Below are 50,987 nucleotides of genomic sequence, written 5' to 3'. Positions count from 1 at the left end.
CCCCGCAGGACGAGCGCGCGACCACCGGGTACAGCCGAGACATGCCCGCACGCGCCGAGCCGAGGAGACACCCCGCCCCGGCCCCCCACCCCGACACCTGCCGACAGGCCCGCCACCTCCAGCCCCGCCGCCCACCGAGGCACGGGCCCCCATTTCCAGCCCCGCCGGCGATTGAGGCGCGGGTCCGGGCAGCGCCCGGCGGGGATCCGGCAGACGGCGCGAGCCGCACACCGCCGGGCCGAAGCCAGCGCTACGCGTCCAGGCCGATCGCGAACGCCGCCTCCAGGTCGTGCTGCGAGTACGTGCGGAAGGCCACGTGGGTGTCCGTCGCCTCGACGCCCGGGATCTTGCTGATGCGGCCGGGGATGATGTCCGCCAGGTTCTCGTGACGGGCCACGCGGACCAGCGCGATCAGGTCGTACGTCCCCGTGACGGAGTAGACCTCACTGACGTTTTCGAGGGCGGCGATGGACTCGGCGATCTCGGGGATCCGGTCCACGCTGGTCTTGATGAGCACGATCGCGGTGATCACGGCTGGCTGTCTCCCTCGGTGGCCGTCGCTGGTCGACTCACTCTAGTCGTACCCCGATAGCGGGCCCACGCGTAGAAGAACCCGAGCGAGAAGCCCACCAGATGGGCCAGATAGGCGACCCCCGGCCCGCTGCCGGCCCGCTGCGCCGCCACCCACTGGAGGGCGAACCAGAACAGCAGCACGATCCACGCCGGGAACCGCAGCGGCAGGAAGAAGAGGAAGGGGAACAGGCTCGTCACCCTCGCGCGCGGGAGCAGGAAGAGGAAGGCGCCCAGCACGGCCGAGATGGCTCCGGAGGCCCCGACCAGCGTCTGCGGGGAGCCCGCGTTTGCCGCCGCGTACGCCGCCATCGCCAGGTACCCCGTACAGAGGTAGAAGACGAGGAACGCCGGGCGGCCCATCCGTTCCTCCGCCATCGCGCCGAAAACGTACAGAAAGAGCATGTTCCCGAGCAGATGCAGCCAGCCGCCGTGGACGAACAGCGCGGTCAGCGGGGTCAGCCAGGCGCGGGGGCTGCCCGTGAAGAGCTCGTCCGGGACCACGCCCCAGCGCCGGAAGTAGGCCGTCCCGGCGGACAGCAGCTCTTCCCCCGTCCCGTAGGCCGGATCGAGTCCTGAGGCCGGGCCGAGTACGAACACCACGGCGCAGCCCGCGATCAGCGCATGGGTGACCACCGGTCCCCGGGCGGCCTCGCGAACGGCCCGCCACCTTACGATCATGTGACAGAGCATGACGCAAGGGGACCCACCTGAAGCGGTGGCAGGCCGTAGGGTTACGAGCTGCGGTCCGCAGGACGACGCATACGGCGGCGCGGGCGGCTTTAATTGAATCAGCTACGAAGGAGAGAGCGGCCCGATGACGGTTCCCCTGCCGACCGACACCACCCGGTGGCGCTGCACCCTGTGCGGCAATCTCACGCGCTTCGACGTGACGCGTTCGTCGAAGGTCGTGGAGTACGTCCACCTGGACCTCGCCGGGGAGCCCAAGGTCGAGGAGCGCGAGGTGGTCAATGAGACCATCGAGTCGGTCCGCTGCCGCTGGTGCAACGCGGTGGACCAGATCGAGCTCGTGGACAGGCCGGGCGCGGACTCCTGACGGAGGCGCACCCACAGGAAGATCACGGTAGGGGTGACGGATTGTGGAGCCAGCAAGCGGCGCTGAGCCGGCCGACGCGGCCGGCGACGCCGCCGAGGCGCTCGACCACCCGCTGCCGGAAGGCGTGCGGCGCCGGGTCGTCGCGCTCGTCTCGGACGCCTTCGGCGGACTGACGGTCGCGGACCTCCCGGCGCAGCTGCGCCAGTACGCCCGGTTCACCCCGACCCGGCGCGCCAAGTTCGCGGGCAACGCCATGGCCGCGGCGGTCGAGACCGACGCCGTGTTCCGGAGCAGGGTCGCCGAGAAGCTGCGCGAGGCGCAGGCCGACCTGGCCGCCGCGCTGGAGGCCGGCGCGCCCCCGGCCGCCGCGGATCCGCTGGACGTGGCGGCCGCCGCCTTCATCCTGCGGCCGGCCGGCTGGGTCAAGCTGGTGGCCGCCGCGGGCGAGGAGGCGCAGCGCGCCGACGCCGAGCGGGTCGGCGAGGAGACCCGGCGCGAGCTGGAGCGGCTGCGCGAGGAGCTGGCCCACGCACGGGAGCTGCAGCGCACGGGCGGGGAGCAGGTCCGGGTCGAACTGGACGCGGCCCGCAAGGAAGCGGAATCGCTTCAGCGCAAGCTGCGCAGCGCCCTCAGCGACGTCAAGCGGGGTGACGCGGCCCTGCGCAAGGTGAATGCGGAGATCGACGGGATCCGCGGCGACGCGGCCGCCCGGGTGGCCGCCGCCGAGAGCGAGACCCGGCGGCTCAAGGCCCGTCTCGCGGAGGTGGAGACGGCGCTGGAGACCTCGCGCAGGGCCACCCGTGAGGGGCGCAGCATCGAGGACATGCGGCTGCGGCTGCTGCTGGACACCGTGCTGGACGCGGCCCAGGGGCTCCGCCGGGAGCTGGCCCTGCCGCCCGTCTCGACGCGGCCGGCCGACACCGTGGATGCGGTGGAGCCGGGCCGGATGACGCCGAAGGACATTGCTGCGCGGGCCCTCTCGGAGACCGATCCGGCGTTGCTGGACCAGTTGTTGGCGCTGCCTCAGGCCCATCTGGTGGTCGACGGGTACAACGTGACCAAGACGGGCTATCCGACGATGCCGCTGGAGAAGCAGCGGCTGCGGCTGCTGGGCGGGTTGTCGATGCTGGCCGCGCAGACGGGCGCGGAGATGACCTGTGTCTTCGACGGGGCGGAACTGGCGGCCCCGGTGCTGCTCGCGCCGCCGCGCGGGGTGCGGGTGCTGTTCTCCAAGGCCGGGGTGACGGCGGACGAGCTGATCCGCCAGTTGGTGCGTGCGGAACCGCCCGGCCGGCCGGTGGTCGTGGTCTCCACGGACCGGGAGGTCGCCGACGGGGTGGCCAAGGCGGGTGCCCGGCCCGTGACGTCCGCATTGCTACTGAAGCGGCTTTCGCGCGTTTCGTAACTCCTCGCCGCAATGCCCGAATTGATGGGACTCGCGGGGGACGCACCGTCAAGTGCCCTGCACAGAGCGTGCGCTGTAGGTAAAGAACCTGGTCGGAGGGCGAGTTTTTTCCCGGCAGGATTTGAACTGATCACAGATGGGTCACTAAGGTCTCCTCAAACCTTCGTGCGGTAGATCACTCATTCGGGGTGGCGGCGAAGGTGCTGCCGAGTTGCGTTCTTCGGCGGCTCCCAGGAAGAAGGAGCTCGCCTTCGTGGCGTCCCACCGTCGACCCAAGCAGCCGAACCGCGCTCGTGTGACCGTGCTCACCTCGGTCGCGGCCGCAGCCGTCGCCCTCACCGCGCAGAGCGCCTCCGCCGCGCCGGCGAAGCCGAGCAAGGACGAGGTCAAGAGCCAGGTCGACGCGCTCTACGAAGAGGCTGAGCAGGCCACCGAGAAGTTCAACGGGGCCAAGGAGCGCCAGGACAAGCTGGAGAAGGAGATAGGCCAGCTGCAGGACCAGGTCGCGCGCGGCCAGGGCGAACTCAACGACCTCCGCAGCACGCTCGGTTCGATGGCCAGCGCCCAGTACCGCAGCGGCGGCATCGACCCTTCCCTCGCGCTCCTCCTCTCCGAGGACCCCGACAGCTACCTCGACAAGGCCTCCTCCCTGGAGCACCTGAGCGCCAAGCAGGTCGAGGGCGTCCAGCGGATCCAGGACAAGCAGCGCACCCTCGCGCAGCAGCGCCAGGAGGCCGCCGGCAAGCTCGCCGACCTCGACGCCACCCGCAAGGAGCTCGGCGAGAAGAAGAAGGTCTCCACCGAGAAGCTCGCCGCCGCCCAGGCCCTCCTCAACACCCTGACCGCGCAGGAGCGCGCGGCGATCAAGGACGAGGACACGCGAGCCAGCCGCGCCGACGGCCAGCGCGTCGACCTCGGCAACGTCAAGGCCTCCGGCCGCGCCGGAGCCGCCCTCGAAGCCGCCAAGACGAAGCTGGGCTTCACCTACCAGTCCGGCGGCACCGGCCCCACGGTCTACGACTGCTCCGGGCTGACGCAGTGGGCCTACAAGCAGGCCGGCGTCACCATCAGCCGCACCACCTTCACCCAGGTGAACGACGGCACCCGCATCAGCCGCAGCCAGCTCCAGCCCGGTGACCTCGTCTTCTTCTACGACGACCTGCACCACGTCGGCCTCTACGCCGGCAACAACATGACGCTGCACGCCTCGAACCCGCGCAGCGGCATCAAGTACGAGTCCATGGACAATATGCCGTTCCAGTTCGGCGTCCGGGTCGGCTGATCCGCACCGCCCCACGGTCCGGGACGCGCCGCACACCGCCCATCCGGGCGAATTCCACGGCCTCCCCCTGACCTCACGCCCCGCCGGTGACCTGCGTCTCCTGCGGGGCGTCGGCATGTGCGCCCACCGGCGGCCGTTGGCCGGTGTGTGGTCGCGCCGCTACTGTCTGCCAGCGCGGAACCCGGCACACGGCCGTCCACGGGGGGCGGACCCGGGCCCCGCACAGCGGAAGGGAGCGGTTTCACGTGGCGTCCCATCGCCGGGCCGGGCTCGGCAGCCTCAACCGGAACACGAAGGTCACCGTCCTCACCGCCGCCGCGGCCACCGCCGCGGTCGCCATGACGGGCGTACCCGCGAACGCGGCCCCCGGCCACCCGTACGAACCCGGTGGCAGGGCGAGAACCGGCATCAGCGCCCAGGTCGACCGCCTCTTCGAGGAGGCCGAGCAGGCCACCGAGCGCTTCAACGAGGCCGGGGAGAAGGCCGACCGGCTCCGCATCGAGGTCAACCGGGCCCAGGACGCGGTGGCCCGCGGCCAGGAGCGCATCAACACCATGCGGGGCGTCCTCGGCACCTTCGCCGGGGCCCAGTACCGCAGCGGCGGCATCGACCCCGCCGTCGGGCTGATGCTGGCCGAGAACCCCGACGCCTACCTGGAACGGGCCGCCGCCCTCGACCGGCTGACCGGCCGCCAGGCCCGGCAGCTCGACGAACTCCGCGAGGAGCAGCGCGAACTCGGCCAGGAGCGCCAGGAGGCCGTCCGCAAACTCGCCGAACTCGACGCCCTGCGCTCCGACGTGGCCCGGCACAAGCGCTCCGTCACCGCGAAGCTCGCGGCCGCCCGGCGGCTGCTCAACGCCATGCCGTCCGGGGAGCGGGCCGACTACGAACGCTCCTCGCGCTCCGGAGGCCGCTTCGAGGGGCTGCCCGAGCTGTCCTCCCTGGGCCCCTCCTCCGGACGCGCCGAGACCGCCGTGATGGCGGCCCGGGCCGCGGTGGGACGGCCGTACGTGTGGGGCTCCACCGGCCCCAGCGGCTTCGACTGCTCCGGGCTGATGGTCTGGTCGTACCGGCAGGCCGGCGTCTCGCTGCCGCGCACCTCGCAGGCCCAGCGGCACGCCGGCCGGCAGGTGCCGCTGTCGCAGGCCCGCCCGGGCGACCTGGTGACGTACCGCTCGGACGCCAGCCACGTCGGCATGTACGTCGGCAACGGCCAGGTGGTGCACGCCCCGTACCCCGGGGCCCGGGTCCGCTACGACCCCGTCGGGATGATGCCCGTCTCCTCGGTGACCCGGCCCTAGGGGGTGTCTTGTCGGTCGGGCCGGATTCCGGACACCGCGAGTCCGGCCTGATCGGCAAGACATCCCCTGGCGCAGCCGTGCGTACGATCGTCGGATGCCCCCCGTCCGCCGGTCCCTCGTACGCGTGCTGCCGCTCCTGCTGAGCGCGCTGCTCGCCGGGTGCGGCGCGCCCGCCCCGCGGGACGGCTCCGAGCGGGACATCCGGGAGGCCGTCGCCGACTGGTCGCGGACGCCGCCCGCGCAGCTCGCCGGGATCCCGCTGGAGGGATGGGCGTACGAGGTCTCCGCGGTCCGGCGGGACGGCTCCGGGGCCGCCACCGCCCGGGCGGAGCTGCACTACCGGCTGAGCGGATACGACGCGGCCGCGGCCGGGTCGGCGCGCGAGGTGCGCCTGACGCGGGACGGCGGGCGGTGGCAGGTCACCGGGGACCGGGCCGCGCCGGGCGCGCTGCCCCAGCTCTGGGACCAGGGCCCGGTGGCGGTGGTCCGCGGGGCGCACGCGCTGGTGCTGGGCGTCGGACAGGACGCCGGGACGCTGTCCGCGATCGCGGCGGAGGCCGACCGGGCGGTGCCCGCGGCGAGCGCCGCCTGGCCGGGGCCTTGGGCGGGCCGGGCCGTGGTGCTGGTGCCCGGATCCCTGGAGCGGATGGCGGAGCTGCTGGGCCGCCCGGCCGCCGAGTACCGGGGCATGGGGGCCGTCACGACGGGCCGGGTGGGCGCGGCCCCCGCCCCGGCCGACCGGGTCGTCGTGAACCCGCAGGGGTGGGCGGAGCTCAGCCCGGCGGGCCGCGGGGTCATCCTGACCCACGAGGTCACCCATGTGGCCACCCGGGAGGCGACCACGGCCACCACCCCGCTGTGGCTCTCCGAGGGGTTCGCGGACTGGGCCGCCTACCGCGGCACCCCGGCGACCCCGGAGCAGGCCGCTCCGGCGCTGGCCAGGGCCGTACGGCGGGGCGAGGTGCCGGGCGAGCTGCCCCGGGCGGAGGACTTCGCCTTCGGCGGCGACCCGGAGGCGCTGGCCCGGGCGTACGAGGGCGCCTGGCTGGCCTGCCGGCTGATCGCGGGGAGATGGGGCGAGGCGGCGCTCGTGGACCTGTACGGGAGGGCGGGGCGCGGGCCGTGGCCGGTGGCGGTCCGCGAGGCCCTCGGAGTGGACCCGGACGCGCTGACGAAGGACTGGCAGGAGGCCCTGCGGGCGGAGTTCCGCTGAGGGCGTCCGGTACGTTGGCAGCGATGCACAAGACGCTGATCGTGACCAACGACTTCCCGCCGCGACCGGGCGGCATCCAGGCCTTCCTGCACAACATGGCACTACGGCTGGATCCCGACCGGATCGTCGTCTACGCCTCCACCTGGAAGCACAGCGCGGAGGGCCGCGAGGCCACCGCGGCCTTCGACGCGGAGCAGCCGTTCCAGGTCGTCCGCGACCGTACGACGATGCTGCTGCCGACCCCGCGCGTGACGCGGCGGGCGGTGGGCCTGCTGCGCGAACACGGCTGCGAGTCGGTGTGGTTCGGGGCGGCGGCCCCGCTCGGGCTGATGGGCCCCGCCCTGCGGCGGGCGGGTGCGCGGCGGATCGTGGCGACCACCCACGGGCACGAGGCGGGCTGGGCGCAGCTGCCGGCCGCGCGGCAGTTGCTGCGCCGGATCGGCGAGGGCACCGACACGCTGACCTACCTGGGGGAGTACACGCGCTCGCGGATCGCCTCGGCGGTGACGGACCGGGCGGCGGCCCGGATGGTGCAACTCCCGCCGGGGGTGGACGAGAAGACCTTCCACCCGGGATCGGGCGGGCCGGAGGTCCGGGCCCGGCTCGGGCTGACGGACCGGCCGGTGGTCGTCTGCGTCTCCCGGCTGGTGCCGCGCAAGGGGCAGGACACGCTGATCGAGGCGATGCCGCGGATCCTGGCGGCGGTGCCGGACGCGGTACTGCTGATCGTGGGCGGCGGGCCCTACGAGGCGGACCTGCGGGAGCTGGCCGTCTCCACCGGGGTCTCGGACTCCGTCGTCTTCACCGGAGCCGTCCCGTGGTCGGAACTCGCGGCCCACTACGGCGCGGGTGACGTCTTCGCCATGCCGTGCCGGACCCGCCGGGGCGGGCTGGACGTGGAGGGGCTCGGCATCGTCTACCTGGAGGCCTCGGCCACGGGCCTGCCGGTGATCGCGGGCGACTCCGGCGGGGCGCCGGACGCGGTGCTGGACGGCGAGACGGGCTGGGTCGTGCGGGGCGGATCCCCGGAGGATGCGGCGGACCGGATCGTCACCCTGCTGAAGGATCCGCAGCTGCGGGCTCGGATGGGCGAGCGGGGCCGCGAATGGGTCGAGGAGAAGTGGCGCTGGGACCTCCTGGCGGAACGCCTGCGGGAGCTGCTGTAGCCGGTGCCCGTGCGGCGCCGCTGCCGGGGGCTCCGCCCCCGGACCCCCGCGCCTCAAACTCCCCCAGCTACCGCTGGGAGGTGCCCCCTGGCGGGGCTGAAAGTCAGCCCCTCCGGCGTTTGAGGAGCGGGGTTCGGGGCGGAGCCCCGACAGCGGAGTCGCTGCCGACAGCCACGTCTGACTGTTCCTCAGATGTCTGTCAATACCGTGTCTGGGCGGACGGCTGGATTCCGCCCATGATGCGGCCATGACATCCAACCTGACGCGCCGTCAACTATTTGGACTCGGCGCCCTCTCGACCGCCTCCGCGCTCGGCTTCACCCGGATCGGGGCGGCCTCCGCCGCGGCCGTGGAGCCCGCGGCCGCCCCGTACGCCCCCGCCATCGTCGTCGGCTCCGGCTACGGATCCGCCGTGGCCGCCCTGCGGCTCGGCCAGGCGGGCGTGCGTACCGTCGTGCTGGAGATGGGCCGGCTCTGGGACACCGCCGGCGCCGACGGCAAGGTCTTCCCCTCCACCTCCGCGCCCGACCAGCGTTCCATGTGGTTCCGCAACCGCACCGAGGCCCCGCTCGCCCAGTTCCTCTGGCTCGACGTCGTCAACCGCGACATCAGCCCCTACCCCGGCGTCCTCGATCGAGTGAACTACGGCGACATGTCCGTGTACGTCGGCCGGGGCGTCGGCGGCGGATCGCTCGTCAACGGCGGCATGGCCCCGACACCCCGCCGCTCGTACTTCACCGAGGTGCTGCCCCAGGTCGACGCCGACGAGATGTACGGCACCTACTACCCCCGCGCCCGCGCCATGCTCGGGGTGAACGACATCGACCCGGCCTGGTTCGAATCCACCGAGTGGTACCGCTTCGCCCGGATCTCCCGCAAGCACGCCCAGAACACCGGCCTGAAGACCGTCTTCGTGCCCAACGTCTACGACTTCGAGTACATGAAGCGCGAGGCCGCAGGCACCGCCCCCCGCTCGGCCCTGGCCGGCGAGGTCATCTACGGCAACAACCACGGCAAGAAGAGCGTCGACAAGACCTACCTCGCGGCCGCCATCGGCACCGGCAACGTCACCATCGAGACCATGCAGCGCGTGGTCGGCGTACGGCCCGACCCGGCCGGGGGATACGTCCTGACCGTACGGACCAGCGATGTCACCGGACGGGTCACCCAGGTCCGCGAACTCGGCTGCAAACAGCTCTTCCTCGGCGCCGGGAGCCTGGGGACCACCGAGATCCTGCTGCGGGCCCGCGAGAGGGGGACGCTGCCCGCGCTCAGCGACAAGGTCGGACTGGGCTGGGGCCACAACGGCAACGTGATGACCGCCCGCGCCAACCACCTGTGGGACACGGTCGGCTGCAACCAGGCCACCATGCCCGCGATGGGCATCGACGACTGGGACAACGCCTCGAACCCGGTCTTCGCCGAGATCGCCCCGCTCCCCATGGGCATCGAACACTGGATCTCGATGTACCTGGCCATCACCAAGAACCGGGAGCGCGGGCACTTCACCTACGACGCCGCCACCGACTCGGCCCGGCTCAACTGGCGGCGGGACCAGAACACGCCCTCGGTCAACGCGGCGAAGAACCTCTTCGACCGCATCAACTGGCGGAACTTCACGATGTACCGGTACGACCTCTTCGGCGACAACAGGGCCTTCGCCGACAACTTCACCTACCACCCGCTCGGCGGCTGCGTCCTCGGGGACGCCACCGACGCGTACGGGCGGGCCAAGGGCTACCAGGGGCTGTACGTGGTCGACAGCTCCCTGATCCCCGGATCGCTCGGCGTGAACCCGTTCGTGACCATCACCGCCCTCGCGGAACGGAACATGGCCCGGATCCTCGCCGAGGACCCCCGCTAGCCGCGGAACAGCCCCGGACTAGCCGCGGTACAGCGCCTCGATCTCGTCCGCGAAGTCCTTGGCCACCACATTGCGCTTCAGCTTCAGCGACGGCGTGATGTGACCCGACTCCTCCGTGAACTGGGAGGGAAGAATGCGGAATTTCCGCACCGATTCCGCCTTGGAAACCGCCGCGTTGCCGTCATCCACGGCCTTCTGGACGGCGGCGATCAGCTCCGCGTCCTCGCGCAGCTCCGCCGCCGTCACGCCGGCCGGCTTGCCGTTCTCCGCGGCCCACCGGCCGAGGAACTCCTCGTCGATGGTGACCAGCGCCGCCACGAAGGGCCGCGCGTCGCCCACCACCATGCACTCCGCGACCAGCGCGTGCGCACGGATCCGGTCCTCGATGACGGCCGGCGCGACGTTCTTGCCGCCCGCCGTGACGATGAGTTCCTTCTTGCGGCCGGTGATCGCGAGGTAGCCGTCCTCGTCGAGGGTGCCGACGTCGCCGGTGTGGAACCAGCCGTCGGTCAGCGCCTCGGCGGTCGCCGTCTCGTTCTTCCAGTACTCCTTGAAGATGTGCTCGCCGTGCAGCAGCACCTCGCCGTCGTCCGCGATGCGCACCACGGAGCCGGGCAGCGGCTGGCCGACCGTACCGATCTTCGTCTTGTCCCACGGGTTGAAGGCCGTGGCCGCACAGGACTCGGTGAGGCCGTAGCCCTCCAGCACCGTGAAGCCGATACCGCGGAAGAAGTGGCCGAGCCGCTCGCCCAGCGGGGCGCCGCCGGAGATCGCGTACTCGCCGCGCCCGCCGAGGACCGTGTGCAGCTTGCTGTAGACCAGCTTGGAGAACAGCTTGTGCTTCAGGCGCAGCCCGAAGGACGGGCCGCCCGGAAGGTCCAGCGCGCGGCTGTAGGCGATCGCCGTGTCCGCCGCGGCGTCGAAGATCTTGCCCTTGCCGTCGGCCTGGGCCTTGGCGCGGGCCGAGTTGTAGACCTTCTCGAAGACGCGCGGGACGCCGAGGATCAGCGTGGGCCGGAAGGACTGGAGCTCGTCCGTCAGGTTCTTGATGTCCGGTACGCAGCCCAGGCGGATCGGCGCCAGCACGGCCGCCACCTCCACCAGGCGCCCGAAGACGTGCGCGGCCGGGAGGAAGAGCAGGACCGAGCAGTCGCCGGTGCGGAAGAGCGGGCTGAGGCGCTCCACCACGTTGCCGCACTCGGCGAAGAAGTTGCGGTGGGTCAGCACACAGCCCTTGGGACGGCCGGTGGTACCCGAGGTGTAGACGATGGTGGCCGGATCGTCGGCGTTGGCGAGGCTGCTGCGCTCCTCGACCTCGGCGTCGGAGATCTCCGCGCCGGCGGCCTTCAGCGCCTCCAGCGCGCCCTGCTCGATCTCCCAGACCTCGCGCAGCTCCGGCAGCCGGTCGCGCAGCGAGGCCACGGCCGCGCTGTGCGCCGGGCTCTCCGCGATGACGGCGACGGCGCCGGAGTCACCGAGGATCCACTGGACCTGCTCGGGGGAGCTGGTCTCGTACACGGGGACGGTGACGCCGCCCGCGCTCCAGATCGCGAAGTCGGACAGCACCCACTCGTAGCGGGTGCGGGAGATGAGGGCGACCCGGTCGCCGGGCCGGATGCCGGCCGCGATGAGGCCCTTGGCCGTGGCCCGGACCTCGGCCAGGAACTCGGTCGCGGTCACGTCCTGCCACCGGCCGTCGACCTTGCGGCTCATGACGGCGGTGTCTGGATGCTGAGCGGCGTTGCGGCGGATGAGATCCGTCAGGTTCCCGTCCGACGGGACCTCGTACAGGGCCGGAAGGCTGAACTCGCGCAAGACTGCTGCTCCTCTGGGCGCCATCGCCACCATGTGGACCGACCGGACGTTACCCACCGGTAGTGGGTTCCCGATAGGGGGAACCGGCCAGATGTTCCGTGCGTCACATTCTGCACTTACCCTGCCTCGCCACTCACGTGCCGACAGTAGTCGACGCCACTTGCGACTCGGAAGTAACCGCAGGTCCGGCCGCCCCTCCCACCCCCTCTACCCGCCGCCACCAGGCAGCTCTAGGGTTGGCGGCATGGCTGGCAGCATGCGGGGAGAGCAGTTCGGCACGAGCGGATCAGGCCGTGGGCCGGGCCGCACCCGGGTCCACGTCGTGAGCGACGTGCACGGCAACACCGAGGCCCTCGCCCGCGCGGGCGACGGCGCCGACGCCCTCATCTGCCTCGGCGACCTCGTGCTCTTCCTCGACTACGCCGACCACTCGCGCGGGATCTTCCCCGACCTGTTCGGCGTCGAGAACGCCGACCGGATCGTCGAGCTGCGCACCGCGCGCCGCTTCGAGGAGGCCCACGCCTTCGGGCGGCAGCTCTGGGCCGGCCTGGACCGGGACACCCTCATCGAGGGCGCCGTACGCCGCCAGTACGCGCAGATGTTCGCCGCCTTCCCCACCCCCACGTACGCCACCTACGGCAACGTCGACGTCCCCGGCCTGTGGCCCGAGTACGCCGACCGCCACGGCCTCACCGTGCTCGACGGCCAGCGCGTGGAGATCGGAGGCCGCGTCTTCGGCTTCGTCGGCGGCGGACTGCCCTCCCCGATGCGCACCCCCTACGAGGTGGACCCGGAGGAGTACGCCGCCAAGGTCGAGGCCCTCGGCGAGGTGGACGTCCTCTGCTCGCACATCCCGCCGGAGGTGCCCGAGCTCTGCTACGACACCGTCGCCCGCCGGTTCGAACGCGGCAGCGAGGCCCTGCTCGCCGCGATCCGCCGCACCCGCCCCCGCTACGCCCTCTTCGGACACGTCCACCAGCCGCTCGCCCGGCGGATGCGCATCGGGAACACCGAGTGCGTGAACGTGGGCCACTTCGCGTCCACCGGCCGGCCCTGGGTCCTGGAATGGTAGAGATCGAGCCGCTTCACGGCGGGCTCCCGCAGGGTGTGGGAGGCACTGGAGTGGCGACGTCTACACGCGCGGTAGCCTTCACGCGGCGGCCCCAGGCCGCACACATCCTCGAACCACCCCAGCTGCCGCTGGGAGGTACCCCCAGCCCGGAGGAGCGACCGCGATGGCGGAACACACCAGCTCAAGCATCACGATCGAGGCTGCGCCCACCGACGTGATGGCCGTGATCGCCGACTTCGCCCGTTACCCCGAGTGGACCGGCGAGGTGAAGGAGGCCGAGGTGCTGGCCACCGACGCCCAAGGGCGCGCCGAGAAGGTCCGCCTGCTGCTCGACGCGGGCGCGATCAAGGACGACCACACCCTCGCCTACGCCTGGAAGGGCACCGACGAGGTCAGCTGGACCCTGGACAAGTCCCAGATGCTGCGCCAGCTGGACGGCTCCTACCGGCTGACCCCCATCGACGGCGGCAAGCGCACCGAGGTCACCTACCAGCTGACCGTCGACGTCAAGATCCCGATGCTCGGCATGATCAAGCGCAAGGCCGAGAAGGTCATCATCGACCGGGCGCTCGCGGGCCTGAAGAAGCGCGTCGAAACCGTCTGATCCCGCTTCCCGACTCCCGCTTCCCGCACACCGGAGCACCCGCACCATGCACACCTTGCTGATCACCGGCCCCGGCGGGGCTGGGCGGACCACCGTGGCGGCGGCCACCGCCCTCGCCGCGGCCCGCCACGGGCGGCGGGTGCTGCTGCTCTCCGGAGACATCGGCGACCCGCTCACCGCCCTGGTCGGCGACCCGGCCGCACCCGGGCTGCGGGTGGCCCGGGTCGACTCCGGCGAGGAGTTCCGCGAAGAACTCGTCGCCCTCCAGCAGCGCGGATCCGCCCTGCTCGGCATGGTCGGGGCCCGGCCACTGGGCGCCGAGGAGATCACCGAACTGCCCGGCGCCGAGCAGTTCGCCCTGCTCCGTGCCCTGCGGCGGGCCGCCGCCGCGGCCGGCACCGACCTCGTCGTCGTCGACATGCCACCGCTCCACCAGACCGTGGCCACCCTCGCCCTCCCCGCCCAGCTGCGCCGCTACCTCGCCCGGCTGCTGCCCGCCGAGCGGCAGGCCGCCCGCGCCCTGCGCCCCGTACTGGCCCAGCTGGCCGGCGTACCCATGCCCGCGCAGTGGCTCTACGAGACCGCCGCCCGCTGGGACGAGGAGCTGGCCGCCGTCCAGGCCGTCGTCGAGGCCGACACCACCGAGCTGCGGCTGGTCGCCGAGCCCGGCCCGGCCGCCGCCGACGCGCTGCGCCTCGGCCGGCTCGGACTCGCCCTCCAGCAGCTGCCCGTCTCCTCCGTCGTCGCCAACCGCACCGTGCCGGTGGAATCCGCCGACCCGTGGCTCGCCGGGCTCGCCGCCCAGCAGCAGAAGTACGCCGCAGAGTGGGCCGAGGAGCTCCCGGTGGTCGCCCTCGCCCACCTCGGCCGCGACCCGCGCGGCCCGCAGGACCTGGAGCGGCTCGCCGACGCCGGCGGGCTCGTCCCCGAGGCACCCGCACCCCGCCGGGCCTGGGCCGTCGAGGACCGGCGCGCCGAGGACGGGGTGCTCGTCTGGGTGGTACCGCTGCCCGGCGCGCACAAGAGCGACCTCGACCTCGTCCGCCGCGGCGACGAACTGCTGCTCACCGCCGGCCCCCACCGCAGGATCGTTCCGCTCCCGGCGGCGCTGCGCCGCTGCACCGTCTCCGGCGCCGCCCTCACCGACGGGGAGCTCCGCATCCGCTTCACCCCCGACCCGGGACTGTGGCCCCGCACGCAATGAACCGCGTACCCCCGTTCGGGTACCGTCGAAGGTAGTCCGTACCGCACGTCCAGCAGCCGCCGCAGGAGAGAGTCCGCCATGAGCGAGGCCACCGACCGCCCCACCGACGACGACGCCTGGGCCAGGGCCTGCGCCGAGGACGCCGCCGCCGAGAAGGAGCGCCTGCGCGGACAGGAGCAGGCGTCGGCCGGCGGCACCGGCACCGCCGCCGCGGAGCTGTTCAAGCTCTTCGAAGCCGTCGCCGACAAGGTCTCCGGGCTGAACAACCCGCTGTTCGGCGCGGCCGCGCAGGGTGCGGTGCGCCAGATCGTCGACCAGGCCAAGACCGCCGCCAAGCCCGTCATCGAGCGCAACCCGGACGTCATCGACCACCTCACGGCCGCCGGCTCCGAACTGCTCGCCGCCTACCGCTCGGCCGTCGAGGGCCACGAGCGCCGCTGGACGCGGGGCGAACCCCCGGCTCCCCGGCAGGCGTCCCACGACCACGGCCCGCGGGACGACGGCCCCGACGACGGCCCCTCCGAGCGGATCGATCTCGACTGATCCCCCGGAAGCCTCGGGTACCGTTGGCCGTGGCGGGGTTTGACCGGAAACCGAGGGACTAATGGGACTCACCATCGGCGTCGACATCGGCGGCACGAAGATCGCGGCCGGCGTGGTCGACGAAGAGGGCACGATCCTTGAGACGTACAAGGTGCCCACCCCGCCGACCGCGGACGGAGTGACGGAGGCCATCTGCGCCGCCGTCTCCGAGGTCAGCAGCAACCACACCATCGAGGCCGTCGGCATCGGCGCCGCCGGATACGTGGACGACAAGCGCGCGACCGTACTCTTCGCGCCCAACATCAACTGGCGGCACGAGCCGCTGAAGGACAAGGTCGAGCAGCGCATCGGCCTGCCCGTCGTCGTCGAGAACGACGCGAACTGCGCGGCCTGGGGCGAGTACCGCTTCGGCGCCGGCCAGGGCCACGAGGACGTCATCTGCATCACGCTCGGCACCGGCCTGGGCGGCGGCATCATCATCGGCAACAAGCTGCGGCGCGGACGCTTCGGCGTCGCCGCCGAGTTCGGGCACATCCGGGTCGTCCCGGACGGCCTGCTGTGCGGCTGCGGCAGCCAGGGCTGCTGGGAGCAGTACGCCTCCGGGCGCGCCCTCGTCCGGTACGCGAAGCAGCGCGCCAACGCCACCCCCGAGAACGCGGCGATCCTGCTCGCGCTCGGCGACGGCACCGCCGAGGGCATCGAGGGCAAGCACATCAGCGAGGCCGCCCGGCAGGGCGACCTGGTGGCCATCGACGCCTTCCGCGAACTGGCCCGCTGGGCCGGCGCGGGACTGGCCGACCTGGCCTCGCTGTTCGACCCGTCCGCCTTCATCGTCGGCGGCGGGGTCTCGGACGAGGGCGACCTCGTCCTCGACCCGATCCGCAAGTCCTTCAAGCGCTGGCTGGTCGGCGGCGCCTGGCGTCCGCACGCGCAGGTCCTCGCCGCGCAGCTGGGCGGAAAGGCCGGACTCGTCGGCGCGGCCGACCTGGCCCGCCAGGGCTGAGCCTTTCTTCACCCTTTATTTCCACGCGTACCGCCCGCCGCGCCCCTTGGGGGAGTGGCGGGCGGCTGCGTATCTTGCGGGGCATGGACCAGCTGCCGAAGTCCCGTACGGAGCCCGACGGTTCTGCCGTGATCCGGGTGCTCAGCTACAACATCCGCTCGCTGCGCGACGACGAGGAGGCGCTGGCCCGGGTCATCCGGGCGTGCGAGCCCGACCTCGTCCTCGTGCAGGAGGCCCCCCGGTTCTTCCGGTGGCGCAAACACGCGGCACGGCTGGCCGCCAAGTGCGACCTGGTGGTGCTGGGCGGGGGCGCGACGGCGGCCGGGCCGCTGCTGCTGTGCTCGCTGCGGGTCTTCGTGGAGCGGACGGAGGACGTCCTGCTGCCGCGCACCCCCGGCCTGCACCGCAGGGGCTTCGCCACGGCGGTGATCCGGGTCGGAGGCGTGCGGGTGGGGCTGGCCTCCCTGCACCTCTCGCTGCAGGCGGCGGAGCGCCGGGCCCACGCGGAGCTGCTGCTGGACCGGCTGGCCGCCATGGACGTGCCGTACGCGATCGCCGCGGGCGACCTGAACGAGGGCCCGGACGGGCCGGCGTACGGGCGGCTGGCCGCCGAGCTCCAGGACTGCCGGGCGGTGGCCCCCTGGGGCGGCGGACCGACCTTCCCGGCGTCGGCGCCGGACCGCCGGATCGACGCCGTGTTCGCCACGAAGGGGGTGGAGGTGCTGGCCTGCGGTGTCCCGGAGGGGCTGCCGGGGGTCTCGACCACGGACCTGCGGTCGGCTACCGACCACCTGCCGGTGCTGGCGGCCCTCCGGCTGGCGGCTGCGCCGTAGCCGGGGGCGCCGCCCCCGGACCCCCGCGCCTCAAGCGCCGGCGAGGCTGAAACAGCGCCTCAAACGCCGGCGAGGCTGAGATCGGTCAGACGACCGCGCCGCGGCCCGGGTCGTCGTCGTCATCCTCGTCGTGCTGCATGCGTGCGACCAGCGTGGCGAAGCCGCCCAGGAAGCCGCCGATGCCCAGCGTCGTCAGCCACCAGGTCATCTCCCACTGCAGGAGCACCGCGAGCAGCAGCAGGACCGGGCCGCCGACGACCGCCAGCCACGCGAACTTCGACGTCGTGTCCGCCGGCGGGAGCTCCGGCTCCGGGGGGACGAAGTGGCCCTCGTCCGACGGAGTCAGGTCGTCGTCCTTCGGCTCCGCCGGCGAGTGGTCCCGGGGACCCGACATGCCCACGCCCGGGGCGAAGACCACGGAGCTGCCCAGCGCCGCCGCAGGACCCGGTTCCGCGTCCGGCGTCGGGTCCGGCGTCGGATCGGCCTTCGGATCGGCCTTCGGATCCGGTCCGGACTCCGCGGGCAGCGGCTTGACGTCCTCTTCCGGCAGGAGGAGGTTCTCGATCGGTCTGAACGGCCGGGCCCCCGGCGGGTCCGGCGGCTCCTGCCCGTACCCGGCGACGATCGCCGCCCACGCCGCTTCCTCGTCCAGCGGCGGAACCCCGCCCGACTGCTCCTCGTGCTCAGCCACCGGCCTCCGCCCCCTCCCTGCCCACGCTCTCCGCCAGTCGGCCGATGAACGCATAGCTGTCCGCGAAGATCCGCTCCGCGTCATGGTCCAACGTCGCGACGTGGTAGCTCTGTTCCAGCAGGGTCTCGGTGACGTCCGTCGAGGAGACCCGGGCCAGCACCCGCGCGGAGTCGACGGGCGGTACGACATGGTCCTGCGGGCTGTGCAGCAGCAGCATCGGCTGCGTCACCTGCGGCAGCTCCGTGTCCACGAGCTGCAGGAACTTCTTCAGCGAGTGCGCGGCCCGGGTCGGGACCCGGTCGTAGCCGACCTCCTCCGATCCCGGCTTCGCGATGTCGCTGGCGATGCCCGGCGTCGACCGGATGAGGTGCTTGGTCACCGGCAGGGTCACGGCCAGCGGGTCGTGCACCTTGTTGGCCGGGTTGACGAGCACGATGCCGCTGATGGCGTCCCCGTGCTTGGCCGCCAGCCGCAGGGTCAGCGCCCCGCCCATCGAGAGCCCGAAGACGAACACCTGCTCGCACCGGTCCAGCAGTTCCCGCAGGGCGCGGTCGACCTCGGCGTACCAGTCCTGCCAGCCCGTGAGCTGCATGTCCTGCCAGCGCGTCCCGTGTCCGGGCAGCAGCGGAAGCGACACCGTGAGGCCCCGCCCGGCGAGATACTCGGCCCAGGGGCGCAGGGACTGCGGGGAACCGGTGAAGCCGTGGCAGAGGAGGACGCCGACCTCTCCGCCCTCGTGGCGGAACGGCTCGGCTCCAGGGAGGACGGGCACCAGGGTCTCCTTGATCATGATGTACGTCGGGTGGGTGCGTTGCTCTGTGTGACTTCACCGTACGCGACCGGGGTGGCACCGGCCAGGGTCGTCGGGCCCCTGCCGGTGTAGGCACGGGATATGGTCTGTTCGACAGACACAGGAAGGCTTTCGAGTTGATCTACGGCGCAATGAAGTTCTCCATCGGCGGTTCACTGAAACTCGCTTTCAGGCCGTGGGTGGAGGGCCTCGAGAACATTCCCGCGGAGGGGCCGGCGATCCTCGCGAGCAACCACCTGTCCTTCTCCGACTCCTTCTTCCTGCCGGCGGTGCTGGACCGGAAGGTCACCTTCATCGCGAAGGCGGAGTACTTCACCTCCCCGGGGGTCAAGGGCAAGCTGACGGCCGCCTTCTTCAAGGGCGTCGGCCAGCTCCCGGTGGACCGGTCCGGCGCCCGCGGGGCCGGCGAGGCCGCGATCGCGAGCGGCATCCAGGTCATCGAGCGCGGAGAGCTGTTCGGTATCTACCCCGAGGGCACGCGTTCACCCGACGGGCGCCTCTACCGCGGCAAGCCCGGCGGTCTGGCCCGCGTGGCCCTGGCCACCGGTGCGCCCGTGATCCCCGTCGCGATGATCGACACGGAGAAGATCCAGCCGCCCGGCAAGGTGGTCCCCAAGCTGATGCGCCCGGGGATCCGGATCGGCAAGCCGCTGGACTTCAGCCGCTACCAGGGCATGGACAACGACCGCTTCATCCTCCGCTCGGTGACCGACGAGGTCATGTACGAGATCATGAAGCTCTCCGGCCAGGAGTACGTCGACATCTACGCGACGGCGGCCAAGCGCCAGATCGCCGATGCCGAGAAGGCTGCCAAGGCGGAGAAGGCCGAGAAGGCCGACGGCTCGTCGGAGTAGCTGCGCGTGGGCGATGCCGCCCGCGAGGGGTGGGGGAGATGGCGAAACGCGAACGCGTCGTACGCATGTCGGTCGAGCAGCCGCTCTGGCGTGCCCTGACCGCGTACCGGCTGCTGACCATGGTCTACGCGGCGCTGCTGTTCGCCGCCGCGCACAAGGAGTTCCCGCGCCCCGGGGTCGCGGTCGGCTACCTCGCCTTCCTCGCCGTCTGGACCCTCGCCACCTCCCGCAAGGTGGCGAACGCCGCCAGCTGCACCAAGGGCTTCCTCGTCGCCGACCTCACCGTCGCGATCGTGGGCATCGCGCTCACACCGGTCGCCGACACCCAGGTGCGGATCGCCGCGGGCGGCAGCACCCTCCCCACCATCTGGACGGCGGGCGCGGTCCTCGCCTTCGCCATCAAGGGCGGCTGGCGCTGGGCCTGCTTCGCCTCCACCTTCGTGGCCGCCGCCAACCTCGCCATCCACACCGGCCAGCCCACCCGGGACACCCTGCACAACGTCCTGCTCGTCTGGGTCGCCTCCGTGGCCATCGGCTACGTGGTCGAGGTCGCCCGGGCCAGTGAGAACACCCTCGCCCGCGCCCTGGAGATCGAGGCCGCCACCCGCGAGCGCGAGCGCCTCGCCCGCGACATCCACGACGGGGTCCTCCAGGTCCTCGCCATGGTCCAGCGGCGCGGCAGCGAACTGGGCGGCGAGGCCGAGGAGCTCGGCCGGATGGCGGGGGAGCAGGAGGTGGCGCTGCGCACGCTGGTCTCCAGCGGGCTGGTTCAGCCCTCCCGGGTCTCCCGCGACGAGTCGCGCGGCGCGCTGGTGGACACGTACGAGGTCGACGAGCCGGGCACCGAGGATGGTGAGCTGGACCTGCGGACGCTCCTCGCGCCGCACGCCGGGTCCCGCGTGAGCTTCGCCGAGCCGGGCACCCCGGTGCCGCTGCCGGTGCCCGCCGCGAAGGAACTGGCCGCGGCGGTCGGCGCCGCCCTGGACAACGTGCGCAAGCACGCCGGGGAAGGGGCGCGGGCCTGGATCCTCGTCGAGGACTGGGGCGACGAGGTGATCGTGACCGTTCGCGACGACGGCCCCGGCATCCCGGCGGGCCGGCTCGACCAGGCGGCGGGCGAGGGCCGGATGGGCGTGGCCCTGTCCATCCGCGGCAGGCTGCGCGATCTCGGCGGCAGCGCCGATCTGGTGTCCGTTCCCGGGCAGGGCACCGAAGTGGAACTGAAGGTACCCAGGGGGAGGACGGACAAGAGATGAGCGAGCGCACCGACGTGAACGACCCGAACAGGCCGAACGAGCTGCACGACATAAGGGTGATGGTCGTCGACGACCACCCGATGTGGCGGGACGCGGTCGCCCGCGACCTGGCCGCCGCGGGCTTCGACGTCGTCGCCACCGCCGGCGACGGCCCCGAGGCGGTCCGCCGGGCCCACGCCGTCACGCCCGACGTACTGGTCCTCGACCTCAACCTGCCGGGCATGCCGGGCGTGCAGGTCTGCAAGGAACTGGTCGGCGCCAACCCGGCCCTGCGGGTCCTGGTCCTGTCGGCCAGCGGCGAGCACGCGGACGTCCTGGAGGCGGTGAAGTCCGGTGCGACCGGCTACCTGCTGAAGTCCGCCGGTGCCCAGGAGCTGATCGACGCGGTCCGCCGCACCGCGGCAGGCGACCCGGTCTTCACCCCGGGCCTGGCCGGGCTGGTGCTCGGCGAGTACCGGCGCCTGGCCACCGATCCGCTGCCGGCCACCTCCGACGAGCCGAAGGCCCCGCAACTGACCGACCGCGAGACCGAGGTGCTGCGGCTCGTGGCCAAGGGGCTGTCGTACAAGCAGATCGCCGAGCGTCTGGTCATCTCCCACCGCACCGTGCAGAACCACGTCCAGAACACCCTGGGCAAGCTGCAGTTGCACAACCGGGTGGAGCTCGTCCGGTACGCCATAGAACGCGGCCTCGACGACGCGTAGTACCCGCCCGGGGGACGTCCGCACCGCCCGTCGATCGTACTTACGTCCTCGTACGAGTGAACGGGCGTACGCAACGCCTCACGATTCCACCGGAATTGACCTCTCCAGGCCCCTTGCTGTGACCTGCGTCACCACTAGCGTGACCGTCATGGCGATTGGAGATTCCATGAAGGTCGGAGTGCTGACCGGCGGCGGCGACTGCCCCGGGCTCAACGCGGTGATCAGGGCGGTCGTCCGCAAGGGCGAGCAGGAGTACGGCTGCGGGTTCGTCGGGTTCAAGGACGGCTGGCGGGGCGCGGTCGAGGGGCGGACCGTCCCCCTCGACATCCCCGCCGTCCGCGGCATCCTGCCCCGCGGCGGCACCATCCTCGGCTCCTCGCGCACCAATCCGTTCAAGACGGAGAACGGCGTGCGCGACATCAAGGACAACCTCGCGAAGCACGAGGTGGACGCGCTCATCGCGATCGGCGGCGAGGACACCCTCGGGGTCGCGGCCCGGCTGTACGAGGAGCACGGCATCCCCTGCGTCGGCGTGCCGAAGACCATCGACAACGACCTGTCCGCCACCGACTACACCTTCGGCTTCGACACCGCCGTCGGCATCGCGACCGAGGCCATCGACCGGCTGCACACCACGGCCGAGTCCCACATGCGGGTCCTGGTCGTCGAGGTCATGGGCCGGCACGCAGGCTGGATCGCCCTGCACTCGGGGCTCGCGGGCGGCGCCAACGTCATCCTCATCCCGGAGCAGCGCTTCGACATGGACGAGGTCTGCGCCTGGGTGACCTCCCGGTTCCGGGCGAGCTACGCGCCGATCGTGGTGGTCGCGGAGGGCGCGATGCCCAAGGACGGGGAGATGGTGCTGAAGGACGGCACCCTCGACTCCTTCGGCCATGTCCGGCTGTCGGGCGTGGGCGAGTGGCTGGCCAAGGAGATCGAGGCGCGGACCGGCAAGGAGGCCCGTACGACGGTGCTCGGGCACATCCAGCGGGGCGGCACGCCGAGCGCCTTCGACCGGTGGCTCGCGACCCGGTTCGGGCTGCACGCGATCGACGCGGTGCGCGACAGGGACTTCGGGAAGATGGTCGCGCTCAAGGGGACGGACATCGTCCGGGTACCGATCTCGGAGGCGACGTCGAAGCTGAAGACGGTGGATCCCGCGCTCTACAAGGAGGCCGGGGTCTTCTTCGGCTGAGCGGCGACCCGCCACCATGGGCCGTATGGTGACAAACGGCCCATGGTTCGAGGTGCGGGAGCAAGCGTGGAGATCCTGGCATTCGGTGTGACCGCCGACGAGAAGCCGCTCCTGGAGCAGGCCTTCGCGGGGCAGCACGAGATCCGCTGCCTGGACGTCTTCCTCGACGAGGACACAGCGCCGATCGCCGCCGGGTACGAGATCGTCTCCTCCAGTGTGAACGCCGACCTGAACGGCCGGGTGCTGCGGGTCCTGGCGGCGGGCGGGACGAAGCTGATCGCCCAGCGGTCCACCGGCTTCAACAACATCGACCTGAACGAGGCCCGCCGCCTGGGCATGACGATCAGCCGGGTCTCCGCCTACTCGCCCTACTCGGTCGCCGAGTTCGCCTGGGCCCTCGCGATGGCCGTCAACCGGCGGATCGTCCGGGCCTCGATCCGGACCAGGGACTTCGACTTCCGGCTGAACGGGCTGATGGGCCGGGACTTTCACGGCCGCACGGTCGGTGTGCTCGGCACCGGAAAGATCGGCGAGGCGTTCACCCGGATCGCGCACGGCTTCGGCATGCGCCTGCTGGGCTGGGACGTGGTGCAGAACCCGGCCTGCCTGGAGCTCGGCATGACGTACGTGGACAAGGACGAGTTGCTCGCCTCCTCCGACCTGATCAGCCTGCACGTGCCGCTGCTGGAGTCCACCCGCCGCATCCTCGACGCGGCGGCGCTGCGCCGGATGCGGGACGACGCGATCCTGGTGAACTCCAGCCGCGGCGGACTGATCGACACCGACGCACTGGTCGACGAGCTCCGGGCGGGCCGCTTCACCGGCGTCGGCCTGGACGTGTACGAGGCGGAGGCCGGCGTCTTCTTCCTGGACAAGTCCCTGGAGGCCGTCGAGGACGACACCCTGGCCCGGCTGGTCACCTTCCCCAACGTCGTGGTGACCTCCCACCAGGCGTACTACACGACGGACGCGGTGGGCCAGATCATCGACACGACCGTCACCAACGTGGCCGACTACCTGGCGGGCCGCCGCTCCGAGAACACCCTGGTCCCGCCCGAGTAGGGGGCGTCTCGAAAGCGCCCCGGGATTTCCGCCCGCGTTCACCCACCGTCCATGACGGAGAGCGGCGGCGGGCCTACCTTCACACCGTGGACATACCTGACTGGATCCGCTGGATCTTCTTCGTCTTCGCCGCCGTACAACTGCTGTACGTCTACCGCGCCGCGCAGCTGGCGCGCCGGGCCGAGGCCGGCCGGCGGACCGATCCGTGGCTGGAGGCCGCCGACCACGCCGTGGGCGTGGTGCTGTCCGTCGGGCTGGCGCTTGGCGCGCTCTCCGTCCTGGTGGTCGCGGCCCCGGTGCTGCTGGCGATCCTGTCGTGGCAGGGGATCCGGTCCGCTCTCGCCCGCCGGGCGGCGGGGACGGCCCCTGCGCCCGGCGCGGCAGCCGCCCCGGGCGGGGAAGCCTGAAGCCTAGGACGCGGTTCGGACCCCGGCCGTGACCCCCGTCAGGAGCTCGCGCAGCAGGTCCGCGCCGCGCAGGGTGAGGACCGACTCCGGATGGAACTGGACCCCCGCGAAGCCGGCCGCGGAGCGAAGGGCGTGGACCTCGCCCGTCGCCGGATCACGGGCCACCTCCACCCCGTCGGCGGCGAGCCGCGCGGCCAGCGCGTCGTCGCAGTGCGCGGTGTACGTGTTGTAGAAGCCGACCACCTCCTCGGCCCCGAACAGATCGATCCGGGTCTGCGCCCCCTGCGCCGGTTCCGCCTTGCGGATCAGCGGGAGGCCCAGCTCGGCCGCCAGCAGCTCGTGGCCCAGGCAGACCCCGACCAGGCCGTGGCGGTGCCCGGCCAGCAGGTCGGCCGCCAGCCCGCGCAGCATCCGCATCTTGGGGTCCGCGGCCTCGGCCGGATTGCCCGGGCCGGGGCCCAGCACGATCGGGCCCTCCCAGGCCAGGGCCGCAGCCCGCAGCCCCGGATCGTCGTAGCGGCGTACGGTCACCTCCAGCCCGGCCACCCGCAGCACGTGGGCCAGCATCGCCGTGAAGGTGTCCTCGCCGTCCACCACCAGCGCGTGTCCGGTCGGGACCGCGGGCCGCTCCTGCATCCGCAGCCAGAACGGCGCCAGGTCCTGGCGGCGCGCCGCCAGGGCCGCACGCACCCGCGGGTCGTCCGCCAGCCGGGCCCCCTCGAAGGCCGGGCGCGGCGCGGCCGGCCGCACCCCGAGCGCCGCCAGCACCCCCGCCGCCTTCGCATGGGTCTCCGCCACCTCGCCCGCCGGATCCGAGTGCCGCACCAGCGTGGCGCCCACCGGCACCCGCAGCGTGCCGTCCGCCGCGATGTCGGCGGTGCGGATCAGGATGGGGGAGTCGAGGGTCTGCGCCCCCGCGGGGTCCTGGCCCAGCAGGGCCAGCGCGCCCGCGTAGTAGCCGCGCCCGCCGGCCTCGTACCGCTCGATGACGCGGCAGGCGTTCTGCACGGGGGATCCGGTGACGGTCGCCGCGAACATGGTTTCGCGCAGCACCTCCCGCACGTCCAGCGAGGACCGGCCGCGCAGCTCGTACTCGGTGTGCGCGAGGTGGGACATCTCCTTCAGCCGCGGTCCGACGACGACCCCGCCCATGTCGCCGACCGTGCACATCATCTTCAGCTCCTCGTCGACCACCATCGACAGTTCCTCGGTCTCCTTGCGGTCGCCGAGGAAGGCGAGGAGGGAGTCGGCCGTCGGCCCCCCGGCCGGATAGCGGTAGGTGCCGCTGATCGGGTTCATCACGACCGTCCCTCCGGACATCCGCACGTGCACCTCGGGGCTGGCCCCGACGAGGGTCCGCTCCCCGGTGTGGACGACGTACGTCCAGTACGCGCCCCGCTCGCCCTCCAGCAGCCGCCGGAACAGCGCGAGCGCGTCGGCCCGGCCGAATCCGCCGATGCGGCCCTCGTAAGTGCGCCGGATGACGAAGTTCGCGCCCTCGCCGCGGCCGATCTCGTCCTCGATGACCCGCCGGACGGTGGCCGCGTACTCCTCGTCGGGGACGTCGAAGCCGCCGCCGTCGACCCGCACCGGGTGCCTCGGCAGCGCGGCCAGCGCCTCGGCGAGCGGGATCTCGTACCCCTCCTCGGCGACCAGCACGCTCAGCGGCGTGCCGTCGTCGCGCACGTCGAAGCCGCGCTCCCGGATCTGCCGGAAGGGGACCAGAGCGAGGGCGGGCAGCTCGCCGACGGGCAGGTCGGCGAGGTGTTCGACCTCGCCCACCTGCCCGATCAGCACCTCGACGGTGTCGTGGTCGCGGCCGGGCGTCCGCCGGCGCAGCAGGGCGAACGGCGGGCAGGAGGGGTCGAGCAGTCGGCTCAGTCGGCCGGGTCGGCTGGGGTTCATGGGGCGGAGCGTCCTTCCGGAGGGAGGAGCGGCCCCTGGGATCCGACAACGTGGTCGAAAACGCGGAAGGCCGCCCCTCGGGGCGGCCTTCGCGTCGTGCGTGTCTTCAGGTACGCGCGAGAAGTGGGCCGCCAGGAGCGGGCCACCACCAGTTCTGGTTCGAGTGCGCGTACATGGTGGGCACCATAGCCCAGACCGCCCCCGCGGGGCAGGATCTGTCTCATGGCGTGAGCTGAACCATGGATTCCGTTCCGCCGGGCGCCCGCGACCTTTGAGCTGGTTCGTCTCACGTTGTGGGCGGGGGGCCGAACGCGGCGTGTGACGCCGTAATGTGTACGAGGTGACCGTGAACGCTGAAAACCAAGCCCCCGCCGCCAAGGCGACCTGGCGAGACCTTCCCGCGGCGCAGCAGCCTTCGTACCCCGATGCCGAGGCTCTGCGCGCTGTCGTCGCGGACCTCGAGTCGTATCCTCCCCTCGTTTTCGCGGGTGAGTGCGACCAGCTGCGTGCCCGTCTGGGAGCCGTCGCCAAGGGCGAGGCGTTCCTGCTCCAGGGCGGCGACTGTGCCGAGGCCTTCGACGGCGTCTCCGCCGACCACATCCGCGCCAAGCTGAAGACGCTGCTCCAGATGAGCGCCGTCCTGACGTACGCCGCCTCCGTGCCCGTCGTCAAGGTCGGCCGCATCGCGGGCCAGTACTCCAAGCCGCGCTCCAAGGACACCGAGACCCGCGACGGCGTCACCCTGCCGACCTACCGCGGCGACTCCGTCAACGGCTTCGCCTTCACCGAAGAGGCCCGGATCCCGGACCCCGAGCGGCTGAAGCGCATGTACAACGCGTCCGCCTCGACGCTCAACCTGGTGCGCGCCTTCACCACCGGTGGCTACGCCGACCTGCGCCAGGTGCACGCCTGGAACCAGGACTTCGTGAAGTCCAGCCCGTCCGGTCAGCGGTACGAGCAGCTCGCGCGGGAGATCGACAACGCGCTGAACTTCATGAAGGCGTGCGGCACCGACCCGGCCGAGTTCAAGGCCGTCGAGTTCTACGCCTCGCACGAGGCGCTGCTGCTCGACTACGAGGGCGCGCTGACCCGTACCGACTCGCGTACCGGCAAGCTGTACGACACCTCCGGCCACATGGTCTGGATCGGTGAGCGCACCCGCCAGCTGGACCACGCGCACATCGAGTTCTGCTCGCAGATCGCCAACCCGATCGGCATCAAGCTGGGCCCCACCACCACGGTGGACGAGGCCCTGACGTACATCGACCGCCTGGACCCCGAGCGCGAGCCGGGCCGGCTGACCTTCGTCGTCCGCATGGGCGCCGACAAGGTCCGCGACAAGCTCCCCGAGCTCGTCGAGAAGGTCACCGCCTCCGGCGCGACCGTCGCCTGGGTCACCGACCCGATGCACGGCAACACCTTCGAGGCGGCCTCCGGCCACAAGACGCGCCGTTTCGACGACGTGCTCGACGAGGTCAAGGGCTTCTTCGAGGTCCACAAGGCCCTCGGCACCCACCCGGGCGGCATCCACGTCGAGCTCACCGGTGACGATGTCACCGAGTGCGTGGGCGGCGGCGACGAGATCTTCGTCGACGACCTGCACCAGCGCTACGAGACGGCCTGCGACCCGCGGCTCAACCGCAGCCAGTCCCTCGACCTGGCGTTCCTCGTCGCCGAGATGTACCGCGACCAGTAGGGATCAGTCAGTACCTTCGTACGACAGTGGGGCGCGGATCGATGTGATCCGCGCCCCACTGTCGTATCCAGGTCTTTTAGGCGACCCTAACTTTGGGTACGGTTAGGTAAGCCTCACCGAAATGGGGATGGCTCGTCGAACCGCTGAACCGCTGAACCATTCCACCCTGGGAGGTGAACCGCGTGTACGTCTGCTCTTGCTTCGGTGTCACCGACAAGCAGGTCAAGGAGCACGCGGCTGCCGGGGCCTGCACCCCGCGCCAGATCGCCTCGGCCACCAAGGCCGGCACCGACTGCGGATCGTGCGTGCGCACCATCCAGGGCATCCTCGGCCGTGGGGCGTGCCCCCGCCGGGAGCTGCTGGAGAAGGGCCAGACGGCGGCCGTGCTCGCCGCGGAGCCGGGTGCGGCCCGTTCGGCGGAGCTGGCGGAAGCGGCCTAGAGCCGGTTAGCTCGGCTGCTCGATCAGCTGCGCGATGTAGAGCGGCTCGCCCAGGGACTCGATGAGCTCCAGCTGGGTGTCGAGGTAGTCGATGTGGTGCTCCTCGTCCTCCAGGATCTCCTCGAAGAGCCGGGCCGAGGTGATGTCACCCTTGCCGCGCATGACCTCGATACCCCGCTTGAGCCGGTCGATGGCCTCGACCTCGACCTGGCGGTCCGCCTGGAACATCTCCGTGAGCGTCTGCCCGACGCGCACGTGGAAGAGGCGCTGGTAGTTCGGCAGACCGTCGAGCATCAGGATGCGCTCGGTGATCTTGTCCGCGTGCTTCATCTCGTCGATGGACTCTTCACGCGTGTACTTGGCGAGCTTGGTCCAGCCCTTGTTGTCCTGGATGCGGTAGTGCAGCCAGTACTGGTTGATGGCCGTCAGCTCGCCGGTCAGCTGCTCGTTCAGAAACTCAAGGACCTCGGGGTCGCCCTGCATCGCAGAGGCTCCTTCCAGGCAATGTCAGCTATGTGACGGGGCAGTTGCGCGCATCCTTGCACCGCCACCGGAGACCGTCCAGTAAGTGCCTCCTTAGTGGGAGTTACGGCGACTTGCCCGAATCGGCCAAGACCTGGTCATGACCACCCTGCGCAGTCTGTCACCATGGAGTCATGGGTCAGCCGGAAAGCCGGGAATCTCCGGGAGCAGAGCAGCTGGAGCTTCCACCGGGGCAGCGGCTGCAGAGGGGCTGGCCGGTCACCCACTACGGGCCCGTACCCAAGTTCAAGCCGGACCGCTGGGAGTTCCGCGTCTTCGGCGCGACGGCCGACGGGGACAAGCACTGCTGGAACCATGAGGAGTTCACGGCCCTGCCGTTCGACTCCGTCGTGGCCGATCTGCACTGCGTCACGAAGTTCAGCATGCAGGGCGCCGAATGGGGCGGTGTGCTCGCCCGTGAGGTCCTCGCCCTGGCTCCCCCCGCCCCCCAGGTCACGCATGTGATGGTGTGGGCCGAGTACGGCTTCAGCTCCAACCTGCGGCTGGCCGACTTCGCCTCCGACCGGACCGTCTTCGCCACCCACGAGGGCGGTGAACTGCTCACCGCCGAGCACGGTTTCCCGGTACGGCTGGTGGTCCCGCACCTGTACGCCTGGAAGGGCCCCAAGTGGGTCCGCGGCATCGAGTACATGACCGCCGACCGCCGCGGCTTCTGGGAGGAGCGCGGCTACCACAACATCGGCGACCCGTGGCGCGAGCAGCGCTACTCGTACCAGGAGGAGCCCGGGGAGGGCCCCGAACTCTAGGGGGTGTCGTGCCGGTCGTGCCGGGCTCGCGGTGGGGCGCCCCGCGCTCAGTGGTGGTACCGGTGCACGACCGCGTGACCCTTGCCGCGGCCGATCATCCACTTGTTGACCGGTGTGGTGATCACGAAGGCGGCCGCCAGTGAGATCGCCAGGACGATCCAGAACAGCGGCTCCGACAGGTGCGCGTCCATCGCGCCGGGCCACAGGGCGATCACCCCGTTGTCGATCAGCTCCATGACGGCGATCGAAAGGGTGTCCGCGGCCAGCGCCACCCGGATGGCCGTACGCAGGTCCACGCCGGCGGCGAGGACCCCGCGCAGGGTGAGCGCGTAGCCGAAGAAGAACGCGAGGACGATCGCCAGGATCATCGTCGGGACGTTCCCCCAGCCCAGCGCGGTACCGATGATCATGCCGAGCACCTCGCCGATGGCGCAGCCGGTGAGGCAGTGGAGGGTGGCACGGGCGGCCGTGCCCCAGCTGACCGGGCCGCCGGCGCCGTGCGCGGGTGCCGGTGCGTCGTGCTCGTGTGCGGGCCCGTGGCCGTGGTGCCCCTCGCGGGGCTCGTGACCCTCACGCCCCTCGTGCATGTGCTCCATGACAACCCCCCTCGTGGGAACGCCGGGCTGCGGTCCCGTCGACAGGACGGAACCGTATACCCCCTAGGGGTATTCCTCAAGGGACCGGCGGATCACTGCGGGCCGCGCAGCTCCTTCAGCAGCGCGACGTCCGCCGCGTGCCCTTCCTTGCCGCCGGGCGTCTCGGTGATCAGCGGGACACCGTCCATCGCGGGGTGCGTGAACAGCTCCGCGAAGGCGTCCCGGCCGATGTGCCCCTGGCCGATGTTGGCGTGCCGGTCCTTGTGGGCGCCGACGCCCTCCTTGGAATCGTTCGCGTGGACCAGCTTCAGCCGGCCCTCGCCCACCGTGTCCACCAGCAGGTCCAGCATCACCTTCGTCCCGCCCGGCTCCGCCAGATCGTGACCGGCCGCGAAGATGTGGCAGGTGTCCAGGCAGATCCCCAGCTTCGGGTGGTGGTCGAGCGCCTCGAAGTACGGCCCGAAGTCCCACGTGCGCGAGCACAGCGAGGAGCCCTGCCCGGCCGTGGACTCCAGCAGCAGGAACGGGTCGTCGTCATGCGTCAGCTCGTCGAGCAGCGGCAGCATGTGCTCCCTGACCTGCGCGTACGCCGCCTCCCGCGGGCGGCCACCGGTCGCCGACCCGGTGTGCACGACCACCCCGAGCGCACCGATCTCCCGGCCGCGGCGCAGCGAGTGGCGCAGCGACTCCACCGACTTCTCCACGGTCGCCTCGGTGTGCGAGCCGAAGTTGATCAGATACGGGGCGTGCACGTACGCGGGGATGGACTCGGCCGCGCACTCCGCCCGGAACCGTTCGTCCTGTGCCGGATTGCCGACCGGAGTGGCCCAGCCGCGCGGATTGGCGACGAAGACCTGGACGGCCTCCGCCCCCATCTCCCGGGCGTAGGTCAGGCCGACCGAGGCGAGCCCCCCGGCGACGGGGACGTGCCCGCCCACTGGATTGCGCATCACTACGGCTTACAGCCCCTTGGTCTTGATGGTGATCGTGCTGCCCTCGGGGGCGTTCTGCCCGGCCGGCACCGACTGGGTGTCGATCGTGTTGCTGAAGGAGATCAGCGGCCGGTCCACCTTCACCTTGAAGCCGGCGGCCTCCAGCGCCTTGCGGGCCGCGTCCACGTCCTGGCCGGTCACGTTCGGGACCGGGATCTGCCGGGGACCCTTGGACACGGTCAGCGTGACCGTGTCCCCGGCCGCGGCCTGGGTGCCGGCGCCGACCGACTGGTTGGCGACCGTACCGGCGGCGAAGGGGGCGTTGACCTGCTCGGGAGCCGTCGCGACCTTGAGGCCCACGGCCTCCAGGGCCGCCGTCGCCTGGTCGGCGGGGATCCCGGTCACGCTCGGCACCGGCACCGGGCGGCCCTTGCTGACGACGAGCGAGACCGCCGTGTCGGGCGCCCGCTTCTCGCCGCCCGCCGGATTGGTGCTGATCACCGAACCCTGGGCGATGTCCTGGCTGAAGGCCTGCGTCACCATGCCGGGCGCCAGCCCGGACTGCGTCAGCTCTGCGTTGGCCTCCTCCAGGGGCCGGCCCTTCAGGTTGGGCACGGCCACGACCTCGGGGCCGCGGGAGAGGGTGATGGTCACCGCGTCGTTGCCGCGGATCCGCCGGCCGCCCGGAGGATCGGTGTTCATCACCGTCCCGCGTTCGAAGGCGTCGCTGAACTTCCGGTTCACCCCCTTCACCCCGAGCCCGGCCGCGGACAGCTGGGAGCGGGCCTGCGCCTCGGTCTTGCCGAGCAGGTTGGGGACCTTCGTGAACTGCCCGGAGTTGATGTACCAGACCCCGACCCCGAGCCCGAGCGCGAGCAGCACGCCCGCGATGACGAGCAGCACCCCGCGACGGGGCCGCCGCGCGAGGGCGGCCGGCCGGTGCGCGGGCGGAGCGGGCGGCGCCGGGGGCATCTCCAGGCGGGAGGTGTGCTGCACGGGCTGCTGCGCGGCCACCGGGCGCGGGATCACCCCCGTGCGGTCCTCGGCGGACGAGCGCTCCTCGGCGCGCGCCTGCGGGGGTACGGCGTCCAGCTCGGCGTCGCTGAGCAGCGCGCGGGCCTCGCGGGTGAGGCCGAGCAGGGCGGCGGCGTCGTAGGGGCGCAGGTCGGGATTGCGGGCGGCGGCCTGCGCGACCAGCTCGTCGAGCCCGACGGCGAGCCCCGGGACCACGGCGGACGGGGGCGGGACGTCCTCGTGCAGGTGCTGGTAGAGCACCTGCGCGGCGGTGCCGCCGGTGTGGGGCTTGGAGCCGGTGAGCATCTCGTAGAGGACGACACCGCAGGCGTAGACGTCCACGCGGGTGTCGGCGATGCCGTTCTCGATCTGCTCGGGCGCCAGATAGGAGACGGTGCCGAGGACGGAGCCGGTGGTGTTGGTCACCGAGTCGACCGACCGGACCAGCCCGAAGTCCGCGACCTTCACCCGGCCGTCGTCCCCGATCAGCACGTTCTCGGGCTTCATGTCGCGGTGGACGAAGCCGGCCCGGTGGGCGGCGCCGAGGGCGGCGAGGACCGGTTCGAGGATGTCGAGGGCGGCCCGGGGCTGGAGCGCACCGCGCTCGCGGAGCACGTCGCGCAGGGTGCAGCCGGAGACGTACTCCATGGCCAGGTACACGTACGGCCCGTCCGTGCCCTGGTCGAAGACGGCGACCACGTTCGGGTGCGCGAGCCGGGCGACGGACTTCGCCTCGCGGATGAACCGGTCGACGAAGGCGGCGTCGGCGGCGAGGGCCGGGTGCATCACCTTCAGGGCGAGTACGCGGTCGAGGCGGGTGTCGAGGGCCCGGTAGACCGTGGCCATGCCGCCGGCCGCGATGCGGGCGTCGATGCGGTAGCGGCCGTCGAGCACGCGCCCGACGAGGGGGTCATCCAGGGTCGTATCCACCCGGCGATTCTACGAGCCCGCCCCGGAGCCCCCACCCCGGCCGGTCGCCTTGCAGCGCACCTGTGACGTGGGCGGGGTCGCGGGGGCGGGGCCTTCACCCCCGCGGCGCGGCGCCCCGGGCCGGTGGCTGCCCACCCGCCCCCTCGGCGCCGGGGCGCATGGGGAGCGCAAGGCCGGACGGTGGTGGGGTGCGGGTCCTCGGTGGGCGGGGTCGGACGGTGGCGGGGTGGCTTCGCGGCGTGCGGGAAACCCCCATACGCCACTCTGATTCCGCCCGAGCAGCTCCCGCCCACCGAAGCCCCCGCCCCGCCTCCCCTCAGAACGCCGGCCGCTCCGGGTCCAGGGTGGCGCGGCCTTCCGTGGGGGAGGAGGCTTCGGCGAAGCGGCGTTGGGGGATGCGGCCCGCGCGGAAGGCGAGGCGGCCCGCCGAGACGGCGTCGCGCATGGCCGACGCCATGAGGACCGGCTCCTGCGCGCGGGTCACCGCCGAGGCCAGCATCACCGCCGCGCAGCCCAGTTCCATCGCAAGGGCCGCGTCCGACGCCGTGCCCGCGCCCGCGTCCAGGATGACCGGGACCGACGCGCGCTCCGTGATCAGCTCGAAGTTGTGCGGGTTGCGGATGCCCATGCCGGACCCGATGGGGGACCCGAGCGGCATGATCGCCGCGCAGCCCACGTCCTCCAGCTTCCGCGCGAGCACCGGGTCGTCATTGGTGTACGGGAGGACCGTGAAGCCCTCGTCCACCAGGATCTCGGCGGCGTCCAGCAGCTCGACGCCGTCCGGCAGGAGGGTCCGTTCGTCCGCGACCACCTCCAGCTTGATCCAGTCCGTGCCGAGCGCCTCCCGGGCCAGCCGGGCCGTGAGGACGGCCTCGCCCGCCGTGAAGCAGCCCGCCGTGTTGGGGAGGACCGAGATGCCGAGCTTGGTCAGCACGGACAGGACGGAGCCCTGGACCGTGGGGTCCAGCCGCCGCATCGCGACCGTGGTGAGTTCGGTGCCGGACGCGACGAGGGCGCGTTCCAGGACGTCCAGGCTCGGGGCCCCTCCCGTGCCCATGATCAGGCGGGAGGTGAAGGTCCGGCCGCCGAGGGTGAAGAGGTCGTCCGCCATGCCGTTCAGCCTCCCTGTACCGCGGTCAGGATCTCGACCCGGTCGCCGTCGCCCACGACGGTGGCCGGCCACTGCCCGCGCGGGATCACTGTCTCGTTGAGTGCGGCGGCGACGCCGGAGGGGGCGGTGGTCAGGGTGGCGACCACCGTGTCGAGGGTGGCGCCGGCCGCGACCTCGCGCGGCTCGCCGTTGACGGAGATGGTCATGCGTACGACTCCTGACGTGCGGCGGAGAACCGGCGGGGGGTGAAGGGGCGCGCGATCTCCGGCAGTTCGCCGGTGGCCAGCAGCTCGGCGAGGACCTCGCCGGTGAGCGGGGTGAGCAGCACCCCGTTGCGGTAGTGCCCGGTGGCCAGGTGCAGGCCCGGCAGGTCGGTCGGGCCGAGCAGCGGGGCGTTGTCGGGGGATCCGGGGCGCAGTCCCGCCCGGGTCTCGGTGAGCGGGAGTTCGGTGATGCCGGGGACCAGTTCGTGGGCGTCGCGCAGGAGTTCGTAGACCCCGCCCGCAGTGACGGTGGTGTCCCAGCCGAGTTCCTCGCTGGTGGCGCCGACGACGAGTTCGCCGTTCTCGCGCGGCACCAGGTAGACGTGGCTGCCGCGTACGACGGCCCGTACGGTCCGCGACAGGAACGGCGCGTACGCCGCCGGCACCGTGAGCCGCAGGACCTGTCCCTTGACCGGCCGTACGGGGGCCGCGACCTCCGGCGGTACGCCCGCCAGCCGGCCGGTGAACGAGCCCGCGGCGAGGACCACCTGGTCGGCGAGCAGCTCCGTGCCGTCGTCGAGGAGGGCTCCGGTCGCCCGGTCGGTGGTGGTGAGCAGCCGCTCCGCGCCGGCCCGGTGGATGGTCACGCCGGCGCGTTCGCAGGCGGCCAGCAGGGCGGCCGCGAGGCGGCGGGGATCGACCTGGTGGTCGCCGTCGACGCGCAGGCCGCCGCGTACGCCCGGGGCGAGCATGGGTTCCAGGCGGCGGCACTCGCGGCCGGTGAGCCACTCGGATTCCAGGCCGCAGCGGCGCTGCAGGGCGTGCAGTTCGCGCAGGTGGAGGCGGTCGTCGGCGTCGAGGGCGACGGCGAGGGTGCCGCAGGCGCGGTAGCCGATGTCCAGGCCGCCGCTGGCCTCGGCGAGCTCGGCGGCGAACTGCGGATAGCGTGCGGCGGAGGCGAGGCCGAGGCCCAGCAGGGCTTCCTCGCCGTAGTGCAGTTCGGTGACGGGGGCGAGCATGCCGGCCGCGACCTGGGCGGCGCCGCCGCCGGGTGCGGGGTCGGCGAGTACGGTGCTCAGTCCGCGCGCGGCGGCCCGCCAGGCGGTGACCAGGCCGATGATTCCGCCCCCGATGACGAGGACGTCGGATCCCTTCCGAGATGTTCGGGATGAGTGCATGGGCGTCCAGCCCCTCCCTTCGCCGGCATGACCCGGATCAGGTTCGTACGGTCGGAGGCCGGCCAGCCTCCCTCTCAGCCCGGTGCGCCGGACTCCCGCGATAGGTACGGTGGCCAGACTAACCCGGCGGTGGATGCCGGGTAAGGCGGCACCTATTCCTGACGGAGCGTCAGATGATTAGGGTGGCGGCGTGAGCGAGCAGACGGAACAGAATCAGCACGGCGTCGTGATCGTCGGCGCCGGAATGGCCGGGGTGCAGACCGCGGTGGCCCTGCGCGAACAGGGCTACACCGGCCCCGTGACCCTGCTGGGAGCCGAACCCCACCAGCCCTACGACCGGCCCCCGCTGTCCAAGGCGGTACTCCTCGGCAAGGCCGAGGACTCCGCCTTCGACGTCGACTTCGAAGGCCTCGACATCGACCTCAGGCTCGGCACCGAGGTCACCGGACTGCGCGCCGCCGTCCACGAGCTGGACACCGAGGCGGGTCCGGTCCCGTACGGGACCCTCGTACTGGCGACCGGCGCGCAGCCGCTGACCCTCCCCGGGACCGAGGGCGTCCCGGGCGTCCACCTGCTGCGCACCCTGGACGACGCGGCCCGGCTGCGCCCGGTGCTGGCCGCGTCGCCCCGGGCCGTGGTCGTCGGGGCGGGCTGGATCGGCGCCGAGTTCGCCACCGCCGCCCGGGAGGCGGGCTGCGAGGTCACCGTGGTCGAGGCTGCGGACCGGGTGCTGGCGGGGGCGCTGCCCCCCGAGGTCACCGAGCCGATGGCGCGCTGGTACCAGGAGGCGGGCGCGGAGCTGATCACCGGGGCGAAGGTCGCCGGGATCGAGGAGGGGCGGGTCCTGCTGGCGGACGGGCGGACCCTGCCCGCCGGCGCGGTGGTGGTGGGCATCGGCGCGCGCCCCGCCACCGCATGGCTGGACGGGACCGGCGTGGAGCGCGGCCCCGACGGCTCGGTCACCGCGGACGCGTACCTGCGGACCTCGCTGCCCGGGGTGTACGCGGTCGGCGACTGCGCCTCCTTCCCGTCCGGGCGGTACGGGACGCGGCTGCTCGTGCACCACTGGGACAACGCGCTCCAGGGGCCGCGGACGGTCGCGGCGAACATCCTGGCCGGGGAGCCGGCCCACGTCTACGACCCGGTGCCGTACTTCTGGTCGGAGCAGTTCGGGCGCTTCGTCCAGTACGCCGGACACCACGGCGGGGCCGACACCCTGCTCCTGCGCGGGGACCCGGCCGGTCCCGCCTGGTCGGTGTGCTGGCTGCGCGGCGGCGCACTGGTCGCCGTCCTGGCGGTGGGCCGCCCGCGCGACCTGGCGCAGGGTCGCAAGCTCATCGAGACGGGCGTCCCCATGGACCCCGCCAAGGTGTCCGACCCCGGGACCCCGCTGAAGTCGGCCACGGCCTGACGGCCCGGGCGGGGTGCGGGTGCCGCTGCGCGGAGCCTGTCCCCGCCCGCCCTTTCTCCGTTTCCCGGGCTCTGCCCGGACCCGGTCCTCAAACGCCGGACGGGCTGGAAAATCCAGCCCCGCCGGCGTTTGAGGCGCGGGGTCCGGGGCGGATCCCCGGCGCGGCCGCGACCCGGACGGGGCTGCTCAGGTACCGGCGGCGGAGCCGAGATGGCAGGCTTGTGCCTGTGACCGAGATTGACGCAAAGATCGATGCCCTTGTCCCCTCGTGGCTGTACCTCCCCGACATCGCGGAGATGCTGAACATCGAGGTGACCCGGGTCCGCCAGATGGTCAAGGAAGGGCAGCTCATCGCCGTCCGCCGGGGCGAGAACCGCTCCCTGCAGGTTCCGGCCCCCTTCATCGACGGCGACAAGGTCGTCAAGGGCCTCGTCGGTCTGCTGACCGTGCTGCGCGACGACCGTTTCTCCGAGGAGGAGATCCTGGAATGGCTCTTCACCGAGGATCCGACCCTGCCTGGCACTCCCGTGCAGGCGCTGAGCGAGAATCGCGGCACGGAGGTGAAGCGCCGCGCTCAGGCGCTCGCCCTCTGACCTGATCGCCTTCGCTCCACAGCGGTGTACGGGCCGCGGCCCGTACACCGCATCCATCACGGGGGGTACACCCATGCAGCTGTCCGACGCCCGGCTCTACCTCTGCACGGACGCCCGCAAGCGCCAGGGTGACCTCCCCGCATTCCTCGACGCCGTCCTGTCCTCCGGCGTGGACATCGTCCAGCTCCGCGACAAGGGCATGGAGGCGGGGGAGGAGCTCGAACACCTCCAGGTCTTCGCCGAGGCCGCCCGCCGCCACGGCAAGCTCCTCGCCGTGAACGACCGCGCCGACGTCGCCCACGCCATCGGCTCCGACGTCCTGCACCTCGGCCAGGGCGACATCCCCGTCCCCGCGGCCCGTGCCATCCTCGGCGAGCGGGTGCTGATCGGCCGGTCCTGCCATGCCGAGGACGAGGTCGACGCGGCCGTCGCCGAAGCCGGCGTGGACTACTTCTGCACCGGCCCCTGCTGGCCCACCCCCACCAAGCCCGGCCGCCACGCCCCGGGCCTGGACCTGGTCCGGTACACGGCCTCCCTGGAGCAGGACCGCCCCTGGTTCGCCATCGGCGGCATCGACGGCTCGAACCTGGACCAGGTACTGGACGCCGGCGCCACCCGCATCGTGGTCGTCCGCGCCCTCACCGAGGCCACCGACCCCGGCGCGGCCGCCGCGGAGCTCGCCAAGCGGGTCCGGGCCCGCCTCGGCTGAGACCCGTCCGCCCGGCCTGCGGGTGGTCGCGTTACCCCGAACGGACGCCTTCCGGCCAGAGCAGGCCCTCCAAGTGTCCAAAAACGTGTCCAAAACGTGGACAAGGCTTCGGTGTCCGCCGGGCCGCGTCTAACCTGCCCACATGGCCTCTGGTACCGCTTCCACCTGGTCGGATCGTGCACACACGGTCCGCGACCTCCTCGCGTCCGGGCGCTCGTACTCCTTCGAGTTCTGGGCCCCGAAGACGGAGAAGGGCGAACGCAACCTCTGGAACGCCCTGCGCCGGGTCGAGGCGGTATCCCCCAGTTTCGTCTCCGTGACCTACGGAGCCGGCGGCTCCACCCGCGGCGGCACTGTCAAGGCCACCCAGGAAATCGCCGCGGACACCACGCTCACTCCCGTCGCGCACCTCACCGCCGTGGACCACTCGGTCGCCGAGCTGCGCAATGTCATCGGGCAGTTCGCGGACGCCGGGATCCGGAACATGCTCGTCGTGCGCGGAGACCCGCCGGGTGACCCGATGGGCGAGTGGGTGGCGCACCCCGAGGGCGTGCACTACGCCGCCGACCTGGTCCGGCTGGTCAAGGAGTCCGGCGACTTCTGCGTCGGCGTCGCCGCCTTCCCCGAGATGCACCCGCGTTCGGCGGACTGGGACACGGACATCCGGCACTTCGTGGACAAGTGCCATGCCGGTGCCGATTACGCGATCACCCAGATGTTCTTCGATCCGGAGAATTATCTGCGGCTGCGCGACAGCGTCGAGAAGGCGGGCTGCGAGACCCCGATCATCCCCGAGGTCATGCCTGTTGTGGGTATCAAGCAGCTCGACCGACTGCCCCAGCTCAGCAACGCGGCCTTCCCCGCGGACGTGAAAGAGCGCATGCTCGCCGTCAAGGACGACCCGGCCGCTGTACGCTCCATTGGCATCGAGTTCGCCACGGAGTTCTGCGCGCGACTGCTGTCCGAGGGTGTCCCGGGGCTGCACTTCATCACGCTCAACAATTCCACGGCGACTCTCGAAATCTACGAGAACCTGGGCCTGCACCAGCGGGCCTGAGCGGCCGCCCCCCGTTCCCGCGCCGGCGGCCGTACCGAGAGGGGCCATGCATGGGAATGACGGTCCTCTACATCGCGTTCGGTTTCGTCGCGCTGTGGCTGCTTGCCGAGGTCCTGATGCAGTACAAGGCCCGGCTCCGCTGGCGCCTGCTCGCCTTCGCCGGCTTCCTCGGCGTGGTCGCCGGGGTGATACTGCCGTCGGTGCCGGTCATCGGCGCCGGCGCGCTCGCGTTCGCCGTGGGCCAGACCCTGGTCACGCTGTCCTTCCGCAAGGGCTTCGTCGCCGGCTGGGCGCTGCGCCGCGGCGGGAAGCCCGTACGGCAGACGCGCCGTCGCCGGGCCGCGGGCACCAAGCAGGAGCCGGCCCTCCAGGTCACCGCGCTGCAGTACGAGGACGCAGACGCCGGCACCGAAGGCGCCGGGGACGGGGCCGCGGAGGAGCGGTCGTTCCGCGACGCGCCCCCGGTGGTCTACAGCCCGGAGCCGGTGCCCGAGGACACCGGGTCCTACGGGATACAGAGTCTTGCGCCCGAGGCCGACCGGACGGCGGCCTTCGCCTCGCCGTTCACCACGGCCGAGCAGGACGCCCACCAGTACGCGGCGTACTACGACCAGCAGAACCAGGGCGGCTACGACTACTCGGGCGGCTACCCGACGGGCGACCAGCAGCAGGTCTACGCCGCCTACTCGGACCCGTACATCGGCACCGGCGGCGGCGTCGTCCCGCCCCAGCCGTACGACTACACCCCGTACGCCGACTACGGGCAGCAGCAGTACTCCACGGACACCCCGCCCGGCGGGGTCTGGGTCCCGCAGCAGCGGTCCACCGACGGGGCCGGCCAGTCCTACCCGATGGAGGACCAGGGCGAGCCGCAGCAGCAGCAGTACCCGTACCCCCAGCAGGGCGGGTACGAGCAGTACCGCTACTGACGGCTCACTGCGAGCCGCGGAACTCCGCGCCCTCCACGATCAGTCCGGCCACCAGGGCCCCGGTCATCCCGGCGTGCGCCAGCCCGCCGCCGGGGTGGGCCCAGCCGCCCGCCAGGTAGAGCCCGGGCACGGCCGTGGTGTTGGCCGGCTGGAGCAGCCGGCCCCCCGCCCCCGCGAGGGCGGGCGGGGGCACCGCGCCGCCCAGCGCACCGGTCGCCGCCTCGATGTCGGCCGGGGTACGCACCTCGTGCCACAACAGCCGCTCCCGCAGCCCCTGTACGGCCTTCTCGGCGAGGTTCAGCAGCTCGGCGGGGTCCGAGGTCCCGGGTCCGGGCACGGCGCTCACGGTGACCGCCTCGTGCTCCTCGTCGGGCCGGGTGGCCGGATCGTCCGGGCGCATGACGCTGACCTGCGTCCCGGAGGCGTGGACCAGGGTGCGGTGCACGGCGGTGGCGGGGCGGGGGCCGCGCAGCGCGAGCAGGAGCGTGATCCGCCCCGGTACGCCGTCCCCGCGGGCGGGGACCGCTTCCGGCGGCCACGGCAGGGAACCGGCCGGCAGCTGCCGGGGGTCGATCCCGCACACGACGGTGTCGGCGGCCGCCTCGGTGCCGTCGGCCAGCCGCAGACCGGCTGCCCGGCCGTCCGTGACCAGGACCTCCCGGACCTCCGCCCCGAAGACGAAGGCGACCTTGCGCTCCAGGCAGCGCTCGTACACGGCGGTGGCCAGGGCCCGCATCCCGCCGCGCACGTACCAGCTGCCGAAGGTCTGCTCCATGTACGGGAGCACGGCCGCCGAGGCCGGTGCGGTGGCGGGGTCGATCCCGTACCCGCGCACCAGGCCGGTCAGCAGCTCCGCGAGGGCGCCGCCCAGCTCCCGGTCGGCCACCTCGGCGAGGGTCGGCGTCCGGCGGCGCAGCAGGCCGCTCCGGCGCAGGGCCGGGTACGGGTCGCCGCCCAGGCTCTGCCGGGCGCCGGGCCGCAGCGGCTCCTCCAGCAGCGGGCGCCGGGTGGCGTCCCAGGCATCGCGGGCGCGGCCCAGGACGGCGTTCCAGCGCTCGCCCGCGCCCGGGCCGAAGGCGGATTCCAGGGCGGCGGCGACACCGCCGCGGGAGGCGCCGGGGAGGGTGACGTCGATGCCGTGGTGGGGGAGGACGTGCCGGACGGCCGGGTCCACCTGGACCATGTCGACGCAGGTCTCCAGCGGCCGCTTGCCGGTCTTCACGAAGAGATCGCGGTAGACGGCCGGCAGGTGCAGCAGCCCGGGCCCGGTGTCGAAGGCGAAGCCCTCGCGCTCGTACCGGCCCACGGCTCCGCCGTAGGTCGTCCCGCGTTCGTACACCGTCACCTGGTGCCCCGCCACGGCCAGCCGGGCCGCCGTAGCCATCGCGCCCATGCCGGCGCCGATCACCGCAATTCGTGCCATGCGGCCGAGCCTATCGACCCCCGTGCCGGCCCCCTTGATGACCCTGTGGTCAGCGGGGTGGGGCCCCGGTGGTCTCACGGGCCCCGACGGCCAGCCGCTTCTCCTCGCGGCGCTGGGCGCGGCGGCGCAGGAAGCGGCGGATCCGGCTCCAGAGGAAGAACAGTATGGCCAGCCCGATGGCCAGCAGCACGGCCGCGATGATCGCGGCGGCCTCGGGGTTGAACATCGCGAAGGTGACGAGCCCGGCCACGCCGAGGTCCTCGGCGATGCTCATCCCCACATTGGTGAAGGGCTCGGGCGAGGTGTTGATCGCCATCCGGGTTCCGGCCTTGACGAAATGGCTGGCCAGCGCTGTGGAGCCGCCGACCGCGGCAGCGGTGATCTCGGGGAGCGAGCCGGTCTGCCCGGCCAGCAGCGCACCGATCACCGCACCGGACACCGGCCGGATCACCGTGTGGACGGTGTCCCATATCGAGTCCATGTACGGGACCTTGTCGGCGATCGCCTCGCACAGGAACAGCACCGCCGCGACGATCAGCACGTCCGTGCGTTGCAGGGAGGCGGGAACGTCGTCGGTGAGGCCGGTGCGGCCGAAGATGCCGAGCAGGAGGACCACGGCGTAAGCGTTGATCCCACTGGCCCAGCCGCTGGTGAAGACCAGGGGGAGCACACTCATCGGATCATCATGCCGTACGGAAACGCAGAAAAGTGAGGGGACGGCCGCACAGCGGCCATCCCCTCACCCACGTTGTCCGGGGCTAGTGCCCCTGCTCGTCACGGCGGCGCTGCCACCGTTCCTCGATGCGGGTCATCATCGACCGACGCTGCCGGTTCCGGCCATGGGCCGGACCGCCGGTACTTCCGGAGACGGGCTGCTCGCCAGGCTTGGGTGCCTTGCGCCAACCGGTGACCACCAGGACCGTACATCCCAGCATGACGAGGAAACCCACCACGCTGATCCAGAGCACGTTCGGAATGATCACACCGGTCATGAGGAGCGCGATACCCACCACAATGCCTGCGACTGCCTGGTAGACCCGTCGCCGGGTGTACGTACGCAGTCCGCTTCCCTCAAGCGCTGTCGCGAACTTGGGATCTTCGGCGTACAGCGCTCGCTCCATCTGCTCGAGCATTCGCTGCTCGTGCTCCGAGAGCGGCACGGGAGTCCTCCTCATCCGTCGGTCGCGGGGGGTAGCGACCAGGGGTCCCCTTCAGGATAGGCGGGGAATCGCCCCCGTGACACCCGCCCTCTACGCCGCGTTCCAAATGGACGCGGCCCAGAAATGACGCAGCCGGTGAAAGCGCTGCGTGAAAACCGTACCGCCGCGGGGGCGGTCACTGAGGCGCTTATTCCCCAATGGTCCGTCCACCATGCCGGTCTTGCACCTGATCATACGGGGCCGACCGGCGGATCGGAGGGTGTGTGGCCGACTCCGCGAGCGGAAGGCCGCGGTTCAGGCTCGCTTCTCACCCAGGACGTGCAGCTGGGTGGCGACCGCGTGGAAGGCGGGCAGCTCGGCGGCGGCCTCCTCCAGGCGCAGCAGCGCCTCCACGGCGCCGGGCTCGGTGTCCACCAGGACCCCGGGCACGAGGTCGGCGAAGATCCGCACGCCGTGCACCGCGCCGACCGCGAGGCCGGCGCCGCCGACCAGCTCGGAGAGCTGCTCGGCGGTGAAGCGGCGCGGTACCGGGTCGCCGGAGCCCCAGCGGCCGGCCGGGTCGGTGAGGGCGGTACGGGCCTCCGTGAAGTGCCCGGCCAGGGCGCGGGCCAGCACGGCCCCGCCGAGACCGGCGGCCAGCAGGCTGAGCGTCCCGCCGGCCCGCAGTGCGGCCACCGTGTTGGCCACGCCCTCCGCGGGGTCGTCCACGTACTCCAGCACGCCGTGGCAGAGCACCACGTCGTAGGCGTCCTGCTCGACGACGTCCAACAGGCCCTGGGCGTCGCCCTGGACGCCGCGCACGAGATCGGCGACACCGGCCTCGGCCACCCGGCGCTCCAGCCCGAACAGCGCGTTCGGGCTGGGGTCGACCACGGTGACCCGGTGGCCCAGACGGGCCACCGGCACGGCGAACTTGCCGGTGCCGCCACCGGTGTCGAGCACGTCCAGCACATCCCGCCCGGTCGCCTTCACCCGGCGGTCGAGCGCCTCCTTGAGGACCTCCCACACCACGGCGGTGCGGAGGGAGGCACGGGGGCGGGAAGTGTCCGACACGGCTGATGGCTCCTCGGCGCGGTAAAGGGTGAGCGGTCCTGGCCCACCCTATTGCCTTCCGCCGCCGGGCAGCTCATCCCGCGTCCGGATGCTCCGGACGTGGTTGCGGCAGGGTCTTCTCCAGGGGCTGGGGTGCCGTCCGGACGGTGAGCATCCGCTCGACCAGGCGAAGGAACATCGAGGCCGCCCGCACCAGATCGTCCGCGTCCCGGCGGCTCGCCGCGTCCGCTATCCCCGCCTCGGCCCTGGCCCGGCGCGCGGCGCCGGAGGCGAAGAGGGCGCTCCACTCGGCCAGCTCCGGCGCTATCTCGGGCAGCACCTCCCACGCGCTGCGGATCCGGGGCCGCCGGCGCGGGTTCACCGGTTCGGGCCGGGCGCGCGCGGCGAGCACGGCCGCGGCGGTGCGCAGCGCGGCGAGGTGGGCGGTGGCGTAGCGCTCGTTGGGGCGGGTCAGCCGGGCGGCCTCGGCCAGGCCGCTGTGGGCCTTGGCGAGCAGATCGAGGGCTGCCGGTGGGGCCGTCGACTTGCGCAGGACGGGGTGGACAGGGGACGGGGACGGTGTGGCCATGACGAACCTCCTGTCGATGCGTTGCCCCCATCGTGACGTGCCCCACTGACAATTGCGTTGACCTGGGCTTTTACGGTCACGAACCGGGCAACTGCCCCCTCCTGCGCACCTGGTGCGAAGAAGGATGCTAGTTTTTGAACTGACCGGTCAGTTCAAAAAGAAGGGGGACGGCGTGGACAGCCCGCACGGCGCGGCCGTCAAGGCCGAGGACTTCGGACTCAAGGGCCCGCGAGGCTGGGCCTTCCGGGGAGTCGGTATCGACGCGGCGCCCGGCTCGCTCATCGCGGTCGAAGGCCCCTCCGGCAGCGGTCGTACCTGCCTGCTCCTCGCCCTCACCGGGCGGATGAAGCCCACCCGGGGCCACGCCGAGGTCGGCGGCCACCGGCTGCCGAAGCGGATGACGGCGGTCCGCCGGATCGCCGCACTCGGCCCGGTCACCGGGGTCAACGAGCTCGACCAGGCCCTCACGGTCGCGGAACAGCTGCGCGAGGGCGCCCTGCTCCAGCGCCACTACGGCGCTCCGGTCCGCGCGATGCTGCGGCCCCGGGCCGAGCGCCGCGCCGCGGCCGAGGCGCGGATCGCCGCCGCCCTGGAGGCCGCCGGACTGGACCTCGCCACGCTGCCCAAGGGCGAGCGGACCTCCGTACGGGACCTGGAACGCCTGGAGTCCGTGCGGCTGTCCGTCGCCATCGCGCTGCTGGGCTCCCCGGGGCTGCTGGCCCTCGACGACCTCGACCTCAAGCTGTCGGACACCGAACGCGCCGAGGCCTGGGACCTGCTCCGCTCGGTCGCCGCCCGCGGGATCACCGTCCTCGCGGTGTGCAGCGAGGCGCCCGCCGACGCGATCGTCCTGCGGACCTCACCCAAGGAGCCGGCCGGGCCGGACGGGCCGGGCGCGCCCGCCGTCGCGCAGGGCGACGCCGACGCCGACGCCGGCAGCAGCTCCGAGATCGACACGAAGCACGACACGAAGCACGACACGAAGCGCGACACCAAGAGCGATTCCGGGAACGACGACACGAAGGGGGCGGACGATGCGCTCGCCGAAGCTGGCCGCGCTTGAGCTGAAGCGGTTCGGGCGGGGGAAGCTGCCACGGGCCGCTCTCGTCGCGCTGCTCCTGCTGCCGCTGCTCTACGGAGCCCTGTACCTGTGGTCCTTCTGGGACCCCTACAAGAACCTCGACAGGGTGCCCGTCGCCGTCGTCAACGACGACAAGGGCACGACCGTCGACGGCAAGCGCCTCGACGCCGGCGCCGAGATCGCCAAGAAGCTGCACGCCAGCAAGAAGTCCTTCGAATGGCACGACGCGAGCGCCGAGGAGGCGGCCAAGGGCCTGGAGGACGGTACGTACTACCTGACCCTGACCATGCCCGCCGACTTCAGCGCGAAGATCGCCTCCAGCTCCGGCGAGGACCCGACCACCGGGGCCCTCCAGGTCCGCACGAACGACGCCAACAACTACATCGTCGGCTCGATCTCGCGCACCGTCTTCTCCGAGGTCCGCTCCGCGGCGTCCGCCAACGCCTCCCGCGGCTTCCTCGACAAGATCTTCGTCAACTTCTCCGACCTGCACGACAAGACCGCCGAGGCGGCCGACGGCGCAGACAAGCTCAAGGACGGCGCGGGCAGGGCCCAGGAAGGCGCCAAGGAGCTCGCCGACGGCCTCGACACGGCGCAGGAGAAGTCCGGCGAGCTCAACAGCGGCCTGCAGAAGCTGAACACGGCGGCCGGCAAGCTGGAGACCGGCTCCAAGGACGTCGCGGACGGTACCCAGGCGCTGGCCGACAAGGTCAACGGGGCCGCGGACAAGGCCCGCCCCTTCGTCAAGGACCCCAAGAACCTGGCCGACACCGCCGAGCTGGTCGCCGACAGCGCGAAGGTCGTCCGCAACCACCTCGACAAATTCGCCGAGAAGGCCCCGGCCGCCGCCGCTGCCGCCAAGAAGGCGGCCACCGTCGCCGACACGTACTACACCAAGCACTGCGTGACCCCCGGCGGCGAACCGCACCTGGCCTCCTGCCCCGACCTGAAGACGGTCAGGGACAGCACGGCCGAGGCCGCCGAGCTCAGCGGGGACGTCAGCACCCTGGCCAAGAACGCCAACGGTGACGTCGCCAAGCTCCGCACCCAGCTCACCGACCTGGAGAACAAGGCCCGCGAGCTCGTCGACAAGGCCCCACGGCTCGCGAGCGACCTCGACGCGGCCGTCGCCAAGGTCAACGCCCTCAACGCCGGTGCCCACAAGGTGTCCGCCGGCATGGCCCAGCTGCACACCGGCCTCGGCTCCGCCACCACCGGCTCCGGCGCCCTCACCGACGGCGTCGGCAAGCTCGGCGACGGCGCCCACCAGCTCGACGGCGGCATGTACAAGCTCGTCGACGGCACCGGCGAGCTCGCCGGCGGCCTGCACGAGGGGGCCGGCAAGATCCCCGACTACGACCAGCAGCAGCGCGACCAGCGCACCCAGGTCATGGCCGACCCGATCCAGCTCGCCAACCAGTCCCTGCACAAGGCGCCCAACTACGGCACCGGCTTCGCGCCCTACTTCATCCCGCTCTCCCTCTGGGTCGGCTCGATGGTCGCCTACATGCTGATCGCCCCGCTGAACCGGCGGGCCCTGGCCGCCGGTGCCTCGCCCTGGCGGGTCGCCCTCGCCGGCTGGCTGCCCGTGGCGGGCCTCGGCACCGCGCAGGTGGCCCTGCTGATGTCCGTACTGCACTGGGCGCCCGGCCTCGGCCTGAAGATGGCCCACCCGGCCCTGACCATCGGCTTCCTGATGCTGGTCACCGGCTGCTTCGCGGCGATCGTCCAGTGGCTCAACGCCAAGTTCGGCGCCGCCGGCCGCATCCTGGTGCTGGCCGTCCTGATGCTCCAGCTGACCTCGGCGGGCGGCACCTACCCCGTCCAGACCAGCCCGGACTTCTTCAACTGGATCCACCCGTACCTGCCGATGTCGTACATCGTCGAGAGCCTGCGCCGCCTCATCACCGGTGGCGACCTCGCCCCGGTCTGGCAGGGTGGCGCGGTCCTGCTGGCCTTCACCGCCGGCGCCCTCGCCCTCACCGCGCTCGCCGCCCGCGGCAAGCAGGTGTGGACCATGGACCGACTGCACCCGGAACTGAGCCTGTAGGGACGTGTTGACCTGTGACAATCAGCGCCATGGAAAGCAGCAGCACCGGTACGGGTACCGGCGGGGGCCGTCGTGCGATCACCCGGCAGAAGCTCTACGAAGCGGCGGTCACCCTGATCGCCGAGCAGGGCTTCTCCGCGACCACGGTCGATGAGATCGCCGAGCGGGCGGGCGTCGCGAAAGGCACCGTCTACTACAACTTCGCGAGCAAGAACGAGCTCTTCGAGGAGCTGCTGAGGCACGGCGTCGGCCTGCTGACGGTCTCCCTGCGGACCGCGGCCGAGGAGACGGAGGCCCGCGGCGGCAGCCGCGTCGAGGCGCTCGACGCCATGATCCGCGCGGGGCTCGTCTTCATCGACCGGTACCCGGCCTTCACCCAGCTGTACGTCGCCGAGCTGTGGCGCACCAACCGCGCGTGGCAGTCCACGCTGATGGTGGTCCGGCAGGAGGCGGTGGCCGTCGTGGAGAAGGTGCTGCGCGAGGGCGTCGAACGCGGTGAGCTGAGCGCCGAGATCGATGTGCCGCTCACGGCGGCCGCGATGGTCGGGATGGTGCTGGTGGCCGCCTTGGACTGGCAGTCCTTCCAGAGCGAGCGGTCCCTGGACGACGTGCACTCGGCGCTGTCGCTGCTGCTGCGGGGCCGGGTCAGCGGCAACCGCTGAGTCCCGGCGCGCCGGCACACCCCCCAGTCGGCGGTGCCGCGCGGGCGCGCCGCCCCGTAGAACTGGTGGGGCCGGCCGCGGCGGCTGAGTATCCGCACCTAGGCACGGAAATGAGTACGTGCGCGGATGGGCTCCCACCTGCGCGGACGCCAGAATGGGAGCAACGGACAGGAGACCCGGTCCGCACCGCCGACACGGGGCTGCGGAGCGGACCGGGTGCCTCCTTCCGTGACCGGGACGGGGGACGACGAGGGATCGGCGACCCGGTGAAGCGATACGTGAAGCGGCGGGGCTCGGGGGGATCGAGCCTCGCCGTTTCGCGTCCGCCGTTTCGCGTCCGCGGGTTCGGCGGCTCGTGGGGCGGCGCGCCACGGTTGCCGGGGCTCCGCCCCGGACCCCGCGCCTCAAACGCCGGCGGGGCGGGATATTCCAGCCCCGCCGGCGTTTGAGGCGAAAGGTGCCTCAGCCGCGGTTCCTCAGCGGGAGCCGGAGGCGGGCGGCGGTCAGGCGGGTCGACACCGCCGAGGTGACCGCGGACCGGCGGGCCGAGAGGGCCCAGGAGATGCGGGCCGCCGAGCGGGGCAGCAGCAGGGCGCGCAGCCGGGGGAGCCTGTCCGCGGACGCCAGCAGGCCCGTACGGGCCAGCAGTACGTCGTCCGCCAGCTCCGGGTACGAGACCTCCGCGCCCGGGGGCGCGTACAGGGCCCGTTCCACCGCACCGGCGACCCGGTGCACGGCCGCCGCGGGTTCCGGCTCCAGGCGGCCCAGGTCCACGATCCGGCTCGCCGCCCGGCGCGGGGACAGCGCCTCGTCCGGGACCACACCCGCGTCCCAGGCGGTGTCGCCCAGTTCCCGCCAGGCCGTCAGTACCTCCCCGGTCGCCAGCCGCCTGGCCCGCAGCCGGGTCCGCCACAGCAGCGGGAGCAGGGGCAGGCCCAGCACCGCCACCACGAGAGCGGCCCAGCCGAGGACCGTCGTCACCGACGGCCCGCCGCCGCCGCTCGCGTTCTGCACGGGCGCCGCGGCGCCGCACTCGCCGAGCTTCTTCAGGGCCGGCGGGCACTCGGGGGTCGCCGAGGGCGCCGTCGACGGCAGCGCCGCGCTCTGCGAGGGCAACGGCGCCGGCGCGGACGGCTGGGCGGCCGGCGTCTGGGCCCGGGAGTAGTCCGGAATGTTGATGCCGGAGCGGGGCGTCGGCTCGAAGCGGGTCCAGCCCACACCCTCGAAGTACAGCTCGGGCCAGGCGTGCGCGTCGCGCATCGACACGTTCACGCTGCCGTCCGACTGCTTCTCGCCGGGCGTGAAGCCCACCGCGACGCGGGCCGGGATGCCCAGCGAGCGGGACATCGCCGCCATCGAGAAGGCGAAGTGGACGCAGAAGCCTTCCTTGTCGTCGAGGAACCGGGCGACCGCCTGCGGACCCGTGCCCGAGGCCGTCTTCGTGTTGTAGCGGAACCCGCCGTTCACGGCGAAGTAGTCCTGCAGCCTCACGGCCCGCGTGTAGTCGTCCTTCGCCCCCTGCGTCACCTGACGGGCCCGCTCGGCGACCACCGGCGGCAGGTTGTCCGGGAGCTTCGTGTACTCCTCCCGGATCGCCGGGTCGGGCTCCGGGGCCTTCTGGAGCTGCTGGGCCGTCGGCTTCAGCAGCAGGCTGCGCACTGTGTATTCGGCGCCCTGGACGTTCTGGAACCTGTCGCGGCCCAGCTGGTCGCCGACCAGGGTCCGGCCGGCCGGCTCGAACCGCCACTTGCCGCCGACGTTCACCGACGTCGCCGGATACGGCATGGGGAGGTAGCGCTGGGTGTAGTAGTCCGCCGCCGAGATGCTGGTGGTGACCTCGACCGCGCTGCCGCTGACCGGGGCACGGAGCCCGGGCGGTGCCGGCAGCTCTTCGGGCACGTCGATCAGGGCCCGCCCGGAGGCCTCCCACTTGACGCCGTTGAACTCGTCCAGGGCCACGATCCGCAGGTACTGCTCGCCCTGCTGCGGGCTGTTGGTCCGGTACCGCAGGATCACGCGGTTGTCCTGCGCGTTCAGGTTGCTCTGCAGGGAGACCAGCGGGTTGACCGCCGAGATCGTCCCGCCCGTGCCGCCGCCGTCCTCGTCGGCGTCCTGCGTGCCGCCCAGCAGACCGCCGCCGAGCGAGGGCAGGACGGCCGGCACCGCCAGCGCCAGGCCCAGGGTCACCGCGCCGATCCGCCGCCCGAACTTCACGGGCGCCGTCGCCTGCCCGCCCGCCCCGTTGCCGAGGCCGGAGTCGGCGGCGCCCCGGCGCGGGGTGGCGCCGAAGACGCGGCCCCACTGGGCGAGCCGGTCACGGCCCTCGGACAGCAGCAGCATCAGGTAGCCGCAGCCCGCGAGCAGGAAGGAGAACCAGGAGGCGTCCCCGCCGCCCGCCAGGCCCGAGGCCACCGAGTACAGCGCCAGCAGCGGCAGCCCGGCCGCGGCGGCCGTGCGCATGGTCACCGCCAGGGTGTCCACCAGCAGCCCGATCAGCAGCACGCCGGACACCAGCAGCAGCTTGATGCCGTCCGTCAGCGGAGCCGGGATCGCGAACTCGCCCACGTCCCGGACGCCCTGACCGACCAGCGCGCCGAAGTCGGTCACCAGGTAGGCCAGCGGCCCGTCCCCGTGGGACTCGCCCTTGCCTGCGTAGAGGAACGCGAGCAGCAGCAGCGACACCAGCGCCTGCGCGGCCACGGTCAGTGTCCGGGCCAGCGGCACCCGCCGGACCCCGGCGCCCACCGCGCTCTGCACGGCGAGCAGCAGCGCCGCCTGCAGCAGCCAGGCCTGCGAGTCCACCAGCGGGTTCAGCGACCACGAGGTGAGCAGCGTCGCCAGTGCCGCGAACAGCGTCAGTTTCGCCCGCCCGCTCATTCCCGACCTCCGGAGGTTCCCGTACCGACGCGCGCGGTTCCGGCCTGGCGCCACAGTTCGCCGAAGGCCACCCCGGGCGGGGCGGCCAGTGCGGTCCAGCCCGCGTCGCGCAGCCTGCGCAGCCGCTCCTCCAGCGGGGGCACGGCGTGCCCCGGGGCGGGCTGTCCGCCCCAGCTCGCGGAGTCCAGTACGAAGGCCACGGCACCGG

50 protein-coding genes and 1 riboswitch (1 of these 51 running past the window's edge) are annotated in these 50,987 nt (G+C 72.4%); of the genes, 30 read left to right on the top strand and 20 right to left on the bottom strand.

Translation table 11 applies throughout. The features are described 5' to 3' along the window. Window positions 1-250: 250 nt before the first annotated feature. Together ACZ4YL_RS17195 and ACZ4YL_RS17190 are read right to left on the bottom strand one after the other, a co-directional pair. On the bottom strand, window positions 251-532 hold the full coding sequence (locus ACZ4YL_RS17195) for an Lrp/AsnC family transcriptional regulator (RefSeq protein ID WP_030013053.1): 282 nt from the start codon (window positions 530-532) through the stop codon (window positions 251-253). After that, window positions 529-1,263: a rhomboid family intramembrane serine protease gene (locus ACZ4YL_RS17190; RefSeq protein ID WP_468117250.1), complete on the bottom strand. Its 735-nt coding sequence runs from the start codon at window positions 1,261-1,263 to the stop codon at window positions 529-531. Before ACZ4YL_RS17190 ends, ACZ4YL_RS17195 begins: the two co-directional genes overlap by 4 nt. Window positions 1,264-1,387: 124 nt before the next feature. On the opposite strand from ACZ4YL_RS17190, the gene ACZ4YL_RS17185 reads away from it, so the two are divergent. The 7 genes from ACZ4YL_RS17185 to ACZ4YL_RS17155 all read left to right on the top strand — a co-directional run bounded on the left by ACZ4YL_RS17185 (window position 1,388) and on the right by ACZ4YL_RS17155 (window position 9,858). Beyond that, a complete protein-coding gene (locus ACZ4YL_RS17185; RefSeq protein WP_008738811.1) occupies window positions 1,388-1,627 on the top strand; it encodes a hypothetical protein in 240 nt (79 codons plus the stop codon). Between the two features lie 40 nt (window positions 1,628-1,667). Beyond that, a complete protein-coding gene (locus ACZ4YL_RS17180) occupies window positions 1,668-3,032 on the top strand; it encodes an NYN domain-containing protein (RefSeq protein ID WP_351156311.1) in 1,365 nt (454 codons plus the stop codon). 253 nt (window positions 3,033-3,285) lie between these two features. After that, window positions 3,286-4,314, top strand: coding sequence for a C40 family peptidase (locus ACZ4YL_RS17175; RefSeq protein WP_468117248.1), 1,029 nt, complete (start codon window positions 3,286-3,288; stop codon window positions 4,312-4,314). Between the two features lie 245 nt (window positions 4,315-4,559). Then, window positions 4,560-5,615 carry a C40 family peptidase gene (locus tag ACZ4YL_RS17170; RefSeq protein ID WP_468117246.1) on the top strand — a complete coding sequence of 352 codons (1,056 nt, stop codon included), beginning with the start codon at window positions 4,560-4,562 and terminating at the stop codon, window positions 5,613-5,615. A 94-nt stretch (window positions 5,616-5,709) separates the two neighbouring features. Next, the gene (locus ACZ4YL_RS17165; RefSeq protein WP_468117244.1) at window positions 5,710-6,828 is read left to right on the top strand and encodes a hypothetical protein; all 1,119 of its coding nucleotides are present in this window, start codon (window positions 5,710-5,712) and stop codon (window positions 6,826-6,828) included. Between the two features lie 23 nt (window positions 6,829-6,851). After that, the gene (locus tag ACZ4YL_RS17160; protein ID WP_468117242.1) at window positions 6,852-7,994 is read left to right on the top strand and encodes a glycosyltransferase family 4 protein; all 1,143 of its coding nucleotides are present in this window, start codon (window positions 6,852-6,854) and stop codon (window positions 7,992-7,994) included. Window positions 7,995-8,241: 247 nt separating this feature from the next. After that, entirely contained in the window at window positions 8,242-9,858 is a 1,617-nt protein-coding gene (locus tag ACZ4YL_RS17155; protein WP_468117240.1) for a GMC oxidoreductase, read from the top strand. Window positions 9,859-9,876: 18 nt separating this feature from the next. On the opposite strand, the gene ACZ4YL_RS17150 is transcribed toward ACZ4YL_RS17155, so the two are convergent. Continuing rightward, the gene (locus tag ACZ4YL_RS17150; RefSeq protein WP_468117239.1) at window positions 9,877-11,673 is read right to left on the bottom strand and encodes an AMP-dependent synthetase/ligase; all 1,797 of its coding nucleotides are present in this window, start codon (window positions 11,671-11,673) and stop codon (window positions 9,877-9,879) included. A gap of 256 nt (window positions 11,674-11,929) precedes the next feature. Between ACZ4YL_RS17150 and ACZ4YL_RS17145 the strand changes: the two genes are divergently transcribed. The 6 genes from ACZ4YL_RS17145 (at window position 11,930) to ACZ4YL_RS17120 (ending at window position 16,932) form a co-directional block, all read left to right on the top strand. After that, complete coding sequence (locus ACZ4YL_RS17145; RefSeq protein WP_468117293.1) at window positions 11,930-12,745, top strand: metallophosphoesterase family protein; 816 nt, start codon at window positions 11,930-11,932, stop codon at window positions 12,743-12,745. 163 nt (window positions 12,746-12,908) lie between these two features. After that, window positions 12,909-13,349, top strand: a complete 441-nt coding sequence (locus ACZ4YL_RS17140) for an SRPBCC family protein (protein ID WP_390802744.1) — start codon at window positions 12,909-12,911, stop codon at window positions 13,347-13,349. Window positions 13,350-13,395: 46 nt separating this feature from the next. Then, window positions 13,396-14,553, top strand: a complete 1,158-nt coding sequence (locus ACZ4YL_RS17135; protein WP_468117237.1) for an ArsA family ATPase — start codon at window positions 13,396-13,398, stop codon at window positions 14,551-14,553. Between the two features lie 78 nt (window positions 14,554-14,631). Then, window positions 14,632-15,096: a DUF5304 domain-containing protein gene (locus ACZ4YL_RS17130; RefSeq protein ID WP_468117236.1), complete on the top strand. Its 465-nt coding sequence runs from the start codon at window positions 14,632-14,634 to the stop codon at window positions 15,094-15,096. Between the two features lie 61 nt (window positions 15,097-15,157). Continuing rightward, the gene (locus tag ACZ4YL_RS17125; protein ID WP_327262095.1) at window positions 15,158-16,099 is read left to right on the top strand and encodes an ROK family glucokinase; all 942 of its coding nucleotides are present in this window, start codon (window positions 15,158-15,160) and stop codon (window positions 16,097-16,099) included. A gap of 83 nt (window positions 16,100-16,182) precedes the next feature. Continuing rightward, on the top strand, window positions 16,183-16,932 hold the full coding sequence (locus ACZ4YL_RS17120) for an endonuclease/exonuclease/phosphatase family protein (RefSeq protein WP_468117234.1): 750 nt from the start codon (window positions 16,183-16,185) through the stop codon (window positions 16,930-16,932). 85 nt (window positions 16,933-17,017) lie between these two features. On the opposite strand, the gene ACZ4YL_RS17115 is transcribed toward ACZ4YL_RS17120, so the two are convergent. Together ACZ4YL_RS17115 and ACZ4YL_RS17110 are read right to left on the bottom strand one after the other, a co-directional pair. Further along, window positions 17,018-17,623: a hypothetical protein gene (locus tag ACZ4YL_RS17115; RefSeq protein ID WP_468117232.1), complete on the bottom strand. Its 606-nt coding sequence runs from the start codon at window positions 17,621-17,623 to the stop codon at window positions 17,018-17,020. After that, window positions 17,616-18,395, bottom strand: coding sequence for an alpha/beta hydrolase (locus ACZ4YL_RS17110; protein WP_376114961.1), 780 nt, complete (start codon window positions 18,393-18,395; stop codon window positions 17,616-17,618). Before ACZ4YL_RS17110 ends, ACZ4YL_RS17115 begins: the two co-directional genes overlap by 8 nt. Before the next feature lie 155 nt (window positions 18,396-18,550). Between ACZ4YL_RS17110 and ACZ4YL_RS17105 the strand changes: the two genes are divergently transcribed. The 6 genes from ACZ4YL_RS17105 to ACZ4YL_RS17080 all read left to right on the top strand — a co-directional run bounded on the left by ACZ4YL_RS17105 (window position 18,551) and on the right by ACZ4YL_RS17080 (window position 23,912). Continuing rightward, on the top strand, window positions 18,551-19,288 hold the full coding sequence (locus ACZ4YL_RS17105; RefSeq protein ID WP_468117231.1) for a lysophospholipid acyltransferase family protein: 738 nt from the start codon (window positions 18,551-18,553) through the stop codon (window positions 19,286-19,288). Window positions 19,289-19,326: 38 nt separating this feature from the next. Next, window positions 19,327-20,544: a MacS family sensor histidine kinase gene (gene macS, locus ACZ4YL_RS17100; RefSeq protein WP_468117230.1), complete on the top strand. Its 1,218-nt coding sequence runs from the start codon at window positions 19,327-19,329 to the stop codon at window positions 20,542-20,544. Next, on the top strand, window positions 20,541-21,248 hold the full coding sequence (locus tag ACZ4YL_RS17095) for a response regulator (RefSeq protein ID WP_167745553.1): 708 nt from the start codon (window positions 20,541-20,543) through the stop codon (window positions 21,246-21,248). Before macS ends, ACZ4YL_RS17095 begins: the two co-directional genes overlap by 4 nt. Before the next feature lie 166 nt (window positions 21,249-21,414). Further along, window positions 21,415-22,443 carry a 6-phosphofructokinase gene (locus ACZ4YL_RS17090; RefSeq protein ID WP_468117292.1) on the top strand — a complete coding sequence of 343 codons (1,029 nt, stop codon included), beginning with the start codon at window positions 21,415-21,417 and terminating at the stop codon, window positions 22,441-22,443. 66 nt (window positions 22,444-22,509) lie between these two features. Beyond that, entirely contained in the window at window positions 22,510-23,505 is a 996-nt protein-coding gene (locus ACZ4YL_RS17085) for a 2-hydroxyacid dehydrogenase (RefSeq protein WP_468117229.1), read from the top strand. An 86-nt stretch (window positions 23,506-23,591) separates the two neighbouring features. Beyond that, complete coding sequence (locus ACZ4YL_RS17080; protein ID WP_468117228.1) at window positions 23,592-23,912, top strand: hypothetical protein; 321 nt, start codon at window positions 23,592-23,594, stop codon at window positions 23,910-23,912. 3 nt (window positions 23,913-23,915) lie between these two features. Here the strand turns inward: ACZ4YL_RS17080 and ACZ4YL_RS17075 are convergent, their stop codons facing one another. Next, window positions 23,916-25,817, bottom strand: coding sequence for an anthranilate synthase family protein (locus tag ACZ4YL_RS17075; RefSeq protein ID WP_468117226.1), 1,902 nt, complete (start codon window positions 25,815-25,817; stop codon window positions 23,916-23,918). Window positions 25,818-26,157: 340 nt separating this feature from the next. Here ACZ4YL_RS17075 and ACZ4YL_RS17070 point away from each other — a divergent pair, with 340 nt between their 5' ends. Together ACZ4YL_RS17070 and ACZ4YL_RS17065 are read left to right on the top strand one after the other, a co-directional pair. Next, window positions 26,158-27,513, top strand: coding sequence for a class II 3-deoxy-7-phosphoheptulonate synthase (locus tag ACZ4YL_RS17070; protein WP_301371659.1), 1,356 nt, complete (start codon window positions 26,158-26,160; stop codon window positions 27,511-27,513). Between the two features lie 182 nt (window positions 27,514-27,695). Then, on the top strand, window positions 27,696-27,953 hold the full coding sequence (locus tag ACZ4YL_RS17065; protein ID WP_037884228.1) for a (2Fe-2S)-binding protein: 258 nt from the start codon (window positions 27,696-27,698) through the stop codon (window positions 27,951-27,953). A 6-nt stretch (window positions 27,954-27,959) separates the two neighbouring features. Here ACZ4YL_RS17065 and bfr read toward each other — a convergent pair whose 3' ends face one another. Next, a complete protein-coding gene (bfr, locus tag ACZ4YL_RS17060; protein ID WP_030010525.1) occupies window positions 27,960-28,436 on the bottom strand; it encodes a bacterioferritin in 477 nt (158 codons plus the stop codon). Between the two features lie 173 nt (window positions 28,437-28,609). On the opposite strand from bfr, the gene ACZ4YL_RS17055 reads away from it, so the two are divergent. Beyond that, window positions 28,610-29,242: a sulfite oxidase-like oxidoreductase gene (locus ACZ4YL_RS17055; protein WP_030010526.1), complete on the top strand. Its 633-nt coding sequence runs from the start codon at window positions 28,610-28,612 to the stop codon at window positions 29,240-29,242. Between the two features lie 47 nt (window positions 29,243-29,289). On the opposite strand, the gene ACZ4YL_RS17050 is transcribed toward ACZ4YL_RS17055, so the two are convergent. The 6 genes from ACZ4YL_RS17050 to thiO all read right to left on the bottom strand — a co-directional run bounded on the left by ACZ4YL_RS17050 (window position 29,290) and on the right by thiO (window position 35,206). After that, window positions 29,290-29,838, bottom strand: coding sequence for a DUF4396 domain-containing protein (locus tag ACZ4YL_RS17050; protein ID WP_468117223.1), 549 nt, complete (start codon window positions 29,836-29,838; stop codon window positions 29,290-29,292). Between the two features lie 92 nt (window positions 29,839-29,930). Then, entirely contained in the window at window positions 29,931-30,788 is an 858-nt protein-coding gene (locus ACZ4YL_RS17045) for a deoxyribonuclease IV (RefSeq protein ID WP_351156243.1), read from the bottom strand. Window positions 30,789-30,797: 9 nt separating this feature from the next. Beyond that, complete coding sequence (gene pknB, locus ACZ4YL_RS17040; RefSeq protein WP_468117222.1) at window positions 30,798-32,714, bottom strand: Stk1 family PASTA domain-containing Ser/Thr kinase; 1,917 nt, start codon at window positions 32,712-32,714, stop codon at window positions 30,798-30,800. A gap of 316 nt (window positions 32,715-33,030) precedes the next feature. Then, window positions 33,031-33,825: a thiazole synthase gene (locus tag ACZ4YL_RS17035; RefSeq protein ID WP_314248778.1), complete on the bottom strand. Its 795-nt coding sequence runs from the start codon at window positions 33,823-33,825 to the stop codon at window positions 33,031-33,033. Between the two features lie 5 nt (window positions 33,826-33,830). Beyond that, complete coding sequence (gene thiS, locus ACZ4YL_RS17030) at window positions 33,831-34,031, bottom strand: sulfur carrier protein ThiS (RefSeq protein WP_468117220.1); 201 nt, start codon at window positions 34,029-34,031, stop codon at window positions 33,831-33,833. Beyond that, the gene (gene thiO, locus ACZ4YL_RS17025) at window positions 34,028-35,206 is read right to left on the bottom strand and encodes a glycine oxidase ThiO (protein ID WP_468117218.1); all 1,179 of its coding nucleotides are present in this window, start codon (window positions 35,204-35,206) and stop codon (window positions 34,028-34,030) included. The genes thiS and thiO overlap by 4 nt, the downstream gene beginning before the upstream one ends. Further along, window positions 35,204-35,315, bottom strand: a riboswitch (TPP riboswitch). It overlaps the preceding gene by 3 nt. Window positions 35,316-35,396: 81 nt before the next feature. Here thiO and ACZ4YL_RS17020 point away from each other — a divergent pair. The 5 genes from ACZ4YL_RS17020 (at window position 35,397) to ACZ4YL_RS17000 (ending at window position 39,905) form a co-directional block, all read left to right on the top strand. Continuing rightward, window positions 35,397-36,617, top strand: a complete 1,221-nt coding sequence (locus tag ACZ4YL_RS17020) for an NAD(P)/FAD-dependent oxidoreductase (RefSeq protein ID WP_468117216.1) — start codon at window positions 35,397-35,399, stop codon at window positions 36,615-36,617. A gap of 227 nt (window positions 36,618-36,844) precedes the next feature. Continuing rightward, window positions 36,845-37,210, top strand: a complete 366-nt coding sequence (locus ACZ4YL_RS17015; protein WP_382549497.1) for an Rv2175c family DNA-binding protein — start codon at window positions 36,845-36,847, stop codon at window positions 37,208-37,210. Window positions 37,211-37,283: 73 nt separating this feature from the next. After that, the gene (gene thiE, locus ACZ4YL_RS17010; RefSeq protein WP_468117214.1) at window positions 37,284-37,919 is read left to right on the top strand and encodes a thiamine phosphate synthase; all 636 of its coding nucleotides are present in this window, start codon (window positions 37,284-37,286) and stop codon (window positions 37,917-37,919) included. A gap of 142 nt (window positions 37,920-38,061) precedes the next feature. Beyond that, window positions 38,062-38,976, top strand: coding sequence for a methylenetetrahydrofolate reductase [NAD(P)H] (gene metF / locus ACZ4YL_RS17005; protein WP_468117212.1), 915 nt, complete (start codon window positions 38,062-38,064; stop codon window positions 38,974-38,976). Between the two features lie 50 nt (window positions 38,977-39,026). After that, window positions 39,027-39,905 (top strand): hypothetical protein, encoded by an 879-nt coding sequence (locus tag ACZ4YL_RS17000; protein WP_468117211.1) that lies wholly within the window; start codon window positions 39,027-39,029, stop codon window positions 39,903-39,905. Between the two features lie 4 nt (window positions 39,906-39,909). On the opposite strand, the gene ACZ4YL_RS16995 is transcribed toward ACZ4YL_RS17000, so the two are convergent. The 5 genes from ACZ4YL_RS16995 to ACZ4YL_RS16975 form a co-directional block, all read right to left on the bottom strand. Next, complete coding sequence (locus tag ACZ4YL_RS16995) at window positions 39,910-41,328, bottom strand: phytoene desaturase family protein (RefSeq protein ID WP_468117209.1); 1,419 nt, start codon at window positions 41,326-41,328, stop codon at window positions 39,910-39,912. A gap of 49 nt (window positions 41,329-41,377) precedes the next feature. Then, the gene (locus ACZ4YL_RS16990) at window positions 41,378-42,004 is read right to left on the bottom strand and encodes a DUF4126 domain-containing protein (RefSeq protein ID WP_468117208.1); all 627 of its coding nucleotides are present in this window, start codon (window positions 42,002-42,004) and stop codon (window positions 41,378-41,380) included. An 82-nt stretch (window positions 42,005-42,086) separates the two neighbouring features. Then, window positions 42,087-42,488, bottom strand: a complete 402-nt coding sequence (locus tag ACZ4YL_RS16985; protein WP_150257083.1) for a DUF3040 domain-containing protein — start codon at window positions 42,486-42,488, stop codon at window positions 42,087-42,089. Window positions 42,489-42,782: 294 nt separating this feature from the next. Beyond that, complete coding sequence (locus ACZ4YL_RS16980; RefSeq protein ID WP_468117206.1) at window positions 42,783-43,541, bottom strand: methyltransferase; 759 nt, start codon at window positions 43,539-43,541, stop codon at window positions 42,783-42,785. Between the two features lie 73 nt (window positions 43,542-43,614). Beyond that, entirely contained in the window at window positions 43,615-44,109 is a 495-nt protein-coding gene (locus ACZ4YL_RS16975) for an SAV_6107 family HEPN domain-containing protein (protein ID WP_351156221.1), read from the bottom strand. 172 nt (window positions 44,110-44,281) lie between these two features. Here ACZ4YL_RS16975 and ACZ4YL_RS16970 point away from each other — a divergent pair, with 172 nt between their 5' ends. From ACZ4YL_RS16970 to ACZ4YL_RS16960, 3 genes are read left to right on the top strand one after another with little or no spacing between them, the layout of a single operon-like run. Next, a complete protein-coding gene (locus ACZ4YL_RS16970) occupies window positions 44,282-45,172 on the top strand; it encodes an ATP-binding cassette domain-containing protein (RefSeq protein ID WP_468117204.1) in 891 nt (296 codons plus the stop codon). Further along, window positions 45,144-47,240, top strand: coding sequence for a YhgE/Pip family protein (locus tag ACZ4YL_RS16965; protein ID WP_468117203.1), 2,097 nt, complete (start codon window positions 45,144-45,146; stop codon window positions 47,238-47,240). The genes ACZ4YL_RS16970 and ACZ4YL_RS16965 overlap by 29 nt, the downstream gene beginning before the upstream one ends. A 29-nt stretch (window positions 47,241-47,269) precedes the next feature. Continuing rightward, the gene (locus ACZ4YL_RS16960) at window positions 47,270-47,902 is read left to right on the top strand and encodes a TetR/AcrR family transcriptional regulator (protein ID WP_030016832.1); all 633 of its coding nucleotides are present in this window, start codon (window positions 47,270-47,272) and stop codon (window positions 47,900-47,902) included. Window positions 47,903-48,364: 462 nt separating this feature from the next. Here the strand turns inward: ACZ4YL_RS16960 and ACZ4YL_RS16955 are convergent, their stop codons facing one another. Both ACZ4YL_RS16955 and ACZ4YL_RS16950 read right to left on the bottom strand, forming a co-directional pair. Further along, entirely contained in the window at window positions 48,365-50,779 is a 2,415-nt protein-coding gene (locus ACZ4YL_RS16955; RefSeq protein WP_468117201.1) for a transglutaminase TgpA family protein, read from the bottom strand. Next, on the bottom strand, window positions 50,776-50,987 hold the 3' portion of the coding sequence (locus tag ACZ4YL_RS16950) for a DUF58 domain-containing protein (protein ID WP_468117199.1). The gene runs 1,165 nt beyond the window's last position; 212 of the gene's 1,377 nt are visible here — the last part of the coding sequence; its start codon lies beyond the right edge, outside the window — the gene reads right to left on this strand; it ends in the stop codon at window positions 50,776-50,778. The genes ACZ4YL_RS16955 and ACZ4YL_RS16950 overlap by 4 nt, the downstream gene beginning before the upstream one ends.

It is taken from the genome of Streptomyces sp. NPDC030021 (assembly GCF_055574035.1).
This window is presented reverse-complemented; position numbering and strand designations above follow the sequence as displayed.

What these genes read in the sequence shown, in the direction of transcription:
- ACZ4YL_RS17145 (WP_468117293.1), top strand. Translation starts at nt 11,930, where the DNA reads ATGCGGGGAGAGCAGTTCGGCACGAGCGGATCAGGCCGTGGGCCGGGC.
- ACZ4YL_RS17000 (WP_468117211.1), top strand. Translation starts at nt 39,027, where the DNA reads ATGGGAATGACGGTCCTCTACATCGCGTTCGGTTTCGTCGCGCTGTGG.
- ACZ4YL_RS17135 (WP_468117237.1), top strand. Translation starts at nt 13,396, where the DNA reads ATGCACACCTTGCTGATCACCGGCCCCGGCGGGGCTGGGCGGACCACC.
- ACZ4YL_RS17090 (WP_468117292.1), top strand. Translation starts at nt 21,415, where the DNA reads ATGAAGGTCGGAGTGCTGACCGGCGGCGGCGACTGCCCCGGGCTCAAC.
- ACZ4YL_RS16990 (WP_468117208.1), bottom strand. Translation starts at nt 42,004, where the DNA reads ATGAGTGTGCTCCCCCTGGTCTTCACCAGCGGCTGGGCCAGTGGGATC.
- ACZ4YL_RS17190 (WP_468117250.1), bottom strand. Translation starts at nt 1,263, where the DNA reads ATGCTCTGTCACATGATCGTAAGGTGGCGGGCCGTTCGCGAGGCCGCC.
- metF (WP_468117212.1), top strand. Translation starts at nt 38,062, where the DNA reads ATGGCCTCTGGTACCGCTTCCACCTGGTCGGATCGTGCACACACGGTC.
- ACZ4YL_RS17185 (WP_008738811.1), top strand. Translation starts at nt 1,388, where the DNA reads ATGACGGTTCCCCTGCCGACCGACACCACCCGGTGGCGCTGCACCCTG.
- macS (WP_468117230.1), top strand. Translation starts at nt 19,327, where the DNA reads ATGGCGAAACGCGAACGCGTCGTACGCATGTCGGTCGAGCAGCCGCTC.
- thiO (WP_468117218.1), bottom strand. Translation starts at nt 35,206, where the DNA reads ATGCACTCATCCCGAACATCTCGGAAGGGATCCGACGTCCTCGTCATC.
- ACZ4YL_RS16955 (WP_468117201.1), bottom strand. Translation starts at nt 50,779, where the DNA reads ATGAGCGGGCGGGCGAAACTGACGCTGTTCGCGGCACTGGCGACGCTG.
- ACZ4YL_RS17125 (WP_327262095.1), top strand. Translation starts at nt 15,158, where the DNA reads ATGGGACTCACCATCGGCGTCGACATCGGCGGCACGAAGATCGCGGCC.
- ACZ4YL_RS17050 (WP_468117223.1), bottom strand. Translation starts at nt 29,838, where the DNA reads ATGGAGCACATGCACGAGGGGCGTGAGGGTCACGAGCCCCGCGAGGGG.
- ACZ4YL_RS17120 (WP_468117234.1), top strand. Translation starts at nt 16,183, where the DNA reads ATGGACCAGCTGCCGAAGTCCCGTACGGAGCCCGACGGTTCTGCCGTG.
- ACZ4YL_RS16975 (WP_351156221.1), bottom strand. Translation starts at nt 44,109, where the DNA reads ATGGCCACACCGTCCCCGTCCCCTGTCCACCCCGTCCTGCGCAAGTCG.
- ACZ4YL_RS16965 (WP_468117203.1), top strand. Translation starts at nt 45,144, where the DNA reads ATGCGCTCGCCGAAGCTGGCCGCGCTTGAGCTGAAGCGGTTCGGGCGG.
- ACZ4YL_RS17140 (WP_390802744.1), top strand. Translation starts at nt 12,909, where the DNA reads ATGGCGGAACACACCAGCTCAAGCATCACGATCGAGGCTGCGCCCACC.
- ACZ4YL_RS17155 (WP_468117240.1), top strand. Translation starts at nt 8,242, where the DNA reads ATGACATCCAACCTGACGCGCCGTCAACTATTTGGACTCGGCGCCCTC.
- bfr (WP_030010525.1), bottom strand. Translation starts at nt 28,436, where the DNA reads ATGCAGGGCGACCCCGAGGTCCTTGAGTTTCTGAACGAGCAGCTGACC.
- thiE (WP_468117214.1), top strand. Translation starts at nt 37,284, where the DNA reads ATGCAGCTGTCCGACGCCCGGCTCTACCTCTGCACGGACGCCCGCAAG.
- ACZ4YL_RS17165 (WP_468117244.1), top strand. Translation starts at nt 5,710, where the DNA reads ATGCCCCCCGTCCGCCGGTCCCTCGTACGCGTGCTGCCGCTCCTGCTG.
- ACZ4YL_RS16995 (WP_468117209.1), bottom strand. Translation starts at nt 41,328, where the DNA reads ATGGCACGAATTGCGGTGATCGGCGCCGGCATGGGCGCGATGGCTACG.
- ACZ4YL_RS17035 (WP_314248778.1), bottom strand. Translation starts at nt 33,825, where the DNA reads ATGGCGGACGACCTCTTCACCCTCGGCGGCCGGACCTTCACCTCCCGC.
- thiS (WP_468117220.1), bottom strand. Translation starts at nt 34,031, where the DNA reads ATGACCATCTCCGTCAACGGCGAGCCGCGCGAGGTCGCGGCCGGCGCC.
- ACZ4YL_RS17045 (WP_351156243.1), bottom strand. Translation starts at nt 30,788, where the DNA reads ATGCGCAATCCAGTGGGCGGGCACGTCCCCGTCGCCGGGGGGCTCGCC.
- ACZ4YL_RS17130 (WP_468117236.1), top strand. Translation starts at nt 14,632, where the DNA reads ATGAGCGAGGCCACCGACCGCCCCACCGACGACGACGCCTGGGCCAGG.
- ACZ4YL_RS17095 (WP_167745553.1), top strand. Translation starts at nt 20,541, where the DNA reads ATGAGCGAGCGCACCGACGTGAACGACCCGAACAGGCCGAACGAGCTG.
- ACZ4YL_RS16960 (WP_030016832.1), top strand. Translation starts at nt 47,270, where the DNA reads ATGGAAAGCAGCAGCACCGGTACGGGTACCGGCGGGGGCCGTCGTGCG.
- ACZ4YL_RS17075 (WP_468117226.1), bottom strand. Translation starts at nt 25,817, where the DNA reads ATGAACCCCAGCCGACCCGGCCGACTGAGCCGACTGCTCGACCCCTCC.
- ACZ4YL_RS17055 (WP_030010526.1), top strand. Translation starts at nt 28,610, where the DNA reads ATGGGTCAGCCGGAAAGCCGGGAATCTCCGGGAGCAGAGCAGCTGGAG.
- ACZ4YL_RS17160 (WP_468117242.1), top strand. Translation starts at nt 6,852, where the DNA reads ATGCACAAGACGCTGATCGTGACCAACGACTTCCCGCCGCGACCGGGC.